Annotated in this window: 47 protein-coding genes and 1 pseudogene (1 of these 48 running past the window's edge); 23 read left to right on the top strand and 25 right to left on the bottom strand. The window is 57.5% G+C overall.

The window, feature by feature from the left end:
- The 5 genes from BUC26_RS11145 to BUC26_RS11125 form a co-directional block, all read left to right on the top strand.
- Nucleotides 1-140: the 3' end of a 2-oxoacid:ferredoxin oxidoreductase subunit beta gene (locus BUC26_RS11145; RefSeq protein WP_073376018.1), read on the top strand. Its footprint begins 913 nt before the window's first position; 140 of the gene's 1,053 nt are visible here — the last part of the coding sequence; its start codon lies off the left edge, out of view; it ends in the stop codon at nucleotides 138-140.
- A 217-nt stretch (nucleotides 141-357) separates the two neighbouring features.
- Nucleotides 358-1,731, top strand: coding sequence for a DNA polymerase III subunit delta (holA, locus tag BUC26_RS11140; RefSeq protein WP_073376016.1), 1,374 nt, complete (start codon nucleotides 358-360; stop codon nucleotides 1,729-1,731).
- 235 nt (nucleotides 1,732-1,966) lie between these two features.
- Entirely contained in the window at nucleotides 1,967-2,281 is a 315-nt protein-coding gene (gene clpS / locus BUC26_RS11135; RefSeq protein ID WP_073376014.1) for an ATP-dependent Clp protease adapter ClpS, read from the top strand.
- A 33-nt stretch (nucleotides 2,282-2,314) separates the two neighbouring features.
- On the top strand, nucleotides 2,315-4,591 hold the full coding sequence (gene clpA, locus BUC26_RS11130; RefSeq protein ID WP_073376012.1) for an ATP-dependent Clp protease ATP-binding subunit ClpA: 2,277 nt from the start codon (nucleotides 2,315-2,317) through the stop codon (nucleotides 4,589-4,591).
- 155 nt (nucleotides 4,592-4,746) lie between these two features.
- Nucleotides 4,747-5,088: a histidine triad nucleotide-binding protein gene (locus BUC26_RS11125; RefSeq protein WP_073376010.1), complete on the top strand. Its 342-nt coding sequence runs from the start codon at nucleotides 4,747-4,749 to the stop codon at nucleotides 5,086-5,088.
- Between the two features lie 83 nt (nucleotides 5,089-5,171).
- Here BUC26_RS11125 and BUC26_RS23585 read toward each other — a convergent pair whose 3' ends face one another.
- Nucleotides 5,172-5,363 (bottom strand): hypothetical protein, encoded by a 192-nt coding sequence (locus tag BUC26_RS23585; RefSeq protein ID WP_161949840.1) that lies wholly within the window; start codon nucleotides 5,361-5,363, stop codon nucleotides 5,172-5,174.
- Nucleotides 5,364-5,565: 202 nt separating this feature from the next.
- Between BUC26_RS23585 and BUC26_RS11120 the strand changes: the two genes are divergently transcribed.
- The 7 genes from BUC26_RS11120 to BUC26_RS11090 all read left to right on the top strand — a co-directional run bounded on the left by BUC26_RS11120 (nucleotide 5,566) and on the right by BUC26_RS11090 (nucleotide 14,739).
- Nucleotides 5,566-6,816, top strand: a complete 1,251-nt coding sequence (locus tag BUC26_RS11120) for a DNA recombination protein RmuC (RefSeq protein ID WP_073376008.1) — start codon at nucleotides 5,566-5,568, stop codon at nucleotides 6,814-6,816.
- Between the two features lie 306 nt (nucleotides 6,817-7,122).
- On the top strand, nucleotides 7,123-8,652 hold the full coding sequence (locus tag BUC26_RS11115; protein ID WP_208609772.1) for an AMP-binding protein: 1,530 nt from the start codon (nucleotides 7,123-7,125) through the stop codon (nucleotides 8,650-8,652).
- Nucleotides 8,652-9,470: an amino acid ABC transporter permease gene (locus BUC26_RS11110; RefSeq protein ID WP_073376006.1), complete on the top strand. Its 819-nt coding sequence runs from the start codon at nucleotides 8,652-8,654 to the stop codon at nucleotides 9,468-9,470. The genes BUC26_RS11115 and BUC26_RS11110 overlap by 1 nt, the downstream gene beginning before the upstream one ends.
- A gap of 62 nt (nucleotides 9,471-9,532) precedes the next feature.
- Nucleotides 9,533-10,375, top strand: a complete 843-nt coding sequence (locus BUC26_RS11105) for a transporter substrate-binding domain-containing protein (protein ID WP_084540603.1) — start codon at nucleotides 9,533-9,535, stop codon at nucleotides 10,373-10,375.
- Between the two features lie 79 nt (nucleotides 10,376-10,454).
- Nucleotides 10,455-11,339, top strand: coding sequence for an amino acid ABC transporter permease (locus BUC26_RS11100; RefSeq protein ID WP_073376004.1), 885 nt, complete (start codon nucleotides 10,455-10,457; stop codon nucleotides 11,337-11,339).
- The gene (locus BUC26_RS11095) at nucleotides 11,323-12,708 is read left to right on the top strand and encodes an MFS transporter (protein ID WP_073376002.1); all 1,386 of its coding nucleotides are present in this window, start codon (nucleotides 11,323-11,325) and stop codon (nucleotides 12,706-12,708) included. The genes BUC26_RS11100 and BUC26_RS11095 overlap by 17 nt, the downstream gene beginning before the upstream one ends.
- Nucleotides 12,709-13,041: 333 nt before the next feature.
- The gene (locus BUC26_RS11090) at nucleotides 13,042-14,739 is read left to right on the top strand and encodes a potassium channel family protein (RefSeq protein ID WP_073376000.1); all 1,698 of its coding nucleotides are present in this window, start codon (nucleotides 13,042-13,044) and stop codon (nucleotides 14,737-14,739) included.
- A 171-nt stretch (nucleotides 14,740-14,910) separates the two neighbouring features.
- On the opposite strand, the gene BUC26_RS11085 is transcribed toward BUC26_RS11090, so the two are convergent.
- The 10 genes and pseudogenes from BUC26_RS11085 to BUC26_RS11040 form a co-directional block, all read right to left on the bottom strand.
- Nucleotides 14,911-15,684 (bottom strand): formate dehydrogenase accessory protein FdhE domain-containing protein, encoded by a 774-nt coding sequence (locus BUC26_RS11085; RefSeq protein ID WP_073375999.1) that lies wholly within the window; start codon nucleotides 15,682-15,684, stop codon nucleotides 14,911-14,913.
- Nucleotides 15,685-15,692: 8 nt separating this feature from the next.
- Nucleotides 15,693-16,748, bottom strand: a complete 1,056-nt coding sequence (locus tag BUC26_RS11080) for a cytochrome-c peroxidase (protein WP_073375998.1) — start codon at nucleotides 16,746-16,748, stop codon at nucleotides 15,693-15,695.
- Between the two features lie 3 nt (nucleotides 16,749-16,751).
- A pseudogene (locus BUC26_RS11075) lies at nucleotides 16,752-17,177 on the bottom strand (DsbA family protein); the annotation flags it as partial.
- Nucleotides 17,178-17,189: 12 nt separating this feature from the next.
- On the bottom strand, nucleotides 17,190-17,342 hold the full coding sequence (locus BUC26_RS23580) for a hypothetical protein (RefSeq protein ID WP_161949839.1): 153 nt from the start codon (nucleotides 17,340-17,342) through the stop codon (nucleotides 17,190-17,192).
- A 96-nt stretch (nucleotides 17,343-17,438) separates the two neighbouring features.
- A complete protein-coding gene (locus BUC26_RS11070) occupies nucleotides 17,439-18,029 on the bottom strand; it encodes a formate dehydrogenase subunit gamma (RefSeq protein ID WP_073375995.1) in 591 nt (196 codons plus the stop codon).
- Nucleotide 18,030: 1 nt separating this feature from the next.
- Nucleotides 18,031-18,804 (bottom strand): 4Fe-4S dicluster domain-containing protein, encoded by a 774-nt coding sequence (locus BUC26_RS11065; RefSeq protein WP_073375994.1) that lies wholly within the window; start codon nucleotides 18,802-18,804, stop codon nucleotides 18,031-18,033.
- Between the two features lie 10 nt (nucleotides 18,805-18,814).
- On the bottom strand, nucleotides 18,815-21,883 hold the full coding sequence (fdnG, locus tag BUC26_RS11060) for a formate dehydrogenase-N subunit alpha (RefSeq protein WP_084540602.1): 3,069 nt from the start codon (nucleotides 21,881-21,883) through the stop codon (nucleotides 18,815-18,817).
- A 500-nt stretch (nucleotides 21,884-22,383) separates the two neighbouring features.
- Nucleotides 22,384-23,034 carry a bifunctional nicotinamidase/pyrazinamidase gene (pncA, locus tag BUC26_RS11050; protein ID WP_073375990.1) on the bottom strand — a complete coding sequence of 217 codons (651 nt, stop codon included), beginning with the start codon at nucleotides 23,032-23,034 and terminating at the stop codon, nucleotides 22,384-22,386.
- Complete coding sequence (locus BUC26_RS11045) at nucleotides 23,031-24,587, bottom strand: nicotinate phosphoribosyltransferase (RefSeq protein ID WP_073375988.1); 1,557 nt, start codon at nucleotides 24,585-24,587, stop codon at nucleotides 23,031-23,033. Before BUC26_RS11045 ends, pncA begins: the two co-directional genes overlap by 4 nt.
- Before the next feature lie 118 nt (nucleotides 24,588-24,705).
- Nucleotides 24,706-25,521, bottom strand: coding sequence for a 50S ribosomal protein L11 methyltransferase (locus BUC26_RS11040; protein WP_073375987.1), 816 nt, complete (start codon nucleotides 25,519-25,521; stop codon nucleotides 24,706-24,708).
- Nucleotides 25,522-25,744: 223 nt separating this feature from the next.
- On the opposite strand from BUC26_RS11040, the gene BUC26_RS11035 reads away from it, so the two are divergent.
- The 4 genes from BUC26_RS11035 to BUC26_RS11020 all read left to right on the top strand — a co-directional run bounded on the left by BUC26_RS11035 (nucleotide 25,745) and on the right by BUC26_RS11020 (nucleotide 30,597).
- On the top strand, nucleotides 25,745-26,899 hold the full coding sequence (locus BUC26_RS11035; protein ID WP_073376128.1) for an ABC transporter substrate-binding protein: 1,155 nt from the start codon (nucleotides 25,745-25,747) through the stop codon (nucleotides 26,897-26,899).
- Nucleotides 26,900-26,936: 37 nt separating this feature from the next.
- Entirely contained in the window at nucleotides 26,937-29,396 is a 2,460-nt protein-coding gene (locus BUC26_RS11030; protein WP_073375985.1) for a cache domain-containing protein, read from the top strand.
- Entirely contained in the window at nucleotides 29,396-30,055 is a 660-nt protein-coding gene (locus tag BUC26_RS11025; RefSeq protein WP_073375984.1) for a response regulator transcription factor, read from the top strand. Before BUC26_RS11030 ends, BUC26_RS11025 begins: the two co-directional genes overlap by 1 nt.
- Before the next feature lie 236 nt (nucleotides 30,056-30,291).
- Nucleotides 30,292-30,597 (top strand): hypothetical protein, encoded by a 306-nt coding sequence (locus tag BUC26_RS11020; RefSeq protein ID WP_073375982.1) that lies wholly within the window; start codon nucleotides 30,292-30,294, stop codon nucleotides 30,595-30,597.
- Nucleotides 30,598-30,792: 195 nt separating this feature from the next.
- On the opposite strand, the gene BUC26_RS11015 is transcribed toward BUC26_RS11020, so the two are convergent.
- A complete protein-coding gene (locus BUC26_RS11015) occupies nucleotides 30,793-34,218 on the bottom strand; it encodes an AAA family ATPase (protein WP_073375981.1) in 3,426 nt (1,141 codons plus the stop codon).
- Nucleotides 34,219-34,225: 7 nt separating this feature from the next.
- Nucleotides 34,226-35,158 carry an SPFH domain-containing protein gene (locus BUC26_RS11010; protein WP_073375979.1) on the bottom strand — a complete coding sequence of 311 codons (933 nt, stop codon included), beginning with the start codon at nucleotides 35,156-35,158 and terminating at the stop codon, nucleotides 34,226-34,228.
- Between the two features lie 36 nt (nucleotides 35,159-35,194).
- On the opposite strand from BUC26_RS11010, the gene BUC26_RS11005 reads away from it, so the two are divergent.
- On the top strand, nucleotides 35,195-35,545 hold the full coding sequence (locus BUC26_RS11005) for a hypothetical protein (protein WP_073375978.1): 351 nt from the start codon (nucleotides 35,195-35,197) through the stop codon (nucleotides 35,543-35,545).
- Nucleotides 35,546-35,677: 132 nt separating this feature from the next.
- Here the strand turns inward: BUC26_RS11005 and BUC26_RS11000 are convergent, their stop codons facing one another.
- The 7 genes from BUC26_RS11000 to BUC26_RS10970 all read right to left on the bottom strand — a co-directional run bounded on the left by BUC26_RS11000 (nucleotide 35,678) and on the right by BUC26_RS10970 (nucleotide 43,548).
- Nucleotides 35,678-36,382 (bottom strand): arylesterase, encoded by a 705-nt coding sequence (locus BUC26_RS11000; protein ID WP_208609771.1) that lies wholly within the window; start codon nucleotides 36,380-36,382, stop codon nucleotides 35,678-35,680.
- A 21-nt stretch (nucleotides 36,383-36,403) separates the two neighbouring features.
- Nucleotides 36,404-38,905, bottom strand: a complete 2,502-nt coding sequence (locus BUC26_RS10995) for an ABC transporter permease (protein ID WP_073375977.1) — start codon at nucleotides 38,903-38,905, stop codon at nucleotides 36,404-36,406.
- Nucleotides 38,902-39,585, bottom strand: a complete 684-nt coding sequence (locus BUC26_RS10990) for an ABC transporter ATP-binding protein (protein ID WP_073375975.1) — start codon at nucleotides 39,583-39,585, stop codon at nucleotides 38,902-38,904. Before BUC26_RS10990 ends, BUC26_RS10995 begins: the two co-directional genes overlap by 4 nt.
- 331 nt (nucleotides 39,586-39,916) lie before the next feature.
- Nucleotides 39,917-41,179 carry a DUF2254 domain-containing protein gene (locus BUC26_RS10985; protein WP_073375974.1) on the bottom strand — a complete coding sequence of 421 codons (1,263 nt, stop codon included), beginning with the start codon at nucleotides 41,177-41,179 and terminating at the stop codon, nucleotides 39,917-39,919.
- Nucleotides 41,180-41,200: 21 nt separating this feature from the next.
- Nucleotides 41,201-41,758 carry an NlpC/P60 family protein gene (locus BUC26_RS10980; RefSeq protein ID WP_161949838.1) on the bottom strand — a complete coding sequence of 186 codons (558 nt, stop codon included), beginning with the start codon at nucleotides 41,756-41,758 and terminating at the stop codon, nucleotides 41,201-41,203.
- Nucleotides 41,759-41,765: 7 nt separating this feature from the next.
- Nucleotides 41,766-41,903 carry a hypothetical protein gene (locus tag BUC26_RS23400; RefSeq protein WP_153307079.1) on the bottom strand — a complete coding sequence of 46 codons (138 nt, stop codon included), beginning with the start codon at nucleotides 41,901-41,903 and terminating at the stop codon, nucleotides 41,766-41,768.
- 238 nt (nucleotides 41,904-42,141) lie between these two features.
- Nucleotides 42,142-43,548 carry a glycerate kinase type-2 family protein gene (locus BUC26_RS10970; RefSeq protein WP_073375971.1) on the bottom strand — a complete coding sequence of 469 codons (1,407 nt, stop codon included), beginning with the start codon at nucleotides 43,546-43,548 and terminating at the stop codon, nucleotides 42,142-42,144.
- A 183-nt stretch (nucleotides 43,549-43,731) separates the two neighbouring features.
- On the opposite strand from BUC26_RS10970, the gene BUC26_RS10965 reads away from it, so the two are divergent.
- The 5 genes from BUC26_RS10965 to speB all read left to right on the top strand — a co-directional run bounded on the left by BUC26_RS10965 (nucleotide 43,732) and on the right by speB (nucleotide 50,397).
- A complete protein-coding gene (locus tag BUC26_RS10965) occupies nucleotides 43,732-44,991 on the top strand; it encodes a glycosyltransferase (RefSeq protein ID WP_161949837.1) in 1,260 nt (419 codons plus the stop codon).
- 206 nt (nucleotides 44,992-45,197) lie between these two features.
- Nucleotides 45,198-47,099: a biosynthetic arginine decarboxylase gene (gene speA, locus BUC26_RS10960; RefSeq protein WP_073376107.1), complete on the top strand. Its 1,902-nt coding sequence runs from the start codon at nucleotides 45,198-45,200 to the stop codon at nucleotides 47,097-47,099.
- Nucleotides 47,100-47,150: 51 nt separating this feature from the next.
- Complete coding sequence (locus BUC26_RS10955; RefSeq protein ID WP_073375968.1) at nucleotides 47,151-48,341, top strand: saccharopine dehydrogenase family protein; 1,191 nt, start codon at nucleotides 47,151-47,153, stop codon at nucleotides 48,339-48,341.
- A complete protein-coding gene (gene nspC, locus BUC26_RS10950) occupies nucleotides 48,341-49,507 on the top strand; it encodes a carboxynorspermidine decarboxylase (protein WP_073375966.1) in 1,167 nt (388 codons plus the stop codon). Before BUC26_RS10955 ends, nspC begins: the two co-directional genes overlap by 1 nt.
- Nucleotides 49,507-50,397 carry an agmatinase gene (gene speB / locus BUC26_RS10945; protein ID WP_073375965.1) on the top strand — a complete coding sequence of 297 codons (891 nt, stop codon included), beginning with the start codon at nucleotides 49,507-49,509 and terminating at the stop codon, nucleotides 50,395-50,397. Before nspC ends, speB begins: the two co-directional genes overlap by 1 nt.
- Here the strand turns inward: speB and BUC26_RS10940 are convergent.
- On the bottom strand, nucleotides 50,390-51,811 hold the full coding sequence (locus tag BUC26_RS10940; RefSeq protein WP_073375963.1) for a malonyl-CoA decarboxylase: 1,422 nt from the start codon (nucleotides 51,809-51,811) through the stop codon (nucleotides 50,390-50,392). The two genes, speB and BUC26_RS10940, sit on opposite strands and share 8 nt — an antisense overlap.
- 309 nt (nucleotides 51,812-52,120) lie before the next feature.
- Here BUC26_RS10940 and BUC26_RS10935 point away from each other — a divergent pair, with 309 nt between their 5' ends.
- A complete protein-coding gene (locus BUC26_RS10935) occupies nucleotides 52,121-53,176 on the top strand; it encodes a response regulator (protein ID WP_073375962.1) in 1,056 nt (351 codons plus the stop codon).
- Here BUC26_RS10935 and BUC26_RS10930 read toward each other — a convergent pair whose 3' ends face one another.
- The 4 genes from BUC26_RS10930 to BUC26_RS10915 form a co-directional block, all read right to left on the bottom strand.
- Complete coding sequence (locus BUC26_RS10930; RefSeq protein ID WP_073376105.1) at nucleotides 53,177-54,682, bottom strand: sensor domain-containing diguanylate cyclase; 1,506 nt, start codon at nucleotides 54,680-54,682, stop codon at nucleotides 53,177-53,179.
- A gap of 25 nt (nucleotides 54,683-54,707) precedes the next feature.
- Nucleotides 54,708-55,103, bottom strand: a complete 396-nt coding sequence (locus tag BUC26_RS10925) for a hypothetical protein (protein WP_073375960.1) — start codon at nucleotides 55,101-55,103, stop codon at nucleotides 54,708-54,710.
- A 444-nt stretch (nucleotides 55,104-55,547) separates the two neighbouring features.
- A complete protein-coding gene (ilvC, locus tag BUC26_RS10920) occupies nucleotides 55,548-57,017 on the bottom strand; it encodes a ketol-acid reductoisomerase (protein WP_073375959.1) in 1,470 nt (489 codons plus the stop codon).
- Nucleotides 57,018-57,383: 366 nt separating this feature from the next.
- The coding region (locus BUC26_RS10915) for a transposase (protein WP_143165985.1) at nucleotides 57,384-57,671 on the bottom strand (288 nt) is incomplete at its 5' end.

Below are 57,671 nucleotides of genomic sequence, written 5' to 3'. Positions count from 1 at the left end.
GTATTCTGTTCCTCAATCCCGACAGCAGCGACTTTCACGATATCAACAACACGATCACAACACCGCTCAACCGGCTTGGAGAGAAAGAGCTCTGCCCCGGCAACGATATCCTGCAAGCCTTCAACGATAGCCTCCGCTGACCCCGTACAGCCGGAGTTGCACGCTCCGGCTGCAGGTCCGTTCTTCGCTGTTGAATTATCGTCAGGACACGGCTACCATACGTGCAGTCGTGCACGGTGCGGCCGGAATACGCGCCGGACAGACCGGTGCATCACTGACCGGCCGCAGGTTCCCGCCTCCGAGCCACCGGGCTGTTCGGCACGATATGGCGTCCACCCGCACCCGAAAGGTGAATTGATGGCAGTGCATAAACGAAGTGACCTCGGCACCATCCTCGACGAGATCACTCGCGGTGCCCCGAAACAGATCTATCTCTGCTGCGGCGAACGATACCTCTGCCGGCAAGCGGCCGCCTCCATCGAGCAGGCCTTCCTCGAGCACGGCGGCGGTACCAGCCACGCCATCGACGGCGCGGCGGAAGACCCGGCCCGGATCCTCTCCCGTCTGCAGAGTCTGAGTTTACTGCCGGGCTGGCAAGTCTACCGGGTCAGCGACAGCCGGCTCTTTCTTTCCCGGGCCGTCGGCCCGGAGCTCTGGGATAAGGCCCATAAAGCCCACCAGGACAACAAGACGGAGAGCAGTGCCCGTTATCTGGCGCAACTGCTCGCCCTGGCCGCGTTGACCGACGAACAGCCGGGCATCTTCACGGCGCTGTCCGAGCAGCAATGGCAGACCGCTTTCGGCTTTTCGCGACCGGCCGACAATCCGGCCTGGGCTGATGAAATTCTCGCCCGACACCGTCCGCCGGCCCCGGCCGGAGGCGGTGATGCCACCGAGCGGCTGATCACGGCCATCGAAAACGGTCTGCCCGGTCGCAATATCCTGCTGCTGCTCGCGGAAACCGTAGACAAACGCAAGCGGCTTTATAACGCCATCAAGAAACATGGTCAGGTGGTCGACTGCAGCATCGCCGAAGGTGCTTCGCGGGCGGCTCAGGATCAGCAGAAAGGCATCGTCAGAGAGTTGGCCGCGGCCACGCTGAAAGAATTGGGCAAGACTATCGAACCGCAGGTTCTCGAACAACTCTTCGAGCGCATCGGCTGTCATCCCGTTGCGGTAGTCAGGGAGGTGGAGAAGCTGGCGCTCTATGCCGACGAACGCACCCAGATCACCGGCGCCGATCTGGACCTGCTGATCGGCCGTACCAGGGAAGAAGCGGTATTCGAATTAAGCGAGGCGGTGGCCGCCCGCAACACGTCACAGGCGTTGATTATCCTGCACCAGCTGCTGCGTGACGGCATTCACGCGCTGGCCATCATTGCCACCCTGCGTAACTTTTTGCGCCGCCTGCTCATTTTCAAATCCCTGCAACTCCTGCCGCAACCGGCCTGGAGCCGCTCGATGAGCAGCTCCCAGTTTCAAAGCAGCTACCTGCCGGCCCTCAAGGATGGTGGCCGGTGGCCGGAACTGCTCACCGGGCACCCATACGCTCTGTTCATGAGCTTCAGCAAGGCCGCAGACTGGTCGCTACCGACCCTGAAGCACGGGCTGACCCGTCTGCTGGAAGCGGAGTTCAGACTCAAGGGGACGCCGCTGCCGGCGCATATCATCCTTGAGGAGATGCTCGTCACAATAACGGCAGCGGCCACGCCGCGTCCGCCGACGAGATGATCTGTTGAAAAGCGTTTGATCGGGATTATTGTTAGTTCAGACATTAAAGGAGCTTGAAAAATTCGGAATTTCGTTCAAGATCGAGGCGCGCAAGATAATTTTACCGCAGGCATATAAAAGATATTCCGAGGATAAAATTTGATTGCGCAACGATGAGATTGGGCGAAATGACATTTTTTCAAGGTTCCCATTACAGAGTCGTAACCGGAAGAATCGAGACGAGACGAAAAACGAGATGGGAGACAGGAAAGGGGAACTGCACGGGTCGACACTGACCGAAGACAACGTTGAAACCAAGGAGCCGCCGTTTTACAAAGTGCTCCTGCACAATGACGATTACACGACCATGGAATTCGTGGTTTCGATTCTGGAGAACATCTTCCAGAAATCGAAGCAGGAAGCGACCCGGATCATGCTCAACGTCCACACCGAAGGCGTCGGCGTGGCCGGCGTCTACACCCGGGAGATCTGCGAGACCAAGATTGCCATCGTCCATGAACTGGCCAAGAAAAACGAATTTCCACTGCGTTGCAGCATGGAAAAAGATTAGCCGTACACCTCCACGACCAGCGAGTAGCACCTTATGTTAAGTAAAACGTTAGAAGCATCATTGATCAGGGCCATCAAGGAAGCCAAGCTGCACAACCATGAGTTCGTCACCGTCGAACACATGCTCTACGGACTTCTTTACGATGAACTGACCACCTATATCATCCGGGAGTGCGGCGGTTCCGTGGAAACACTGAAACAACGGCTCGAGTCGTTTCTGTCCACAGAGATTCCGACCATCACCGCCGCCACCGGCGGTGATCCGACCCAGACCATCGCCTTTAACCGCGTACTCCAGCGGGCCGTGGCCCACGTCCAGAGCTGCGGCAAAAAAGAAGTCGACTCCGGTGATGTCCTGGTGGCGATCTTCTCCGAAACCGAATCCCATGCCGTCTACTTTCTCAGCTCGGTCGGAGTCGGCCGGATGGCCGTGGTCAACCTGATCACCCATGAACTTCCGGAGGGGCTGCAGCAGGAACCACTGCCTCACCCGCCACCGGATCCCCGGCAACAGCCGCAGACCGGCAAAAACGACAAGGAAGACCGGGCCCTGGCCGACTTCACGATCAATTACGCCCGGCTTGCCGAAGAAGGGAAAATCGATCCGTTGATCGGCCGCTACGAAGAAATAAACCGGATGATGCAAGTCCTCTGCCGGCGCAAAAAAAACAACCCGCTGCTGGTCGGTGAACCCGGCGTTGGCAAGACCGCGATGGCGGAAGGGTTGGCGCTACGGATCCACGAGGACAAGGTGGCCCGGTCCCGTGGGGACAATTCACTGGTGCCCCAGTTGCTGCAGGATGTCGAGATCTACCAGCTGGACATGGGAACCCTGGTAGCCGGCACCAAATACCGCGGTGATTTCGAAAAACGGCTCAAAGGTGTGGTGGCGGCCATCGAGAAGAAGGAGAACGCTATCCTGTTCATCGACGAGATGCACACCATCGTCGGTGCCGGCGCCACCAGCGGCGGCTCGATGGATGCCTCGAACCTGCTGAAACCGGCACTGCAATCGGGCATTCTGCGCTGCATCGGCTCGACCACCTACGAGGAGTACAAGAATCAGATCGAAAAGGATCGGGCTCTATCCCGCCGTTTCCAGAAAATCGATATCGAAGAACCGTCAGTCGACGACTCGGTGAAAATTCTGCGCGGCCTTCAATCCCGTTATGAAGAGCACCATCATATCCGCTACTCAAAGGCGGCCGTCCGGGCCATGGCGGAACTCTCCGATCGGTATCTCAACGAGCGTTTCCTGCCCGACAAGGCCATCGATGTGATGGATGAAGTCGGTTCCCTGTTCCGGCTTGAAGACCGCCAGAACACCATCGTCAAGGTACCCGATGTCGAACGGGTCGTCTCCCGGATCGCCCGCATTCCGGCACGAACCAGGAAAGCTGCCGACATGGAATCGCTCCGGGTGCTTGACACGACTCTAAAATCGGTCATTTTCGGCCAAGACCCGGCCATCGACGCGATTGTCCAGGCGGTCAAACGCTCCCGGGCCGGTCTCGGCAATCCCGATTCGCCGACCGGCAGTTTTCTGTTCGCCGGCCCGACCGGCGTCGGCAAGACCGAAGTGGCCCGTCAGCTGGCCAGAGTGCTGGCGGTGCATTTCGAGCGTTTTGACATGTCGGAATATATGGAGAAACACGCGGTTGCCCGGCTGATCGGCGCCCCTCCGGGCTATGTCGGCTTCGACCAGGGCGGGCTGCTCACCGAAGCCATTCGCAAACACCCATACTCGGTACTGCTGCTCGACGAGATTGAAAAAGCGCACATGGACATCTTCTCCATTCTGCTGCAGGTCATGGACCATTCGACACTGACCGACAATTCGGGGCGCAAGGCCGATTTCCGCAACGTGATCATCATCATGACCACCAACGCCGGTGCCCGGGAGCTGGCAGCAAATGCGATTGGTTTTGTCGGAGACAAAACCAAAAAGGGCAGCAACAAGGCGGTGGAAAAACTGTTTTCACCGGAGTTTCGCAATCGCCTCGACGGCATCGTCACGTTCAGTGCCCTGAACAACGACGCGATGCAACAGGTGGTGGGCAAGCTGATCGGTGAACTCGAGGCGCAGCTCTCCGAGAAACGGGTCAAGATCGAACTAACCTCCGTGGCCCGGGAATGGCTCGCGACCAAGGGATACGACCCGGATTACGGCGCCCGCCCGCTGCGCCGTCTGATCATGCGTGAAATTGGCGATGTGTTGGCTGAAAAAATCCTGTTCGGCGAACTGGCCCGCGGCGGCCTGGTAAAAATCGGTATTCGCAGCGATGCTTTGCACTTTACCTATAACCCCTGACGGGGCGTCGCAACGAACGATTAAAATCAACGCCGTGGTCGGAATGGCCGGTTGGTTTTTGAAGGTGAGCGGGGGACAGGTTAAAACCTGTCCCGCCGTTTTCGTATAGAGCCCCTGACGCGAACCGTAAACCAATCTTTTCCCGTGAGGTACCGATGACCGATTGTTTGTTCTGCAAAATCATTGCCGGCGACATCCCGGCAGAGACCCTTTATCAGGACGACGATATCCTGGCATTCCGGGATATCTCCCCCCAGGCCCCCCAGCATTTCCTGATCATCCCGAAAAAGCACCTGAACGGGCCGGCCGCAATCACGGCCGGTAACGAGGAGCTCTTCGGCAAAATGATGCGCGTGGGCGCCGAACTTGCCGCGCAAAACGGCATCGGTGAGGGCTTCCGGGTCGTGCTGAACAACGGCGAGCAAGCCGGCCAGACGGTCTTCCACCTGCACATGCACATCCTCGGCGGTCGCCCGATGACCTGGCCGCCGGGCTGAACCTCAAGCAACGGTGAACCTCAAGCAACGGCGGGACAGGTTTTAACCTGTCCCCCGCTGACTATGAAATCCCAAGCTGACTATCAGATCAGGCGGAAGGGCTGGCCGGTCCTGCCTCCGGCTGCTGCGCTGCGGCCTGATCGGCTGGCCTCCGAGGCCGGCAGACAGGCCATCCATGGCCTGTCCGCAGCCCTTCGGGCCTGATTCTCCGGCCCGCCGGGCCTTCGCGATGCAGCCTCCGGCAGCACCGACCAGCCCGGGGCACTGATGTTCATAAAAACTCCATGAGTCGAACTCTCTATAAACAATGACAAGCACTGTCACGTACGCCAGGACTGATCGTTTCTCCAGCCAGCTGCTGTCTTGCGGCCTTATCTGCCGAGTCTCGACCAACGGCGGTACAGGTTTTAACCTGGTTTCCGCTAACCATCGGGTGGCACCTGCTGTACCGGCCAGCGACAAACCGGATGTAAGCAGATGACCACCTGGCAACGGTTGCTGACCCTGGCCGAATCGGCATCTCCCGCTGCTACACTCTCCCTGGCGGCGGCGGGGCTGGTTCTGCTCCTGCTTCTTACGATTGCCAGCTGGCGCCTGCTGTACTGGAAAAGCCGGTCCCAGGCCCTGGCCGGCCGGGCCGCCGCACTTGAAGAGCGGTCGACGCTGGAACGGGCACACGCAGAAGAAAAAATCACGCTGCTGCAGCAGGCCGGAGACGATCTACGTCTCCAGTTCAAAAGCCTCGCCCAGGAAATCTTCGATGAAAAAACCAGCAGTTTCAGCCGGCTCTCCAGCGAGCGGCTTGAGGGGCTGCTACAACCATTCCGGGAACAACTGCACGCGTTCAAAGGAACCGTGGAACACGCCTTTCTCGAAGAAACCAGAGAGCATGCTGCACTCAAGCAGGAAATCGTCCATCTGCGGGAATTAAACCGCCGGATCAACGACGAAGCCGCCAATCTGGCCAGGGCCATCTCCGGCGACCGGAAATTGCAGGGGACCTGGGGAGAATTGGTGCTGGAAAAGCTTCTTGAACAATCCGGGCTGCGGCGCGGTCACGAGTACGAAACACAAGTCGGGCTGCGAGACGGCGACAACCGGTTGTTTCGCCCCGATGTGATTGTCCGCCTGCCGGAACAACGTGATATCGTCATTGATTCAAAGGTCTCACTGTCGGCCTGGACACGCTACATCGAGACAGACGATGAAACGCAGCGCAGCCGGGCTCTGGCCGAACATGTCGAGGCACTGCGGCAACACCTGAAAAGCCTGGCAGGAAAAGATTATCGCTCCCTCAAAGGGTTGCGAACCCTTGATTTCGTATTGATGTTCGTGCCCATCGACGCCGCCTTTATCTCCGCAATCCAGGCCGAGGAAGACCTGGTCGGCGAGATGTATTCGAAAAATGTCATTATCGTCACGCCGACTACGCTGCTCGCCACGCTTCGCACCATCGAGCACTTCTGGCAGCTTGAACGACAGAACCGCAACGCCTTGGAAATTGCACACCGGGCCGGCATGCTTTATGAAAAGTTGGTCGCCTTCCTCGAGGACATGGAACGCCTCGGACGCCAGATCGACACCTGCAAGGACACCTACGACAAAGCATTGACCAAAATCAGCCAGGGCCGGGGCAACTTGATCGACCAGGCGGCTCGATTTCCGAAACTCGGCGTCAAGATCCGCTCGGACCTGCCGCGAACGATGACCGACAAAGCTGATGCCTGACTGTCAACTGTCCGACACCGAGCCCCTTATGGCTCCACGGTGCACCGGATAGCTGCAGATCAGCCGTGGAGCCAATCGCTGCCGTTCCGTTTGTTGCCAAACAGGAGCAAACATGGTACTCAATTGCAAACGTGTCCCAAAAGCCTCTGAGCCAAACTTCAGACTGAGCGATTTCAGACAGTTATCAATCAAACAGGAGCGGCCAGAGAGACGTTGGTCACGCCGTCCCGCGTGACGATCCGGGCGGTGGTTTCGGCGGCATCGACGCTGGGCCCCTCGGGTTTCTTTCAACCAGGAGGAAGACTCGTGCTGCTTCATCACCATTTTATCGATATCGCCAAGAAGATGGGCGATTCGCTGGCTATCCACGACTTCACAACCAACAAGGAAGTCTCCTATCATCGGGCGCTCCTCGCCTCTCTTCTGCTCTCCTCCGTTTTCAAATCCTACGACAAGGGGTTTGTCGGGGTTATGCTGCCGACTTCGGCCGGCTGTATTCTGTCCAAAATCGGCTTGCTGATGTGCGGCCGTATCCCGGTAATGATCAATTACTCCACCGGTGCCGACCAGAATGTCCGTTATGCCCAGAAAAAATGTGGTTTCCATACGGTTATAACGTCCCGCGCGTTGCTGGAGAAGATCGATTGTCCCTATGTCGAGGGGATGATCTATATCGAAGACATCATGGAGGGGTTGAGCGGCCTGCAGAAAGTAAAAGCGGCTCTGTTGGCCAAACTGCCGGCCGCGGTGATAAAATCACTCGTCAGCAGCGGCCAGGATGACGATGTCGCGGTCATCCTGTTTACCAGCGGCAGCGAGAAAGACCCGAAAGCGGTACAGTTGTCCCACAAGAATATTGCGGCCAACGTACTCGGCGCCGCCGAGCGGTTTGGCTTTACACGGGAAGACAAGTTCCTGTCGTCACTGCCCTATTTCCACGTCTTCGGCCTGACGGTCAATCTGTGGGTGCCGGTTATCCACGGCTGCACCATCCTCTCCTACGCAAACCCGCTCGATTACCGTACCATCTGCGAAATCGTCAGGGATCACAAGGCCACACTGATGGTCGGTACGCCCAGCTTTTTCTGGGGGTACCTGCGCAAATCGGAAAAAGGCGACTTCGATTCGCTACGCATCGCCCTGGTCGGTGCCGACAAATGTCCCGATGCCCTGCGGGACGCCTTTAAGGAAAAACACGACCAGACCCTTTACGAGGGATACGGCGCCACCGAATGCTCCCCGGTCATCTCGGCCAATTCTCCCAATGACAACCGAGCAGGCAGTGTCGGCAAGCCGATCCCGGGCGTCCAGGTCAGGATCGAGAATTACGAGACCGGCGAAGAATGCGGCCCCGGCGAGGACGGCAGGATCCTCGTCAAGGGCGACAATGTGATGAAAGGCTATTACGACGACTTCGAGCAGACCTCGCTGCATATCCGTCACGGCTGGTACGACACGGGGGATATGGGCAACATCGACGACGACGGCTATCTCTGGCATGTTGGCAGAATCAAACGCTTCGTCAAAATCGGCGGCGAGATGATCTCCCTCGTCAAGATCGAATCCATCCTGGAAAAAATTCTGCCGGAGGATGTCCAATGCTGCGTTGTCGAGGTACCCGACTCGACCAAGGGCGCCAAGATCATCGCCGTGACCACCGAATCGCTCGATGAAAAAGCCATCATGAAAAAGCTTGCCGAACAATTGCCGAAAATCGCCCTGCCCAAACAATTCCTCGTCTTCGATGACCTGCCGAAAATGGGCAGCGGCAAGATCGACTTTCGTAAGATCACCGAAACGGTGCGCGAGACGCTCAGCGAAAAGCGCTCCAGCTGATGGCCGACGCACGGCTTAGCCGAGCAGCGACGATCGTTGCTGCTCGGTATCGCGCACCGATCATCGACACCATCCGTTTCTCCCTGCTGCTGGTACTGCTCGGCTGGCTTCTGTCGAAAAGTTTTGCAACACTCGGTTATAACTGGCAGTGGCACCGCGTCAAACCGTTCCTGTTTACCATCTCCGATGCCGGGATCACCCCCGGCCCACTGCTCTACGGCCTCGGCGTCACTCTGCAGATCTCTGCACTGAGCATGATTTTTTCCTTTCTTATCGGCATGTTCATCGCCCTGCTGCGGCTCTCCGGTTCGCCCGTCGGTCAATTGCTGGCCCGTGGCTATCTGGAGGTCATTCGCAACACCCCGCTGCTCATCCAGATCTTCTTTATCTATTTCGTGCTCGGCCCGGTGTTCGGACTGGGGCGATTTCCCGCCGCAGTACTGGCCCTGAGCCTGTTTGAAGGCGCCTACGCATCGGAGATTTTCCGCTCTGGCATTCTGTCCGTCGAGAAAGGCCAGTTGGAAGCTGCCGCGAGTCTCGGCCTGAAACAGCATTTGATCTACCGCTTTATCATTTTACCGCAAGCGATTCGTGTCGTTCTGCCCCCGTTAACCAGTCAGGCCATTTCTCTGATCAAGGATTCGGCACTCGTCTCCACCATCGCCATCTATGATTTGACCATGCAGGCGCAAGCCTTGATTTCAGAAACTTTTTTGACCTTTGAAGTTTGGTTCACCGTTGCCATTCTTTATCTGGTGATTACCGTTACCCTGTCTTTCCTGGTAGCTTTCCTGGAAAGTCGTCTCAAGATTTCCTGACCACACGATTGCACCGCTTACCGTCACTATCAGTCATCATTTTTCGCCGAGGAGGAGATGACATGCTGCAGACCAGACTGAAACGTTCCATCGTTGTTCTTACCTTCATGTTCCTCGTATTTGCCGCCGGCCCCGGCCTGGCCCTGGCCGCATCAATCCAGAACGATCTGGCGCGGGCCAGCGTGATTGAGCAGATCGTCAAACGCGGCGTCCTGCAGGTCGGCATGGATACCTTCGAGCCCTGGGCCATGAAAGATAAGAATGGTCAGTTCATCGGCTTTGAAATCGACGTGGCCAGACGGCTGGCCGAGGATATGGGCGTCACCGTTGAATTCGTGCCGACAGCCTGGTCGGGCATCATTCCGGCCCTGCTGACCGGTAAGTTCGATGTGATTATCGGCGGCATGGGCATCCTGCCGCAACGGGCGCTCAAAGTCAATTTCAGTCAGCCTTACGACTATTCCGGCATGGCCATCGTCGCTCACCGGGAACGGGCCGCCGGCTTCGACACGCTCGACGATTTTAACAAAGTTGACGTGGAAATTGCCGTCAAACTCGGCACCAGTGCCGTCACCGCGGCCAGAAAATACCTGCCGCAGGCAACCCTGCGCATGTTTGAGACCGAGCCCCAGGCCTACCAGGAGCTGCGCAACGGCAATGTCCACGCCGTGATCGGCAATGCCCCGAAACCTGCCTTTGAAGCACTGAGCTACAGTGATACCCTGTTTTTACCGATCGAGGGCACTTTTACCAAAGAACCGATTGGCTTCGCACTACGCAAAGGAGATCCCGACGCACTCGCTTTCTTCAATTCCTGGATAACCGGCGTTAGGGAAGAGGGATGGCTCAGCGAGCGGCACCATTACTGGTTTGAGACCCGCGACTGGATCGACCAGGTCAAATAGCGGCTGCCCGCTCTATTCCGACGAGATGCCCGGATTGACCACGCTTCCCCGGTGAGTCCCGTTCCGGGCTCGATCCATTATGAACCGCCGCTCATCTGCACTCTCTCTGCTCGATCTGGTATTGATCGCCGGCTTGCTGGGACTGATTTCGTTCATCGTCTACCGGCTCGCCTTTGCGCTCAATTACCAGTGGAACTGGTCGATCATCCCGACCTATCTCGTCCGTTACGACGACAGCAGCGGTCGCTGGCTGCCCAACATCCTGCTCGAGGGGCTGTTCACCACGATCCGCTTGAGCATCTGGGGAATGCTCATCGCCGGCGTTCTCGGCTTGTTTATCGGCATCGCCCGGACCGCCCGTGGACTCTTTCCTCGGCTGTGCTCCCGAACCTTTGTCGAGTTGATCCGCAACACACCGCCCCTGGTGCTGATCTTCATCTTCTATTTCTTCGTCAGTAACCAGATCCTGCCGGCCATCGGCATCGAGGGTTTCGTCCGCAGCCTGACTCCGGCGTGGCAGGAGCGACTGGCCATCCTGGCTGCACCGCCCGGCCTGATCGTTCCGTTTCTGTCCGGCGTTGTCACCATCGGTCTGTTCCAGTCGGCCTACATCACCGAGATCGTCAGGGCCGGCATCGAGGCCATCGATACCGGGCAATGGGACGCCGCTCGGGCCCTCGGTTTTACGCGCTGGCAGCAACGCTTCTTCGTCATCCTACCCCAGGCGTTGCGGCTGATGCTGCCGCCGCTGGCCAATGAATTCATCAACACGATCAAATATTCTTCGATCGTGTCCATCATTTCCATCCAGGAATTGACCTTTCAAGGGCTCCAGGTCATGGCTTCGACCCAGGCCTCCATCGAGGTGTGGCTGACCATCACCGCCATCTACCTCGTTCTCTGCCTAACCCTTTCGCTCGGGGTCCATCACCTGGAAGGACGATTCAATGTCCATCGTCGCTGATCACCGGCCCGTCGGCAGGGAGGAGCGATCGTGCTTCTCCATCCCCAATATCCGCCTGTTCATTGCCTTCAGGATTCTGTTCAACGCCCGTTTCTACTATCCGGTCTTCACCGTTCTCTTCCTCGATTATGGTTTGACCATCGAGCAATTTGCGCTGCTCAACGCCGTCTGGGCGGTTAGTATCGTGAGCGCCGAAATTCCGTCCGGGGCAATGGCCGATTTGATCGGCCGCCGGCGCCTGCTGGTGCTGACCGCACTGCTGATGATAGCTGAAATGAGCCTGCTCGCCTTTGTCCCGTTGGCCAATAGCACCGTGGTATTCTGGGCCTTTCTCATCAACCGGATACTGAGCGGCCTGGCGGAAGCGATGGCCAGCGGGGCCGACGAAGCGATCGCCTACGATTCTCTGCTCGAAGACGGCAACCCCGACCACTGGCCGCGAGTGCTCAGTGTCCTGATGCGCTTGCAGGCCCTGGCCGGAGTCGTGGCGATGACCATTGGCGCCTTGGTCTACGATCCCGACTTGATTAATCGGCTACTCTCCTGGCTGGCCATCGATCAGGTCGTCAGCCAACAGGTCACCATGCGCTTTCCCATCTATCTGACCCTGCTACTCGCCATCGGCGCCTTCTTCGCGACCATCGGCCTGCAGGAGCGCAGCAACGGGGAAACGGTTTCACTGGCGACCATACGCAAGGCTTTTTTACTGACCATGCAGGCCGGTCGCTGGATTCTGCACACGCCGTTTGCGCTGGCCGTCATCCTGTTCGGCATGTTTTACGACCATCTCCTGCGGCTCATTATCACGCTGGCCAGCCAATATTTTCGCCTGATTCAACTGCCGGAGGCGAGCTTCGGCATGATCATGGCATCCTTCTCTCTGCTCGGCCTGCTGGTTCCCAAGTGCGCGGAATGGCTGGTCGAACGCTTCTCGCCGGCCGCCAATTGCGGCTTGCTGGGCCTGCTGACACTGGCAACCTTGTGGGGGCTGAGCGGCTTTTTCCCGTATCTCGGCGTCCTGCCGATGGCCGGGGTGATGATCGGCCTGCTGCTCACCTCCTTTTTCACCAGCCACTATCTCAATCGCGCCACCGCATCGGCGAGGCGGGCTACCGTGCTCAGTTTCAAGGGCCTGCTCTTCAATCTGGCCTATGGCTTGATCGGCGTCTTTTTTGCGTTGCTGATCAGCCATGTGCGCAACGGTCTGCTTCTGGATAAGCCGTTGCTGTCGCCCGAACTGCTTGAAAACGAGGCCTTTCGCCAATCTTTTTCCTGGTTTCCCTGGTACGGGCTGGCCCTTGGCCTGCTGCTTGCTGCCATTTCCTACCGGCTCCTCCACGCCCGGTCGTCACCCACCGATGAGACGTGATGCTTCGATGGACAGGCTGACCAGCTTTATGTCCCACAGCACGGTTTCCGAATCAACCGTCGATATGCTATAGTTTTATTGCCTTCAGGTTCCGTTATGGACGGTCGAACTATTGCTGCCCCGACCCTGATATTTTATGTGAACATCAGTCCCCCGGGCTGGCCGGTTCTGCTGGAGGCAGGACCGGCCAGCCCTTTGAACCACGACACCGATTTCATGTTTTGTTGTGACGTCCCGTCCAGGGGGGGCATGACCATGTATTGCTGCCAAGCTGCACCTGGTGCCCAGGCTCTTTGCTCTCCCGATAATCGCTTAGCCCACTGAGGTGGCTGTATGAAATTCGTCGTACCCCAGTTGATGTTTTTCTTTCAGGATAAGACGACCAAACGAAACGTGGTGGTCTTGTCCAAATTCCTCGCCTTCCTACTGTCAGTCATCTGTCTTTATTCAATCCTTTTTCACCTGCTGATGGCATACGAAGGTCAGGATTTCTCCTGGGTGACCGGTGTTTACTGGACACTGACGGTTATGTCGACGCTAGGCTTCGGCGATATTACCTTTAACAGTGATCTCGGCAGGGTCTTTTCGATATTCGTCCTCGTTTCAGGCGTGCTCTTTCTGCTCATCATTCTGCCCTTCACCTTTATCCAATTCTTCTACGCGCCCTGGCTCGAGGCCCAGGAAAAGGCCCGGACCCCACGGCAACTCCCGAATGAAACCGAAGGGCACGTGCTGATCACTTCTGTCGATCCAATCACCACGCGCTTGATCGACTACCTTAACCGACGGCAGGTTCCCTACGCCGTCATCACCGGAAGCCAGCAGCATGCCGCAACCCTGCTCGATCAAGGTTACCGGGTAATCGTCGGCGACCTGGATCGTCAAGAGACCTACCGCCAGACTCAGACGGACAAAGCGGCACTGATCGTCGTGACCAACGACGATCTGATCAGCACCAATATCTGCTTTACCATTCGCCAAGTCAGTGAGGATGTGCCGATTGTCACCAATGCCGCCAACAAACACTCCATCGATATCCTCGAGTATTCCGGCAATGTCAGCGTCTACGAATTCATGACCATGCTCGGCGTGTCCCTTGCCAGAAGGGCCTTTGGCGTTGGCCTGGGAACCACCATGATCGGCCGCTTCGGTGATCTGCTCATTTCCGAGCTGCCGGTGCGCTACACCAGCCTGGAGGGGAAGAGCCTTGCCCAGGCCGGTATTCGGCAAGCCACCGGGGTCACGGCGATCGGTATGATGGAAAAAGGCAAGTTCATCGTCGCCAACCCGGAAACACGTATCTCCGCTCAGACCATTTTAATTCTGGCCGGCACCAGTGGACAACTCAAAGCCTTCGACGAGCATTTCACCGTCGCCATCCAGCAGTCCCCCGACATTCCGCAAGTGCTGATCCTCGGCGGCGGCCGGGTCGGTCAGGTGGCAGCGGCAACACTTGATCAATACGGTATCAACTTCCGCATTGTCGAAAAACGATCCAACATCGGCACTGGTGCCTACCGCGAGAAAACCATCTGCGGCGATGCCGCAGATCTTGACACCTTGAGAAGCGCCGGTATCGAGCAGGTCAAATCGGTTATCATCACCACGCACAGTGATGATATGAATATCTATCTGACCTTTTACTGCCGGCAACTTCGCCCTGATATGCAGATCATCAGCAGATCGATTCTCGAAAGAAGCGTAGCCAAACTGCATATGGCCGGTGCCGACCAGGTCATGTCCTACGCCTCCCTCGGCGCCGGGATCATTTTTCAACTGCTGCAGCCAAACGAGATCTCACTCTTTACCGAAGGTCTTGTCGTGCTTCAGCGCCAGGCCGGAACGCATTACGCCGGCACCTCGATAATGACTTGCGGTATCCGCGAAAAAACCGGCCTCAGCATTATTGCCATCCGGCAACATGATCACCTGCACATCAGTCCTGATCCGGAAACAATGATCGAAGAAGAAGACGAATTGATCTTTATCGGCACCCCCGATCAGGAAAAATTGTTTGAGGAGCTGTCCTGACCGGCAGGCAACGACCGACTGCTCGCCACGCCTCTCTCGTCGGAACGCCGCGCTGCCCGTTTCCGGCCGGACAAGCCCGACAAAAAAAGGGCCGCCCGATCAGGCGGCCCTTGGCGACGCAACAGAACCTTTTTCTTGGGGACGCCGGAACTGACCGGCGCCGATTGTCGCTTATTCCATTTTTTTCAGACCGATAGGATTGGGTGCCTGCCGGGAAAACCCCTGTCCCTGAGCAACCAGGTCGAGCGGCAAACTGGCCAGATCCGCCAGATCAAACGTCATTTTCTGTAAAGCCGAATCTTCAACAACCTTGACATAGGTCTTACACTCGTCGCAGGTCGCTACCCGGAATCCCGGCTCATCATCGGACATCAGGGTATTGAGTTTGTCGATGTTCTCGCTGCCGCAGTGCAGACAGCCGATAAACCGCGAATACGGGCCGGAGGTGCCGCAGAACGAACACTGGATGCGGCGCTGCGGACCATCCACGATGGAAACCAGCGTAGCTCGTGCCGAGCAAAGGGGGCAGCGGCCGTCTTCCCAGATGCTGCCGTCCAGGACAAATCGCTCACGCAAGGCCAGGAAATAAGGCCTGCTCAACAGAAACAGCAGAGAAGCCCACTCTTCGTCAGTAAACGGCTCGGCAGCCTTCATCGGAGCATCTCCGAGCGGCAGTTGCATAAAATCGAGCTCGCCCTGCTCCAGTGCCCGGCCGAGCGGAGCCAGCTCTTCTTCCGGCAGATCAAAGGTCTCGAGAAACAAGCGAAAGACCGCAGCACTCGCTTGCTGGGGATAGGCCCGGGCATCAGCGGCCGACATGTCCTCTCCGTCATCCGGCAGCAAGGCTGCCACCTCCTGCTGAAACTGCTGCCAACGGGCATAAAACTCGAGTGGGTCCTTGAGATGCGGCCGCTGCTCAATCAAGGTCGGGATATCAATGGTCATGCGTCTCCTTAGGGTATCTTGGGATAGGTTAACGGGGTGATCTCACCGGCAAGACCTTCTTCCAGAAAGGCTTTGAGCTGCGATTTTTCCGCCGGGGAAAGAGCCAACGGTTTCAGCGCGGTGGTGCCGGCGCCGCCGCCGGCGGCAAAAAAGTCGAGCACTTCATCAAGCGTCGCAAAGATGCCGTTGTGCATGTACGGTGCGGTTGCGGCAATCTCTCTGAGCGTCGGGGTCTTGAAGGCCTTCCAATCGGCACGATCCTTGGTGATCAGGTAGCGACCAAGATCTTCGTCCAGCGTCCGGTACGCTTCAAAATTGTGGAGCTTGGCGACAAAACGCCGGGTAGCGGTGATCCGCGGGTCTTCAAGATGGTCTGGATTCTCAGGAACATAAAGGGCGTGAAAGCGGTTGTCCATCAAATTGGGGCCGTAATGACACGTGACACAAGCCGCTTTGCCGATAAACAGCTGATAGCCCTGCCGCGCATCCGGCGAAAGCGCCGTTTCATCTCCATCGAGGAATCGGTCCAGCGGGGCATCGCGGGAGATCAGGGTCCGCTCGAAGTCGGCTATGGCGATGGCAATACGCTCCAGGGTGACATCCCCATCGCCAAAGACTGATTTGAATTCAGCAACATATTCAGGAACGGATCGGATTTCTTCTTCTAGAAAATCGAGGTTCTGATTCATCTCAAAGGCCGACATCATCGGGAACAGGGCCTGCTCCTCCAGGGTTGCAGCACGCCCATCATGGAAGAACTGTTGATGAAAGACGACATTGATCACCGTCGGTGAATTGCGCCAGTTTTTGGTCGTCGGGTAGTTGAGCGAGATTTCCATGCCATCGCTATACCCCTGTTCAGGATCGTGGCAGGTACCGCAATTCATCGTTCCGTCGCCGGACAGTCGCCGGTCAAAAAAAAGCTTTTTCCCAAGCTCGGCCCGAGCTGCCAGCTCAGGAGTCTGTTCGGGTAGCATCGCATCGGTAATGGCGGCCAACTGCCCGGCCACAGCAACTGCCGGCAGGCAGAGTCCGGCCAGGAGCAGCCATGCAATTTTCTTCATCGATCACCCTCCCGTCCGCGTCAATTCCTCATCTATCATCTTCTTAAAATACTCGAAGGGCCGCTCCCCGACAACCTGCAGACCGTTAATAAAAAATGTCGGCGTGTTATACAGATCGATCGACTCGGCCAGGGCGATATCACGGTCAATCTCCCCGGCATGAGCATTGCTGTCGATCGACGCGGTAAAGGCTTCAACATCGAGCCCCAACTCGCCGGCATAGGCGATCAGGCTGGAGCGATCCAGTGCAGGAGACCGGGTCAGCAGCAGATCATGCATCTCCCAGTATTTACCCTGCTCTCTTGCCGCCAGTGAAGCCTCAGCGGAAATGCGGGCGAAATCTCGATATTTGTACGGATAGTTTTTGATCACCAGCCGGATTTTTCCTGGATAACTGGCCACAAGTTGCTTGACGGTCGGACCGACCGCTACACAATGGGGTCACTGAAAATCGATGAATTCAATGATGGTTATCGGCGCACCGTCAGGTCCGAGAGACGGGGAGTCGCCAATCGGTACATCAACCCGTTTTTCGCTCGCCTGTGCGATGCCGAATAATAACAGCACAACAATGCAGATCAGGGCTTTTTTCATCGTCAGTAAAAAAAGGGGATACCGTGGTATCCCCTTTTCCCTCCTTGAATATTGTTCATCGGGCGAAGCGGCCGTTGGCCACCTGCCACCGACACATCAGCTAATCCACTTGGGATGCCGCTTTTTGGCGGTTTCCAGCGGCATGGTACCGGTCACCATGATACCGAAAGTACCCGGATTTGCCAGGGTACCGAGATAGATATGAACCGGCACGACGACAACAAAGACAACGAAAGCCACATTGTGTACCAGGTGAGCAAGAAGCATTATGCTTCCGTTATCCTTCATGAACCAGATGGCGAAACCGGAAAGCGCAATGGCGATGCCGGCCAGCAGGATAATCAGATAATAGAGCTTCTGGCCCGGATTGTACTTGCCCATCGGCGGCACTTTTACCTTGTGGGACAGATAGCCGCCCGCCACCTTGAACCATTGCCGGTCGTCGGCGTCATAGTGTAGTGCATCTGCAAGGTAATGGCGCATGGAGTAGAGCAGGGACACCGAGAAGACGACGCCCGCCCAGTTATGCACCGATTTCATCGTATCAAAGCCGCCGAAGACACCGCCGACCGATTCCATATGGAACAGGAAGGCAAACCCGGTGATTACCAGCAGGATGCAGCTTCCGGCGAGTATCCAGTGATTCAGGACCTCGTCGACACTTGATTTTCTTACCATCTCTGCCATGTCACACCTCCTCTTCCTGATCCTTGTGGGGACCGATCGCCAGATAGTGGATCGCCGCGGCTCCAACAACTCCACCCAGACCGATCAACGAGAGCGGCTTGAGGTAGGTATGCCAGAAAACGACACTGCTTGGAATCTCCGGATTTTCCTTCATCCCGTACAGCTTCGGCTCTTCTTTGAATGCGTAGATCGAACCAAGGCCGCCCAGATCCTTCTCCCCGTAGATGGTGCCGAATCCCTCTTGCTTCGCAGCACCGACCAGCTCGTCCCGATCTCCGAACTTCAGGGCACCGGTGGGGCAGGTCTTGGTGCAGGCCGGTTCCATGCCGGCACCGATCCGATCGAAGCACAGGTGACATTTCGTCACTTTGTCCTCCGCGTCATAGCGAGGAACATCGAACGGACAGGCGTTGACGCAGAGCTTGCAGCCAATACACTTGTCTCGATCAAAGGCCACCGCGCCATCATCGGTCCGATACAACGCACCGGGCGACGGACAGATGGTCATGCAACCGGCATCCTCACAATGCATGCAGCGCCGGCTCAGGAAAAGCCAGCGTACCGCATTCTGGTCCGACGGCACCTCGCTGTACTGAATCATGTTATAGGCCGCACTGGCCAGGTCCGGCGGGTTCTGGTAGGTACCGTTGTTTTTTGTCTTGATGGCCGACAGCTGGTTCCATGATTTACAGGCGACCTGGCAGGCCCGACACCCGATACAGAGTTCCGGGGTAACCAGGATTGCTTTACGGCTTGTGTTCGTATTATTAGCCATGGTTCACCCCCTATGCCTTCCGGACGTTGACCATGAAGGCCTTCGACTCGGGTATCATTGTGTTCGCATCACCGACGTTCGGCGTCAGCAGGTTCGCTGAGTCGAAACCGCTGCCGTCCTCCGGAAACTGCCAGCCGAAATGCCAGGTCAGGCCGACCTGGTGGACCGTCGAATTAGCGATCTTGAACGGCTGGAACCGCTCGGAGACCATGGCGATCGCCTGCACTTCACCACGCCCCGAGGTGACGACAACGGTGTCGCCATTATTAATCCCCAGTTCTTTGGCAAGTTCGATACTTATTTCGCAGAAATTCTGCGGCTGCATCTCCAGCAGCCAGGAGCAATGCCTGGTCATAACGCCGGTCTGCCAGTGTTCGGTCACCCGGTAGGTACTGGCGACAAACGGGTAGCGCAGATCGCAGGAGTAGAACGCATCGGAATCGCCGCCGAAAATTTTGATGGTCGGATTGATCCGCTGACTCGACATCGAGTTTTCCTCGAGCGGGCACTCCAGCGCTTCGTAATGCTCGGGAAACGGTCCTTCGGCCAGACCGGGGCCAAAGATCGAGGCGACTCCGTCCGGCTTCATAATGAAGGGCAGTTTGCCCGACTGACCCATCGGCGGCGGCCCGCCGTCGACGACATCACCGACCCACTTCTTGCCGGTCGCATCCCAGGCCAATAGCGGCCGCTTCGGATCCCACGGCTGACCCTGCAGATCGACAGAAGCCCGGTTGTAAATAACCCGCCGGTTGACCGGCCACGACCAGGACCATTCGGGATAGAGCCCCAGGCCTGTCGCATCCGTCTTGCCGCGTCGGGCCATCATATTGACGGGTTTGCCGTCCACCTGGATATACGAGTTGCAGTAGAGCCAGTTGCCGCTCGAGGTGGACCCATCGGCCCTGAGCAGACCGAAGCTCTTCACCAGGTCGCCTTTCTTGCCGATCAGCTTCGGCGGCTCAACACTCGTGTCATACACGTCCTGAGTATAGTAGCCGTTAATGTGCTTGGCGACGGCATGAATATCGACATGTTTGACCTTACCCGCCGAATCGCGCTCGCCGTAGTCCCAGAACAGATTGACCACCGGATCGGGATAGGCGCCGCCTTCCTTCTGGTAGAGCTGTTTGACCCTGAAATAAAGCTCATTGATGATATCGGCGTCGGGCAATGACTGTCCGACCGGCTCGACGGCCTTATAGCGCCACTGAGCCCAGCGCCCGGAATTTGAGATACTACCCTCTTTCTCCACTGAAGACGCACAGGGCAGCATAAATACCTCGGTCTGGACATCAGCCGGGTTCATGCCGGGACCGCGCCAGAAAGAGCCGGTCTCGTTGTCATAGAGATTGACGTTGACCATCCACTTCAGTTTTGACAGGGCGGTCCGTGTCTTGTTTGAATTGGCGCCCGAACAAGCGGGATTCTGCCCCCAGGCGAAGAACCCTTCGAATTTACCGGCAAGCATGTTGTCAAAAAGATTGAGCCAGGAGCAATTCTGGCCAACATCCAGTTTTGGCATCCATCCATACCCGAAATCATTCATCGCGGTTGCCGCATCTCCATAAATTGCCTTGAGATAACTGGTGATATACTTGTTGCGATTGGACCACCAGTTAACGCTGCCCGGTTCAGTGGCTTTTGGGGTAGTTTTCTCGATATAGGTAGCCAGGTCAACGAGCGACGCGTTCGGTACCGGGTTATAGCCTGGCAGAATATGGAAGAGAATGCCGTGATCCGTTGACCCCTGGACATTGGATTCACCACGCAACGCATTGACACCACCACCGGGCATCCCCATATTGCCGAGCAGCAGCTGGATGATGGCCATGGCCCGGATATTCTGGGTACCGACGGTATGCTGGGTCCAGCCCATGGCATAACATTCGGTCCCGACCCGGTCCGGCTTGCCGGTCGAGCCGTAGAGTTCGTAGACCGCCTGCAATTTATCCAGCGGCGTGCCGGTGATATTCGACACCGTTTCCGGAGTATACCGGGCATACTGTTTTTTCAGCAGCTGGAAAACGCAGTTCGGATCTTCCAGGGTGGGATCTTTCAGGGCAACGCCGTTCTCGTCGCGCTGAAAAGACCAGGTTGTCTTGTCATACTTACGCTGCGCCTCGTTATAGCCCGAATAGAGCCCGTCCAGATCGGCCGGCCCCCGGAAATCCTGGTTCACCAGAAACGCCGCGTTGGTGTAGTTGACCACGTATTCCCGAAAATAGAGATTATTTTCCAGGATATAGTTGATCATACCGCCGAGAAAGGCGATATCCGTTCCGGAACGGAGTGGGGCGTAGAGGTCCGCTTTTGCGGAGGTCTGGGTAAAACGGGGATCGACGCTGATCAATTTGGCGCCTTTTGCCTTGGCACGCATGATCCACTTCATCGAAACCGGATGGTTTGACGCCGGGTTACCGCCCATGGCCAAAATGACATCGGCGTTTTTCAGGTCAATCCAGTGATTCGTCATTGCACCGCGTCCGAACGACTCTGCCAGAGCCGCAACAGTTGCGGAGTGTCAGATACGCGCCTGGTGTTCGACCCACACCAGGCCCCAGGACCGGACAAGTTTTTGCATCAGGTAGCATTCTTCGTTGTCCATCGCAGCACTGCCGATATGGGCGATGCCTTCCGTGCGGTTGACAACGAAACCTTTTTCAACGGTCTTGAAGCTCTTGTCCCGGCTGTCCTTGACCAGCCGAGCAATGCGGTCGAGGGCCCAGTCCCATTCCACCTCTTTCCAGGCCGTGCCGCCCGGTTCACGGTACATCGGTTTCCCGAGGCGGGTATCGTTGTTGGCCATCTGCACCAGCGACGACCCCTTTGCGCACAACGTTCCCTCGCTGATCGGATGATCCGGATCACCCTCGGTCTGGATGACCTTGCCGTTTTCGGTGTAGACGATAATGCCGCATCCGACGGAACAGTACGGACATATCGTCGTACTCTGCTTGGCGTTCTTGATCCGCAATTCCTGCGCATACACTTTCGCAGGATCGAGGTTCACGCCGAGCGTTCCGATCAGAACGGTACCGCCTGACAGTTTCAGAAAATCCCGTCTTGACACTCCCATTGAAGCCTCCTCCTCGTTATAAGGATTTATTTCCGGGGTTTATTGTTCCGGGGTTGCAAAAATTCCCCAATGATCAACCTGTGCTATGATGCCTCTCCGAGAGATTCGGCACCAAATCGCTTTTCTCAATGGTCCTGCTTCGGTAGGCATTGCTGACCCCTCTCAATTACCGACAGGCGTTTGGGAAACGATTGCGGCCGGGATACCACCTAATCGAAGTTTCGGGCAATCCAATCGCTGCGTAGCGACGGCCCGGACGGTGAAACCGGTCGAAAAACCTGCTCAGCGTGAGAAGAATAGTAAGAATGCCTGATTATACGGACGGCAAGAAGAGAAGAGAATCGGGCCCCCGCCTATTTTCCGGAAGGAAAAAGGCTTGAGACCATGTAGGAAATGAACTGAGTCGCTGTAGGACAATACCCTAACACGCACCGGCGGTCGGCTGACAGATGGCCGGCTGCTGCCGGTCGTGTGCCGACCGGCCAGCGCCTGGCAGCCGGTCAGATCGAGGTCGGCGGCTTCTCGGTAACACAGCGGACGCCGGCCGCTTCGAGCTCGCCGACCACCTGGTCGCAGGTCGCCGCATCGATGGCCCTGGTGCCGTTCATCAAGACCCGGGTCCGGTAACCCAGTGATGCGGCATCGAGAGCGGTGGACCGGACGCAATAGTCAAAGGCCAGGCCGACAATATCGACATCGGTTATCCCGTAGCTCTTCAGGGCCCGGTCCAGCCCGGTGTCATGACGTCGGGCGTTGTCAAAAAAAGCGGAGTAGGAATCAACCTGCGGATCCTGCCCTTTCTGAATGATCAACGAGAAAGCACCGGCCCTGGTGATGTCGGTCAGCGTCTCCCGAATCTGTTCCTGAAGGCGGGCCCCCGGGCTGCCTTGCACGCAATGATCGGGCCAGAGCACCTGCGGCAGACCGGCCAGCTCTCCCGTCTGGAAGGGAACCGCATCGGGATGGTTCGAGGCAAATGAACCGTGGTCCGAAGGATGCCAGTCCTGGACGGCGACGATCAGCTGATAGTCCCCGGTTCGCTGCATCATGTTCCGCACGAAGGGAATGATCTCGTCTCCCTGCCCCACCGCCAACGCACCGCCCGGCAAAAAGTCGTTCTGAATATCGGTAACCAGCAGTGCTCGTTTCATCGTTGTCTCTCCCCTGATTGTCGCCTGCCGTCGTATCCATTGGTTTTGTGCCTGTGGATTTTGGCAAGCTCGTTTTCGCGCATGCGCTCTCTCCGCGCATGGAGCCGTGCCGACAACCCGGCGGCGTATGTGTGCGGATTATCGAAACGCAAAATGGTCCGATCGAAGTCGGTCAGGCCGTTCAGTGTTCGCTGCCGCAGATCCGATAGCAGCGACTCCTTAGCGACCCGCCTACCGTCAACAAAGAGTGGTTGAAGCAGCTGTGTTCGGGACACATCGGCGGTCGGTACGGTCCAGTGCTGCCGCGGATCGACCGGTGAAATAATAGTCTGAGCGGTTCCATCCCGTCCCGGCTCCTCTTCGCTTGCGCTATCAAAAATAATGTCCCCGACGCAACGGCTGCCATCGTGCAGACGGACAACATCCAGGCAACCGGGGATCGATGCTTTGCTCGCCTGATCTGATAGTTTCATCCTCTCTCCGAGGATTCCGTCTTTGTCGGTTACCGCTGCCAGTTTGTAGACACCTCCCAGCGCCGGCTCGTCGAAGGCCGTTGCCAGCTTGGTACCAACGCCCCAAATATCGATCGGCGCACCTTGACCCTTCAGGCTGACGATCAGTTGTTCATCAAGATCGCCGGAGGCAACGATCCTGGTCTTCTGAAACCCCGCGTCATCGAGGAGTTTTCGAGCCTGTCCAGCCAGATAGACAAGATCGCCCGAATCGAGCCTGATGCCGAGCAGATCCTCGCCCCGCTCTCGCAACCTCCGGCCCGCATCAATGGCGTGGCGAACACCGTCGAGGCTATCGTAAGTGTCAACGAGCAGTACCGAGTTGTGCGGAAAGACCTGGCAATAGGCATGAAATGCCGTCAGTTCATCGGCAAAAGCCATGATCCAGCTGTGGGCGTGGGTGCCGCGCACCGGAATTCCGTACTGCTGGCCGGCAAGTACGTTCGAGGTAGCGTCAATACCACCGATATAAGCCGCCCGACTGGCCGACAGACCGCCGTTGAGGCCATGGGCCCGCCGCAGGCCGAACTCGAGAACCTCGTCCCGGCCTGCAGCCAGACGGATCCGTGAAGCCTTGGTTGCCACCAGGCTCTGGTAATTAACGATGGCCAGCAGGGTCGTTTCGATCAGCTGTGCGTCAAACAGCGGAGCCCGCACGCGAACCATCGGCTCGTGCGGAAAAACCAACGTTCCTTCGGCCACCGCTTCAATCGAACCGCGAAACGTCCATCCAGCCAGGTAGCGTAAGAACTCATCGGTGAACAACGGCCGCTCGTTCGCACCGGTCACGGTAGCCAGGTATGCGCAATCCTGTTCGCTGAACCGATGACGGGACAACCAGTCGGCAAACACTTCGATACCGGCAGCCACTACATACCGTCCACCAAAAGGCGGCGTCCGGTAGAACATGTGAAAAATACTGTCCCGCTCGGCCATAGCCGACGCCCAATAACCCTGGGCCATCGTCAGTTGGTAGAGATCGGTGGCCAGCGACCAGGAAGGCTCCCGGTGGTTCAGTACTTCTCTATTGTCGCCGATCATGGCTGACACCTCCGTTGAACGTCGGGACAATCATCGTCGCGCTCGGCAGGGCTGGTTGTCTAAAAAAAGTAACGCATCTTCCAAAGTTTCGCAAAATACCGGTTCCGCCCGTTCGATATTACCTGACGCAGCCGAGCAAAGTATGCCACAGGCGGCCGGTGTGCCAATGTCTGAGAACGACCACCGGCAACTTCTCGAGCAGCGCTCGGATCTGCTCCGCTTCCCGGGTCTGCAGTCCCGAGAGCACAAACCATTTCTGTTCCAGAAATTCGTCGCCGGTGATGATATCACGCAGGACCGGATAACCGATATTGGCCACCAGCAGGTCGGCCGCAACACCGCACCACACCTCGGCCCGACCATTGACAACAATGACCCGGTCTTGCGCGTCGTTGAGTATGACATTACGGTGGGTGGTTCGCGCGGCCAGCAGGTTGACATCGACCGCCACCACCTGCCGGCAACCAAGCTTCACGCCAGCCAGGGCGAGCAGTCCGCTACCGGTGCCGAGATCGATCAGACGGTGGACAGACCCAGCCCGGCAGGCGATCTCCATAGCCGCCAGACAGGCACAGGTAGTCGGGTGGGTGCCGTTGCCGAAGACGAGGCCGGGATCAAGGACCAGCCGATATTCATCCGGCCCGGCCACGGCCTTGAGCCATGGGGGGGTAACGAGAAAGCGGCCGATCCTGAGTGGCTCGACAGTGGTGCCCTGCCACTGTCGGTAGCTCATACAATAGTAGTCGACCAGCGTCAGCGCGGCATCTTCATGAACCAGGTCGGCGACAAAATCAGGCTGCGGTTCCCGGAAAAACAGGAACGAGTGATCGTCCTCCTGCCAATTGCCAAGAAATCCCTGCGGAAACGTCTGCCGATCGGAGATCAGGCCCTTCAGGCAGTAAATCGACAACATGGTATCGGGCAGGAGGTTCATCGACACACACCATCTTGGACTATGGCCGACCGCCTATCGACGCTCCGCCGCGGAAAAACGCTTTTTTTTAGCTTTTTTTAACAGTTTCGTGCACAATGAACAAGCATCGTCAACCGCGGCAGCCGACACGGGTCCCACCATCCGCTACCGGCCCTGCGCCGGCAACCGAGAAACAACTGGATCTGTGCATAAACTGCGTTCCGAACATCGCCAACCCGGTACCATGTTACGTCTGCTTATCGCTCTGCTCATTCTGACCGCCGCCTTGGCTCGCTCCGTTCCCATCGTTGCGGCAAACCAGCTTTCTTCCATCGTTCTCGGGCAATCCTGCGCATTGAGCGGACCGACCCAGAACCACGGTCTGGAAATGCGTGCCGGACTGCTCGCCGCGTTTGCCTATATCAATGAACGGGGTGGGATCAATGGACGCGACATCCATCTAATCAGTCTCGACGACGGCTACGAACCGGACAAGGCCGTGCGCAACACGCTCCGGCTGATCACCGAAGACCATGTGTTCCTGCTCATCGGCGAGGTGGGGACGCCAACCTCGAAAGCCGTCATCCCGATCGTTGAAGAATACCGGATCCCGTTTTTTGCGCCGTTCACCGGCGCCGAATTGCTGCGGAAGCCGTTCCGGCGCTACATCATCAATGTTCGGGCCAGTTATTACCAGGAAATGGAAACCCTTGCCGCCTACCTAATCGATCATCACCACCTGCAGCGCATCGCCTGTTTCTATCAGAACGACAGCTACGGACTGACCGGCCTGGAAGGCATCGAACTGGCACTGGCCCGACGCGGCATGCAGCTGGTTGCCAAAGGATCCTATGAACGCAACACCCTGGCGGTCATGGGTGGCATCCGCGAAATCTATCAGGCCGATCCGCAAGCCGTGGTCATGGTCGGCGCCTATCCGGCCTGTGCCGAATTCATAAAACTGAGCAAGATCAAACTGAAAAAGGATGTCCCCTTCTGCAATATCTCCTTCGTCGGGACCGAGAGCCTGAAAAAGGCCCTCGGCGCCTACGGCCAGAACGTTATCGTTTCGCAGGTCGTGCCTCACCCGCTGAACAACGACATTGCCCTAATCGGGGAATACCGTGAATCGATGATGATCTACCAGCACGACGCGCCGATCAGCTTTATCAGCCTCGAAGGCTATATTGCCGGCAAGCTCTTTGCCCAGATCGCCACCGCAGTCCCGGGAGAGTTGACCAGGGAAAAATTCATCACCACGATGCAGGAGGTGGGCGGTTTCGATCTCGGCGGTATTCTTCTGCAGTTCGGTCCCGGCGATCATCAGGGCATGGATTCGATCTTCTTGACCACCATTTTCCCCAACATCATCAAGCTGGAAATACCGGCACAGCCATGAGCGGACTGATGCCAATCTGTTCGGGTGAGGGCCTGTAATGGCGCGGTCGGCCATAAAACACGCTCTGCAACGGCTGAAGTCACACAAGGTGTCACTATCGGCGGCACCCTTTTACGCCTCGCTTGTGGTCGTCGTCGCCTTGGCCATCTTCATCGGTATCTTCTGGGCCATCAACGAATATCAGGCCCTGCAGGAGAGTATCGACAACATCCGCACCACATACGAACAGCAATACCGCGACCGGGTCAAGGAAGAGTATGATACCGTGGTCGATTTCATCGATTTTACCCGGAACCAGGCCAATATTACCGTCGAAGAGGATATCCGCAACCGGGTACAATCCGCCTACACCATCGCCTCACACCTCTACTCGATGTACAAGGACGAACAGAGCGACGCCGAAATCCGGTCGATGATCGCCGAAATCCTGCGACCCGTGCGCTGGTATGACGAACGCGGGTACTATTTCGCCGGACAGACCGATACCGGTATCATCGACCTGTTTGCCGATGAACCGTTCTATGAAGGAAAACAAAGCCTGCAGGCGCTCGATCGCCAGCCGTCGGCGGTAATCAACGACATTATCGAAATCGTCACGCAAAAAGAGGCTGGCATCTATCGCTACAACCTGATCAAGCCTTCTTTCGGCAACCAGGTCTACTCCAAGATCTGTTTCGTTAAACATTTCCAGCCACTCAACTGGTTCATCGGTGCCGGTATCTACAGCAACGACATGGAAAATCTCAACCAGGCCAATGTGTTGGCCAGGATCGGCCAGATGAAATTCGGGCAGGGCGGTGAGGTCTTCGTTTTTCGCTTCGATGGCACGATCATTTCCCACCAGAACCAGCAATTCGTCGGCCGTTCCATTCGCAGCCTGACCAATGCCGCCGGTGAGCAATACGGCGAGATGATCTGGCAGGCCAGCCAGTCACCGCCTGATCAGCGTTACGTCATCTTTCACGACGGCGCCCCCGACAGCCAGTCTATTCCACAAAAACTCTGTTTCGTCGGTCCGTTCCAGGAATGGGGCTGGACCATCGCTACCAGCATGCACATGAACGAAATGGAGGAACTGATCACCAATGCCACGTTGACCTATCGCCGCATCGCCTTCAAGAATGTTTCGACCTTCCTGGTCCTTTTCACTGTCGCCGTCGCTCTGCTGCTACTGGTGGCGTTTTACTATACGATCAAGATCAAACAGGGATTCAGTCTGTTCACCGACTTTTTCCGCCGGGCTGCGGATGCCAAAGTCAAGATCGAAAAAGATGACTTGGCTTTCAGCGAATTCGAGGACCTCTCCGTTCTCGCCAACCGTATGGTCGATGACCGCATCCAGAAGGAACGGCTGCTCCATCGCGATGAATTGCGGCTCGACACCTTGCTGCGACTTGGTATGATGGAAAGCTTCTCGCTGAAAGACAAGTATGAGTTCACCTTGCAGCGCATCGTCCAGGTGACCCGCTCCGAACAAGGCTATCTGGCTCTGGTCAACAGGCCTCAACGACATATCACGATCATTTCACATCGTTGGGCGGACGGCACCAAAGTATATTACGGCAATAAGCGCCATCTCTCCAGCAGTGTCGAAAAGGCCGGCCTGCCTGGTGCTGCGGTGCATCGCAAGACCGCCGTGATTTGCAACGACTGCAGCAAAACCGGGCGGGAGGTTCTCTATCCATACCAGGGTGAGGTCCGGCGCCATCTCGACGTACCTATCTACAACAGCGGCGTAATCGTACTTGTCGCCGGCGTATGCAACAACCAGGACTCCTATGACAACGCCGATATCAGACAGATGACCATGGTACTCGAAGGAATGTGGCTGCATATCCTGAAAACCCGGTCGGAAAAGAAAATGGCCCGGCTTGAGCGACGAGTCATCGCCGTTCGGGAGGCGGAACGAAGCAACATCGGCCGTTTGCTCCACGACGATCTCGGCTCACATCTCAGCGGCGTGGAGCTGCTCGTCAAGGCGCTGAAACGCACTTTGGAAAAAGAGAAGTCGATCCGGGACGATCAACTCGAGTCGATCCGGCAGTTGATCGTCGATGCCACCGAAAAAACACGGCGTCTGGCGCGCGGCCTGTATCCCGTGCATATCATTGAAAACGGACTCGAGGCGGCGATCGAGGAGCTGGCCGTGGAAATCGAGACCCTGTTTTCCATCAGTTGTGAACTCTCTTTCAATTGCACCACCGAATACAGCGATAATACCACCGCCACGCACATCTACTACATCATCCGCGAGGCCGCCTTCAACGCGGCCAAACACGGCCGGCCTGACAATATCGGCATAACCATGCACACCGAGGCTAACCTGCTGTCGATTAAAATCATCGACAACGGCACCGGTTTTGATACATTATCGACAAGAAAGGGCATGGGGCTGCACACCATGGAATATCGCGCCAAGGCAATTGGCGCGACGTTGACGTTTCAATCCGCCCGGATGGGAACAATCGTTTCCGTAGCCAAAGAGATCGCGCACTGATGACCAGAATACTGATTGTCGATGATCATCCCATTTTTCAGATGGGCATGAAGGAATTGCTGAACCAGGAAGAGGATCTCCTGGTCTGTGCCGTCGCCGAAGATTTTGCCAGCGCCCGTCAAGCGCTCCGGGAACAACACCCGGACCTGGCGATCATCGACATATCGCTGGCCGAGGAAAACGGCCTGGACCTGGTCAAGGAAATCACTGCTGAATACCACGGCATGCCAATCCTCGTCCTGTCGCTGCACGACGAATCGGTCTGGGCCGAACGGGCCATTCGCGCCGGTGCTCGCGGCTATGTCATGAAAAAGGAGGCGTCCGAATCGGTAGTCCTGGCGATTCGCAATATAATCGAAGGCAAAATCCATGTCAGTCACGCGATGATGGCCCTGCTCCTCGACAAATTCCAGATCAATCCCCATGCCCAGGGCGCCCCGACCATCGAAATCCTGACCGACCGGGAATTGGAAGTTTTCCGGTTGATCGGCTCCGGACTCTCAACGCGGGAAATTGCCGAACGGATGAAACTCGGGATCAAGACCATCGGCACGTATCGGGATCGCATCAAACAGAAACTCTGCATCAAGACAGCGACAGAGCTGACCCGGCGCGCCGTGCTGTGGAACGAAAATGAACATTTCGGAAAATCTGAATAATGAGTGCACCACAGGCCATCCACCCGAACAGACAAGCCCTCGGTCGCTGCCGTTTTCTGTAAGGCATCACCTTACGGCCGGCTATCCCGACCGCCTACACTGCCGTCACCGCCCTCCCTACAAAACAAAAGGCTCTTTGCCGATTCTTTCCGGCCGACGCAAAAGCTATAGTAAACAAGGCTTTATTAATGCCACGCCCAGTGCGTGCACCAGCGTTGCAACGGAAGGAGACGTCCATGGTACGCCCCCATTTAAGCGGCCTTGCAGAGCACCGTGTCACTCGGCCGCACATCTCCGGCAAACGCACGGCTCAAGCGGCGTTTGAGCAACTCTGCGCGGCCACTGCCCTGCTGTCCAGCGCCGCCATGACCGCTCCGCTGACCTCTCGCCTGGTCACCGCCGGGCCGCCAATCAACGAGCATCAGACGAAGACAATAGGTATCCTACCGGCTGTGCGACACAGTGTCGAAGCCCACCACGGGAAACCAAGCTTGCCGGTGACAAATCGAGTGAAGGAGATTGGCCAGATCATCAATTGGTGATGACCCGCCGGCACCAGAGGGGCGGTGCGGAAGGACAGGTTAAAACCTGGCCCGCTTTTTTAGTTTGCGGAGGACAGGTTAGAACCTGTCCCGCCGATTGTTGAGATTGAGCTGCCATACACACTGCGGGAAGCGCCTTTCTCCCTTGCATTCGGCGCTTCCCGCGGTGTGGACCTTACTGAAGCCCCGTACCGGCTATGACCGGTTGGAGCGCCACTTCGTCCAGCGCTCGTTGATCGGTTCCAAAAAGTCGAACATCGTCCGCCTCATCTTGACCACCACTCGTTCTTCCTGACGAAAAATCGACTCCAGTGATATCAGCGGGTCACGCTCCGGGTTGCTCATGTAGTTTTTGATCGCTTGCAGTTTCCAGACGATCTCGTGTTCGGCCTGCTGACGCAGTACCGATTTAAGCCTGATGATATCCTCTCCGGCCTTCTCGTCGATCTCGCTGTTCCCATATTTTCTGAGTTTATAGGAGATACGCAGGGCAATCAGCTCAAGCAGGGTCTTTTCGTACTGCTCTCCGAGCCAGATCGTCTCGGGCACCAGATCGCCGAAATTGGTCACCCCGAGGACATCTTTGTCCTGACTCCAATAATTTATTAGGAAATCCTGCTCGAGACTCTTGTAGTTCTGCTGCGGCATATACATACGACGCAGATATTGCAGCACCTTCTCGGTCTTTTTCTTGTGCCCGCCGATAATGACCGAACCGCCGATTTCATCCTTGGTGACCCCTTTGGTCCACGGCGCTCCGGTAATCCCGAAATCATGGTAGATCGGAATGTGCAGCAGGGCCGACAGGGTATTGAGGGCCAGCGCGTAACCGGCCGACGGCCCGCCGACGTTATAGGATGCGGACAGCAATTGATGGTGGATGGTCATATTGCCGAGAAAACTGCCGAGCAGGCGGGCCGTGCTGATTTCCGGAAGCAGGGCCTGGAAGTAGTTCTTCACCAGGGTCAGCGCCTCCTGGGCCGACTGCTGGGTCATCTGCACCGCCATCTCCATCTGGGCCGAACTATCCCCCGATCCGGAAACAGCGCCGGTAACCAAGACCTTCTCGGCGGTCAGGCTATAGGTGAGGCTGGTGGCGATCGGCAACAATACGCCATCGGTCTCGTTGGCGCCGACCCCGACGATGAACCCTTTCTGCGGCTCCCGGCTCAATTCCGCTTCGAGATAGTCGTCAAGTTCGATCTTGCCTTTCTTGATCGGACTCTGCGACATCTCCCGCCGCGCCAGATGCAGGTGGGAACTGCACAGCGGATAATCTTGCTCGGAGACAATCGAGGCAAACAGGGCATTGATCTCCTCGGCCCGAGCCAAAAACTGTTTGGGCCGTTCTTTGAGAAGTCGCTGCAGCCCACCGGGATTCCCAAGCGCCTCGAGAATACCGCTCAAGGTTTTCATGTTGAACTTGAGAAAACGCTCCTGCTCCGCGGCGGACAGTGAGCTGATGGTTTTAAATGTCTTGAGCACCATCAATTCCGTGCTGCGCAGAGACAGCGCCTTGGCGACAAAAGCCGCGAAATCGGCCGGGGTACTGCACAGACCTTTGGCCGCTTCGATAACCTTGGTCGCGGTGAGTCCTTCCTCCCGCGGGGCACTCTCCAGCGTCATCTCGATGATCTCGTTGATATCACCGCTGGCCAGCTGCCCGGTCACCTCGAGGACCTTGAGTCGTTTCGAGCGAATCAACGCCGGATCGAGTAGATCCAGTCGATTGGTGGTAAGCACCGTAAACACGCGCGACAGGGGCTGTTCGCCGTCGATGATATTGAGAAACGTATTGGTCAGCCGATCGGCCGGTGCACCGCCGATACTGCTGCGCCGTGGGGCAAGGGCGTCGCCCTCGTCGAAAAAGACCACGGCCGGAGCGATCATCTTGGCGATGTCATAGATTTTCGTCAGATTCTCTACGGCACCGTCAACCGGACTAGCCGGGTTGTGGAGGATGCTCGGATTGGCTGAGACATCGTGAATGGTTTCGTTGTCACTGAGCCAGGTACGGACCAGGAAGGTTTTGCCGCTGCCCGGCGGGCCATTGAGCACGACGCCCTTTTCCTCTCTGATCTGATAAAGCAGGCAATTATTGGCCATCTCGGAAAAGGTATGCTTCACCTCGCCGGCATAGTCGTCCCAATGGGCCGAACGGTCGATGCGGTTGACGACCTTCTTGAACAGATCGCCGAACGAGTTTTTCGCCACCAGTTCGAAGGCATGGCGCACCAGCAAAGAATCGTCGAGATAATCGGCCTGAAAAGAGCCCTTGATCGACACGATATAGCCGACCAGCTTGCGCGTATAAGCAGGTGTAATCTGCAGGGACCGCTCCTTGAAGATGTGGTAGAATTTGCCGACGGCGTTTTTCAAGTCCTCTTCGCTGATCCACTGGATGCCGGGAAAATCGTGAGAACGGTCGCCGGCAGCAATCCGGATATTGTTGCGCATCAGCTCGATGCGAACGATTTCCTGCAAGTTAACCTTGCTGCGCCAGTATTCGGAAACATCAATGATCGTCCCTTTCTCGACAAAACGCCGATAGATAGCCGAATCAAAGACTTCCGGCTGGTCCGATGTGGCGATCAGGATACAGTCGCGACCGCCGCTGATGATTTCATCGATAATGATGTTGGAGCTGTCGACCAGTGTCCCCTGTTGCCGCTCGACACCGCCGCTGACGCCACTGCTTTCCTTGCGGGCAAAAGCGGAGTGCGCCTCCTCGAGATGCCTGATACAGGTGAATTTCGGATTGCCGAAGGCTCGCCGCAGATAGTTGCCGGGTTCCCCGGACAGGGCGGTCTGGAAATCGTTCGGGGTGATGCGCGCATAATCGACGATCAGGCTCTGTTCCTCCAGGTCACTGAGGTTCTTGCCGATCTGTCGCCGGAACAGCAGATTGACCAGGGGAATCCGGGAAAAAAACTTGTAACGGCGCAACCGCCGGCGCCGCTCGATGGCCTGAGCAAGATCTGGGGATACGTCTTCGAGTCGTTTCCAAAACGGCACCGACGACATCACACTGGCTCGTTTCTGCCGCAGGTCGACTTCCGGCTGGGCCTCATCGGAAAAAAATACCTGTTCGATCGCCCTGGTCGCCGTTGCCGTCTTGCCGCTGCCACTCGGCCCGACCAGCAGAATGATCGGGGCCTGCGGCACCTCCGGGTCACTGGTGTATTCCTTGCGCAGATGGGCTCGATAGATCTTTTCAAAGAGACGCCGCAGCTCCTGGGGCAGATGAACGTCGGAGAGTTCCCTCTCGAGACGGGCGAGCATGTAAGCGTGGTCCTTGGGACTCAGCTCCTTCTCCAGGATATGATTCCAGGCCTTGCGCGGCACCGTCTGGCCGGAGACCTCGAAACGTTTCTGCCAATCGGTGAGGATGTTGGGGTCTTTCAGGATGCGCAGGTCGCGTTTTTTCGCGGTTAGCAAAAACCAGCCGAGACAGCGACTCAGCAGCCGGAAAAACGGCGGCGGCGGGCGATACTGCTTGAGACGGGCCCGCATGAATTCTTTGGTCTCGTGAGGCCATGAAGCGACCAGGTCGTCAATCTCGACGATACGCTTTTCCGGTAGCCGGATCAGGCGGACCTGCTTGGTTAACCGTCTCGGCATGACCGGTTCACCGTTCGTCCTTCGGTGCGGCTGCCGGCAACGGCAGGGTTATCGCCCCCGCATCGGTGTTTTGAATGACCACGGTGTTTTGACCAGTCTGGTTTTTTTCATAGGCCGAGGCCCACTTTTGCTGGCTGAGAAACTGCAGGATGACCGCGTCGGTGGCCCCGTCCGACCGGCCGATCTCCTGCTGCAACGAACGGATACTTTCCAGGTAGGCGGCATACAGTTTTCTGATTCGGCTCGCTTCCTGATCGGCGGCATAATTCTCCGCTTCGGCAATCAGTTCACGTCTTTTTTTCTCTTCCGACGCCTCCACCAGGTTGTCACCGAAATGCGTTTCCCGGAGAACGAAGCTGACGATTTCAATGCCGTACTTCTGCTCCAGGGTCGGCCCACCCTCGTTGATCGGCTGTGATTTGAGAGCCAGGAAGATGCGTTCCTTGACTTGCGGCCTGCTGCTGATCAATCGATCGACCGATTCCGCCTGCATCAAGTCTTTGACTATGCCGTCGTAATCGCCCTGCAACAGCGTCAGCGGAGATTGGTTTTCGATCGCCCAGGTCTTCAAGTCACGAATCCGATAGGTGAGCAGGGCCGACGTCCACAGGGCAACATTTTCACTTGATATGATCCGCATCGGCTCGGCCGTGCCGCCCAGGTACATGCTCTGGTTCATCAGGGTCACCTCCTGCTCGATACGGGTAAACAACGGCAGCCTGACGTGCCAGCCAACCTCGGTGACCGGTTGGCGAATACCGCCCAGTTTCTCCAGTACGACGGCATGGTTCATCTTCACCTTGAAGATCGTCCTGGTAGCGTACACCGCGGCCACCAGACCATAAACAACGGCCGCCAGCACGATCACCAGCAGGAGAAGCCGGCCGACACGAAAGACAAACGCCCGCTGAAACATCCTGGAAACAGGCCTGTCCGCCATAGGTGCCCCCTTTGTCGTCGAGAGAAAGAGACAACCATGCCCGATGGTGCCCACACGGCGTTGCCCGTCCCCTCTTTCTTCTTTTCTGATGACTTTTTGGAAAGGCGCTACAAAACAGGTAAAAACTCCTCTTCTTCAACAGTAGCGAAACAAATCGGCCCTGTCAATCTCAAGGAGTTTAATGATCTCTCCGGCCAAACGCTTCCGGGTGTGGTGTCGGTAACGAAAACGCAAACAGCTTTCTATGAAAATCAGTTCCACAGGCTGAAATCCCCGGGCTGGTTGGTTCTCTCGGAGGCTGCATCGCGGAGGCCCGGCTGGGCGGAGAATCAGGCCCGTAGGGTGGCGGACAGGACGTCCGCTGGTGGTGAGCGGAGGACAGGTTAAAACCTGTCCCACCGTTGATTGAGAATCAGCCGTTCAGGCCGCAGCGCAGCAGCCGGAGGGAGGGCCAACCAGTCCTTCCGACCACGACGCAGATTTTCATAGTTCGTTGTGACTCCCTGTCATGGGGATTATCTAAAGCGGCCTGTCGCGCTGTCGCTCGAGATTGAGAGCCTGGTGCACGTAGGGCAGCAGGTTCTCGACGATGACCCGATAGCCCTCTTCATTGGGATGAATGGTGTCCTGCTGGTTGAGGCCTCGGTCCATGGCCACGCCCTCCAGGAAGAACGGCATGAAGGTCACCGGGTAGTGCTCTGCCAGGCGCGGATAGACCGCGTTGAAGGCAGACCGGTAATCGTCGCCGAGGTTGCTTACCATCTGCATGCCGACGAGCAGCACGCCGATATCATTGGCCAGGAGGGACTCGATGATCGCAGCCAGGTTGTCGTACAGCAGTTGTGTTGAAATACCGCGAAAGCCGTCATTGGCGCCGGTTTCAACGATTACCAGGTCTGGCCGGCTGTTGATGATCCAATCGATTCGGGAACGCGCCCCGCTGCTCGTCTCCCCGCTGACGCCGGCGTTGATGACCCGATAGTTCAGCCCCGCCGCCTGTAAACTGCTCTCCAGCAGGGCGGGATAGCTCTTCTCCGGGGCCACGCCGAGACCGGCTGTCAGACTATCGCCCATGGCAATGATGACTCCATCGTACACCGGCTCGGAAGCGATGGCCGGCTCACGCCGTTGATCGCGCTGCTCGCGCTCACAGCCCCCCAGTAATCCTGAAACAACGAGTAACATGACAATGAGGATCCCCGGCATCTTCAGCATCGATCGCATAACGGGCAGCTCCACTGGCGATTAACCATTTTGCCGATAGAGAAAGGTGACCGGTTTCTGCCGAACAATGCTCAATGAACTGATCAGCCCGATGCCCACAACCGCGGCGCAGGTCGTCAGGGCCATGATCACCAACGCGCCACCGTGCAGACGAAAGGCGATATTGAACCAGGCGCTGCAGATCAACCAGGAGGAAACAATGGCCACGGCCGCTGCCAGGATCGAACTGGTCATGCCGAGCAGCAGGTTCTCATAAACGGTGATCGACAACACGAAACGAGTCGTGCCACCGACAATTTTATAGTAGGCGCAATCCCTGATCCGCTCCAACCTGGTTGCCAATACCGAACCGATCAGGATCAAACAGCCGGCAACGATGGAAAACAGTGAGAAAAAGGTGATGACCCTGGCCAGTCGATCGATCAGTTCGCCAAGCCGGACGACGGTATCGGCGACGTTGAGGGTGCTGACATTGGGCAGCGCGGTAACGATACGGGTAATGGTCTCGTCGATCGCATCTCTCTCCAGATGCAGTGCGGCAAAAAATGTGTGCGGCGCTGCGGCGAGCACCTCTTCGGCAAAAACGAAATAGAAAAACGGGTAAAGCTTCGATTTGGTCCGGCTTCTGATGCTGGTAACTTCAGCGGTCATCGGCAGCCCTTGAATGGAAAAGACCAGCCGGTCGCCCAGATCGATATCGCCGATTTCGGCAATGGTATCGAGCACCGAAACTTCAACCACGTCCGACGCCGGCCGCGAAGCCTCAAAGAGGCGCTCACCGCGAACGATAATCTCGTCGTCAAGCAGCGTGTCGCGATACGTCAGGTTGAATTCCCGGGCCAGACTGTCGCTTCTTCGCTGATTTTCCCGCTCATAGTCGATCGCCTCTCCGTTGATCGACAGCAGACGGCCGCGCACCACCGGAAACAACTCCGCTTCTTTCCCGACGGCGGCAAAAAAAGCTTCCTGTTGACCGCGCTGAATATCGAGACTGAACAGATTAGGGGCATCTTTGGGATAGGAGGTGATAAAGGAGGCAACCAGGTTGAACTCAAGCAGAAAGATGGTCAACAATACCGACAGCGCCGAGGCCAGGGTGACGATGATCGACCGGGTGGCATTGCCCGGGCGAAACAAACTCCTGAACGCTTGGCGCATCGCCAGATTGCCGACAGGTAGCGCTCGCAGCAGTCGCAGTACGAGGCTGGTCAGCAGAAAAATAATGGCAATAAACCCCAGGCAGCCGAGCATGAAGACCAGCCCGGTCTGGACATCTTCCAGTTGCCGGACCACCAGCAGGGCGAGGAAGACCACCACCAGCGCCGCCAGCAGATAGGTTGCCGGCTTGCCGACATTTCCGGTCAAATCAAGACGGAGCAGCGCCACCGGCCTGATGGCGGCGATGCGATAGAGCGGCAGACTGGAAAAGAGGACCACCACAAGCAGGCCGATCAGCATCCCTTCGACGAGATCGCCGATCGTTACGCCAAGCATCAGCTCCGCCGGGATGATCTCCCCGAAGAGCAGCGGAAATGTCGATTTGATGATTAGGCCGGCAAGCACGCCGGCGATAGCGCCGATCAGGCCGAGCAGCATGGTCAGAGCAAGGTAATGCAGGAGCAGGAAACGGTACGTCGCCCCGACCGTTTTGCCGATGGCAATGGTATACTGCTTCTGGCGCAGCAGTGCCGACAGAGAACTCTGCATGCCGATACCGCTGAGAAGCAGCGTGAATATGCTAATAAATGAAAGAAAAAACAGCATGTTATCGAAAAATCGCTTAACCTGGGAACGGGCGGTTGTCGCCGTTTCGACCCGCTCCTGCCCGGCTGTGGCCACCCGGCTCAGTGTTTCGGCTATCTTCCGGGCCTGTTCCGGTTCCGGCAGCCGGAGCAGGATCTCGTAGTGCGATCGACTGCCGACGCCGAGCAACCCCATCTGCTCAAGATCGCCGGTCGAGGTGAAGATACGCGGACCAAGAGAAAAGATCGATACCGGCCGGGACGGATCGTAATCGATGGTGTCGACGATGGTCAAAACGGCAGTGCCGATGCGCAGGCGATCGCCGATGCGCAGTGAAAGACGTGACAGCACTTCCGGCGCAACAACGACAGCGCCGGCCTGCAGGACTTCGCCAAACGGTCGGCCGGAGGCCAGGTCAACCGAGCCGTAGAGCGGATAGCCCGGCGCCACGGCCATGATATTGACGAATAATGAACCGTCGGCAACCTCCGGCCGAACCACCGAATTGAACCCGTATACCCTTGCCAGATCCGCTCCGGCCCGACTTTGGATGTCGCGAACTGCCTGTTCGAGCGGTTCGCTGATCGGATAGTGGGAGTGGATGATCACATCCCCGCCATGCAGCTTCTGGGCATCATTGAGCAGCGAACGGTGGACGTCGGAGCGAAAGCTGTTTAATGCCGTCAGCGTGGCAATCGACAGCGCCACACAGAGGATGAAAGTCAGCGCCTGTGCCCCGCCGTAGCGCAGTTCCCGCAAAACGAAGCGTACCTGGATCATGACGCCTCGCCCGAGACCAGACGGCCGTCAGCCAGTCGCACCTCCCGGTCGGCCTGCCGGGCGATCTCCCGGCTATGGGTGGCCAAGACCAGCGTGGCATCGCGCTCGCGTTGCAACTCGAGCAGCAGGCTCATGATCTCCCGGCTGTTTGTCGAGTCCAGGTTGCCGGTCGGCTCATCGGCAAACACGAGCGGCGGGTCATTGATCAGCGCCCGGCAGATCGCCACCCGCTGTTTCTCTCCGCCAGACAGTTCCGACACCATGTGCTGCCGCCGCATCGACAAACCGACCCGCTCCAGCAGCCGGGTCGCCTTGTCACCGGCTGCCGGGTCCTTTTTCAGCTCCGCCGGGAACATCACATTCTCCAGAGCGTTAAGCGACGGAATCAGATGAAAGGCTTGGAAGACAAAACCGATCAATTCATTGCGCAGCGGGGCCAGTTCATCCTCACTCAACTCGGTAATATCCCGATCGGCCAGACGGATCGTACCGCTGCTCGGGCGGTCCAGACCAGATAGCACGCTGAGCAGCGTTGTCTTGCCACTGCCGCTGTTGCCGGTGATGACGACGAATTCGCCACGTGAAACGGTCAGGGAGATATCGCTGAGAACAGGCAATTGCCGCCCACCGATCTGATAGGTTTTGCTCAGTCTGCTGCTGACGAGAATGGCTGCGGTCATAGGTACTGGTCCCGGATAAATGGCTGGTTTCTGCTTTACTGGAGCCGGTTCGTGTTCCGGAACAACGTAATCACGAATTGCAGAAAGCAAATGCCTTCACCGGATGGAGCATCCTGTCGACGCATCTTCCGCCCCAATCCTCCGAGCCGCCGGGCTTCCGCAATGCAGTCTCCGGCAGAGCCGGCCAACCCGGGGATCTGGTTTTCATAAGAATTACAGTTCGACAGAGAAACACTTTCGACGGCGACAAAAAGGTCGCCGTCAGAGGGTTATGATCTCCACTGCCGCGCTTGCAGAAATCCAGGTTGGCCGTTTGGTTCGGCCTTGCCGGTTAAAGTGCAAACGTGGCCACCGCTCGCACGGTGGCGAGATCATCGGGAATGTTCAATGCCGTCTCGGCACGAACCAGCGCGAGACGGGCGTGGTGCTGCGCGTTGTCGCGCATCGCCGCGTCCCCGGTCGCAGCGAGCGATTCGAGAGCCTTGAGCAGCCGCACGACCACTTCGACAACGCCTGCCCCGTCTCGGGCGATCCCGGTAAAAGCGTCATCAAACATGTCTGCCACGGACAACTCCGGCACCGCAACGCGGTCGAACTGCACCGTGGCACCGCCACCCGTCTTGCCGCCTTCATTCCATAATGCGAACAGGCGGACAAGTGTGCCGGTGACACCGATAGCGGTCCCTGGATCGTTGACCGCCGGCGAAAGCGCACGGCTGGCGATCTCCGAAAGGACCACCAGCCCGAACCGCGGATCCTGATCAAAGACTCTCGAGCCGCCGATTTTGAACGCGGCAGCGATTGCTTCGGCATCCTCATCGGATACACCGCCTGACACCTCCCGGACAACCCATGCGACAGGGCGGTTGGGCGTACAAAAGGTACCGGGCAGGGCAGCCACAACAATTCTCAATTGAGACGCTGCCGCCCGCGCTTGCAACGCGGCGGTGTCAATCCGCTGTACGTACCCGATGCCTTTTCCAAAAACCGCATGGCTGCCATCCGGAAGACTGAACGCAGCAACGCCCCCAAGACGAGGCGCCGACTGTCGCTTCCTAATTGCCTCAGCGGCTGCCGCTTCCACCTGATCGATCGTATGTCCCAGCCGTCCGAGCCGGGCGATGTTATCGACCCACCGGATGAAGGTGATAATGACGACTGCAAGCACAACTATTGTCAGGCAGAACAGGATAAACTGACTGGTCCTTCCACCATAAAGCCCGTTCATCAATGCAACGAGCGCGACCACGCTGTAGATGAACGTGCCGATGAATGCCGAGAGCGCATTCTGCGAAAGATCGTCGCCGACGATCAGCGGAAAAGAACGGGGCGTCGCAGATCTGCTTGCCGACGCATACGCGGCCACCATCGAGGCCACGGCAAACGTGGCCATCATCAACATGCTCGAAGCCATGATCTTGAGCAGCGTTTCGGTCGACTCCTTCGAGATCTCCGGCAGGAAACGGCCGAATTCGGTCATGTCCATGAGATTGGCCAGGAAAACTGCGCCAATGGATAGCACACATACGATGAGCGGCTTGATCCATAACCGCTCACGGAAACGGTTGATGATGAAACTCAGGTAATCCCACATCTTCGACCCTCCCGACACTGTTTATTGCGACAGGACGCGGCGCACCTGCCAGAGACGCTGGTGCCAATATGGTTCGTCCAGTGCGGACAGCACCACACCCTGACTGCTCGAGGCATGGATGAATCGGTCCTGGTCAACGGAGATGCCGACATGCCGGGTAAACCAGCTGGTCTTGAAAAGCAGCAGGTCGCCGGGTCGGATCGCGCCGTGGACGACCGGGCTACCGACTACGGCCAACTCGTCGGTCGTTCGCGGCAGTTCGATACCGAAATTCTGCCGGAAGGCTAACACGACGAAAGCCGAACAGTCGATCCCGGCCCTGCTTACCCCACCGTTTTTATACGGCACGCCGCGCCACTGCCGGTAATGGGAAAGCAGCTTGTCGACAACCGCGTCCCGGTCGGATTGACCGGCACCCGGACCGAGACGGTAATCGATTCTTGCCTTTTGGCTACATGATGCCGCGAACATCAGTACCACCGCGATCACCAACAGACGCCGGATCACGCTGTGCACCTGGCAGGTCACCAATGCACACCAGCCGAACACGCTATGAAGCGCCGATATCGGTCTTGGCATTGCCATCTCAAGCGATTTGTGCGATGCCGTCGAGTCCGACGACGATAAAAGAGTAGCTGGACAGCGCAAATACCGCGAGGAGCAAGAAACACAACATCTTTCGCTGGAGCGTCTGTTCGGCAGCCTGAGCGGCTGCAGCGATCATCAGGGTCGCGCCACGGCCCTGGGCCTGAAAATCGGCGCTCCACGAATGATAAAATGCGGAAAAACCCTCGTTTGTCGATGGTAATAGACAGATCGACGACGGCTCGGTCGACAAAAAAGAAGAAATAGCCCGCGCACAGCGCCAGACAGACGGTGATCAGGAACCGGTGTCTCCATAGGTGGGATATGACCTCAGCGAGCATTACAGCACCTGTGTCGTGGAGAAATTCCCATCCGGTTCATGTTGTCGCAGCCTGGTCGGACGGTAATGAATCGATCAACGTAAGGTGTAGATCGCAGACATTGGTATTGGTCGGACCGGTCTTGAGCAGCCCGTCGCAGCCCTGGAAAAAATGATAGGAATCGTTATTTGCCAGGTAACTGGCCGGATTCAAGTTGGTTTCACTCGCTATCTCAAGGAGTTTCAGGTCGGCGAAGGCCCCCGCCGCATCGGTCGGTCCGTCGTTGCCGTCGGTGGCGGCAGCAAGAAAAGTCAGATTGCCTGCCAGCTCTGGGTGATGCGCCAGCTCCAGCAAATACGCCAAGGCCATCTCCTGGTTGCGACCACCCAGGCCATCCCCTCTGATCTGGACCACCGGTTCACCCCCCGATAGCAGACAGACCGGAGGTGCAGCAAGGATCGAACCGGCGGCGCAATCCAGGGCAATGGCCGCCAAGACCTTGGCTACCTCGCGTGCCTCGCCGACGATTCGACTGGTCAGGCGAACCGGCCGGTAACCGCGCCGCTGCGCTTCGCCGGCCGCTGCTTCAAGAGCCTGCAGATTGGTGCCGAGCAGGATATTTTCCGTCAGCGCCAACTCCGGCCGTCCCCGCTTCACCGTTTCCTCCACCTCCCCGCTCCGGCCGGCTTCAAGATAGCGACGAACGATCGGTGGCACCCGGTCAACAATAGCATATTTGTCCATGATCCCGAGTGCGTCGCCAAAACTCGTCGGGTCGGCACAGGTCATGCCGGAGGCGATGCTCGACAAAGAATCGCCGACCACGTCGGAGAGAATAAAATTGATGCTTCGAGCCGGGGCCAGCCGCGCGAGCAGGTGCCCGCCTTTGATCATCGACAGATGCTTGCGAATACAGTTTATCTCTTCGATATCGGCACCGCAGGCCAACAGCAGACTGGTGGTTCTCTGCTTGTCATCGAGCGTCAACGCCACCTCTTCACCGCCGATCACGACCCGGGCGGGCAGGGGCAGCAGCGCCGAGCCGCCACCGGAAATCAGCGAGATCACCAGGGTCTGTTCGTCGCTGTCGGCGGCAATGGCCATAATCCGCCGGGCTGCTTCCTGACCGTTGTCATCGGGAACCGGATGCCCCGCCTCGATCATGTCGATGCACTGCAATCGTTCGGTATGACCGTATTTGACGGCAATGACACCGCCGTCCAGCCGATCGCCAAGGATTCGCTCCAAGGCCAGCGCCATCGGCGCCGTCGCCTTGCCGGCCCCGATGGCGACGATACGGCGGTACGCCAACAGATCAAAACGCCGAGGGCTACCGGCAAGATCGACGCAGAGCTCGTCGCCTTCGAGCCGCACATGATCGAGCAACATCTGGTAGGGATCGACACGCCTCAGCGCCGCCTGTACAATGGCCGTTAAGTCATCCCGTCGCCGTGTCCATCCCATAACCGCCCCCTTTCCAAAAAGGTTTTTATGTTGAAACAGGCCCTTCGCGAAACGATGAGATCCATCGTTCCAGGTTTTTTTTATTCACTTCACTTTCAAAATCCCCTGCGCTACAATAAACCGCTGGTCGATCTTTGCCGACAGCCTTTCATCACCTCAGACTGTGAATGTCCGCTGATCGTCATGAACATATCCTTTTATCTGCCGTTTACCTCACTCAGCGGTATTTCGGCGAGCCAGACGGGTACCGCCGCCGATGGCGATCCGGCCTCCTGCAGTCCAACCACCGCAATCCATTCCGATCAGCATGTCCATGCCGGCTTCTCGGCCGTTGATCACGATCACGTCGTACGCAACGGCTTCGATGGGATGATGCTCTGTGATTTTCTCCGCCGCCGGCATACGCTCCATGTCGCCAGCGGCTACTGCAGCCGCCTCGCTTACCTGAAACCCTGGCAATACGTGCGGCTGGCCGGGGAGCGCCGAAAAACCATGCACCTGCTCCCTTCGACCGCACCGGATGTCTGGCTCAGCTGCCATTGCGACGAAACGGCACCGGACCTGCTTGGTCCCTATTGCAGTCAACGGCTATCGCTTCCCTATATCATCTATCAGCCTCTCCAGACAAGCACGGATCGACAGCGCCTGCCAACCTATCCGGGTTTTCTGCTCAACCGCTACGCCCTGCGGGCCGCCGATCTGATCTTTACCAATTGGCGCAGCGACCGCCAACTGCTGGGACAATTGGTTCTTCAGCAGCGGGTCTACCACCTTGCTCCCCGGATCGTCCCCGATGATTTCACCTTCGACCTGGTTTCCCGCCGGGCTCTTCGTGATCAATGGTCGACCGGCGAGCGTCGAATTGTGATGACCGCAGCAATGCTCCGGCCGGGGGCCAAAACCGTCGGCGTTCAGAAAGTCATCGACAGCTGTGCCGAATTGCACCGCCGCGGTCTCGACATCCTCCTGATCATCGCCGGCGACGGCCTGGACCGAGCCCTGCTCGAGCGGCACGGCCGCGAGAAACTGCCCGGGAACGTCATCTTCCTCGGCAAGGTTCCGCGTACCGAACTCTATCGTTATTACAGTGCCGCCGACGTCTTCGCCTTTCCCGGCATCCGGGAATCCCGCGGCATGGTCTACCTCGAAGCTCAGGCGGCCGGCCTGCCGGTCGTCGCGTTTGGTGACTGGGGTGCCGCCGATACGGTCATCCACGAAAAGACCGGTCTGCTTGCACCGGCCGTGCAGCCGAAACTGTTCACCGACTACCTTGAACGTATCCTGACCCGCCGCGACGAACGGATCGCCATGCGCGAAGCGGCCAAAATCCATATTCGCGCCAACCACGATGCAGCCGCTGGCTATCGCCTCATCGAGGAGATCGTGGCGGATCTTGTCGCCAGGCACCGCCGCGCGCACCGCCGTCTTTCCGCCGGCCGGTGACCGATTCACTGCGCACCGCCTAGGGCTGACACAACAGGCAAACCAGGCACCTCTTCTCTTGACTGCAAAGAGCTTTTTCCGTTACGATCGGCTGCCGGGCCATAGAAAATGCTTTACCTTTGTAGTGAGTATCTGTATAGAGGGCTCGTTTTTTTACAATCGCAGCGGAGGATAACCGTGCAGGGAGAGAACACGTGAAGCAGACCATGGAACGCTGGAACACCACCAAGTCGGCGGAGCTCTACGGGGTGCCGGAATGGAGCGGCGGCTATTTTTCCATCGCCGCCAACGGTGAAATGATGGTCCTGCCCGCCGGCGGCGCTGATAATCGTGCCGTCAGCATCAGCAAAGTCGCCGAGGGGGTCAAGGCGAGAGGCCTGGACATGCCGGTACTACTCCGCGTCGAAAATATCCTCGATGCCCAGATCGCAATCCTCAATGAGACCTTTCAGCAAGCCATGACCGAACTCGGCTATCGCGGCTCCTTTCTCGGGGCCTACCCGATCAAGGTCAACCAGCAGCAACAGGTCGTCGAGCAGATTACCCATTACGGTTCTCGTTACCATCACGGCCTCGAAGCCGGCAGCAAAGCCGAACTAATCGCCGCGATGGGAACCATGCGGGACCGCAAGTCGGTTCTGATCTGCAATGGCTACAAGGACGAGGAGTTTATCGATCTCGGCCTCTACGCGACCAAACTCGGCTTTACCTGCATCCTCGTCGTCGAGCGCCCGGACGAGTTACCGCTCATTCTGGAACGCTCGAAGCAGCTCGGCGCCACACCGATTCTCGGGATCAGGATCAAGCTCGCCTCCCAGGCAACCGGCCACTGGGCCGAGTCGGGCGGCGACCGGTCGATTTTCGGCCTGGACACCAATCAGGTGATTAAGGCAATCGACCTGCTCACGGCCGAGGACATGCTCGATTGTCTGCAGATGGTCCACTATCACCTCGGTTCGCAGATCTCCAATATCCGGGAGATCCGCTCCGCCGTCAGCGAGGCCTGCCGGGTCTTCATCGGTCTGGTCCGGGAAGGGGCCCGGGTCACCTATCTGGATCTCGGCGGCGGGCTGGCCGTTGACTACGACGGCTCGCAATCCAATTTCCTGTCGAGCCGCAACTACTCGATCAACGAGTACTGTACGGATATCATCGAAGCGGTGATGACCTCACTCGACGAGGAAGGTATCGACCACCCGATCATCATCACCGAGTCGGGCCGGGCCCTGGTCGCCTATTACTCGATCCTGCTCTTCAATGTGCTTGATGTCGCCAGGTTCCGGCCCGATCCGTTGCCGGAGCAGCTGCCCGAAGATTGTCCCTCGCAGATCCATTACATGATGGAGACCCTAGACGGGCTGACCATTCGCAACCTCCAGGAAAGCTTCAACGATATCCTCTTCTATCGCGACGAGGCCCGCCACCTGTTCCACCACGGAACCATCAACCTGCGCCAGCGGGCCCTGGCCGAGCAGATCTTTTGGACGACCATCGCCCGGATCGCCGAGTTGTCCAAGGAGCTCAAGCATATAACTCCGGAGCTGGCCGATTTGGATCGCGTACTTTCCGACATTTATTACTGCAATTTCAGCGTCTTTCAGTCGTTGCCCGACGCCTGGGCGATCGGCCAGCTGTTCCCGATCATGCCGATTCACCGGCTCAACGAGGAACCGACCGTCAACGCGGTACTTGCCGATATCACCTGCGATTGTGACGGCAAGATCGACCAATTCATCGACCGGCGCGGCGTCAGGCGCTATCTGCCGCTCCATGAGCTGAACAATACCGACGAGTATCTGCTTGGCGCCTTTCTCGTCGGCGCTTACCAAGAAACGCTCGGCGACCTGCATAACCTGCTCGGCGACACCAATGTGGTAACGATCCGTATCATGGACAACGGCGAGTTCGAATTCGTCAACGAGCTGGAGGGCGACACCGTCGCCGATGTCCTGTCCTATGTCGAATACGATCCGAAACACCTGTTCAACAGTTTCCGCAAGACCGCGGAGCGGGCAGTGCGGGCCGGACGGATCTCGCCGCAGGAACGCAAGGAGATCGTCCAGGCCTTCGAGGCCGGCCTGCGCGGCTATACCTATTTCGAGCGCTGAGCCTGCTCGGCGCGGCAACGAATTTTTTAAGGACAACCCCGGAGACGACACATGGCACATGTACTGATTATCGGAGCCGGCGGCGTCGGCAGCGTAGTTGCCCATAAGTGCGCCCAGGTTCCCTCCGTTTTTTCGCAGATTTCACTGGCCAGCAGGACGAAGTGTAAATGTGACGCCATCGCCGCATCGGTCATGGCACGAACCGGCATCGATATTGCCACCTTCGCGCTGGATGCCGACCGGGTCGCAGACTCGGTAGCATTGATCGATCAGCTTAAACCGGACCTGCTGCTCAACGTGGCGCTACCCTACCAGGACCTGGCGCTGATGGACGCCTGCCTGAAGACTGGTGTCGACTATCTCGACACCGCCAACTACGAGCCGCCCGACGAGGCCAAATTCGAATACAAGTGGCAGTGGGCCTATCGGCAGCCGTTCGAAAAAGCAAGCCTGACCGCTCTGCTCGGCTCCGGTTTCGACCCCGGTGTCACCAACGTCTTTTGCGCCTGGGCCCAGAAACATCATTTCGACGAGATCCACGAGCTGGACATCATCGACTGCAACGCCGGCGATCACGGCCAGCATTTCGCGACTAATTTCAACCCGGAAATAAACATCCGCGAGATCACCCAGCGCGGCCGCTACTGGGAACACGGCGAGTGGGTCGAAACCGATCCGCTGTCCTGGTCGATGACCTATGATTTCCCCGAGGGTATCGGCCCGAAGAAATGCTTTCTAATGTATCACGAGGAGTTGGAGTCACTGGTGCTGCACCTCAAGGGGCTGAAGCGGGCACGTTTCTGGATGACCTTTTCCGAGCAGTACCTGACCCATCTACGGGTCCTGGAAAACGTCGGCATGACCCGGATCGACCCGGTCGATTATAATGGCACGCCGGTCGTGCCGCTGCAGTTTCTCAAGGCGGTGCTGCCGGAGCCGGCCTCGCTCGGTCCGCTGACCACCGGTCGCACCTGCATCGGCTGCCTGCTCAAGGGCATCAAGGACGGCCGGCAGAAGCAACTCTATATCTATAATATCTGCAACCACGAGGATGCCTACCGAGAAGTGGGCTCCCAGGCGATCAGCTATACCACCGGAGTGCCGGCGATGATCGGGGCGATGATGATGCTGACCGGCGCCTGGAAACGGCCCGGCGTCTGGCATATGGAACAATTCGACCCGGACCCCTTTATGGCGGCCCTCAACCAACACGGCCTGCCCTGGCAGGCCATTGAACCCTGATGAACAGCAGCGGCGTTTCATTCGACCCGGAACAGGTACACACCCCGGCCTTTGTCGTTGACGAAGGGTTGCTGCGCCGCAACCTGGCGATTCTCGATAACATCAAACAGCGCACCGGGTGCCGAATTCTGCTGGCTTTGAAATGTTTTGCCATGTTCAGCGTCTTTCCGCTCTTGCGCACCGTTTTGGACGGCACCTGTGCCAGTTCCCCGCACGAGGCGCGACTCGGCCGAGAAGAATTCGGCGGCGAGGTTCATACCTTCGCGGCCGCCTATTCGCCAGATGACATCGAAGAACTGGCTGCCACCACCGATCACCTGGTCTTCAATTCGTTCAACCAGCTGGCCCGTTTCCGCACACCGGCCCTGGACCGGGCCGCTGCACTGGGACGACGGCTGGCACTGGGACTGCGCATCAACCCGGAGCACTCGGAGGGGGCCGTCGCCCTCTACGATCCCTGCGCTCCCGGTTCACGGCTCGGTATCCGCGCCGGTGATTTCCGCCACGACGAACTGGAGGGGATTTCCGGGCTGCACTGGCACAATCTCTGCGAGCAGAATGCCGATTGTCTGGAGCGGACTATCGCTGCCGTCGAACGATCATTTTCTTCGGTATTACCGCATCTCGACTATGTCAATTTCGGCGGCGGTCACCATATCACCAGAAGCGACTACGATCGGCACCTGCTCGTGCGGTTGATCAACGATTTTCAGGATCGCTGGGGAGTCCGCGTCTTCCTGGAGCCGGGCGAAGCGGTAGCGCTTCAGAGCGGTTTCCTGGTGACCACCGTCCTTGATATCGTACCGGCCGATATCGATATCGCCATCATCGACGCCTCGGTACCGGCCCATATGCCCGATGTTCTGGAAATGCCCTATCGACCGCTAATCGTCGGCTCCGGCAGGCTGGGCGAGAAAGCCTATACCTGCCGGATCGGCGGACTGTCCTGTCTGGCTGGCGATGTTGCCGGGGAGTACTCGTTCGATCGACCGCTAGTAGTCGGGCAGAAACTGGTGTTCACCGACATGGCTATCTATACCATGGTCAAGACCACGACCTTCAACGGGGTACGGCTCCCTTCGATAATCCGCTATGAACCGGAAACGAAGAGCCTGCAGGTGGTGCGTGAATTCGGCTATGAAGACTTCAAGGGGAGGCTGTCCTGATGGCCGGCACCGAGCTTCCCGGCTTCCTCGCTTCCGAACTGGCGAGCAGCGCGGCCGCCGACTCATTGTTTCATGTTATTCCGGTGCCGCTGGAGCAGAGCGTCTCCTACGGGGCCGGTACCGGTAACGGACCCGCGGCCATCCTTACGGCATCGCAGCAGCTCGAGGCCTTCGATGGGATTTCCCAGCCGCTCGATCTGGGCATCCATACCACGGCCGCTATCGATTGCCGCACCACCGTCGAATCGGTGCTGGCCCGGATCGCCGAGCGCTGCAGCATCGCTCTGGCCGATGGCCGTCTGCCGGTACTGCTCGGAGGGGAACATACGGTAACCCTCGGAGCCCTGCAGGCCGTAACAAAACACCACGCCGCACCGGTCGGTCTCTTCCAGCTCGATGCCCATGCCGATCTGCGCGACCGCTACGAGGGCAGTCGCTATAGTCACGCCTGCGTCGCCCGGCGCGCCCACGAAGATCTCGGCATGGTGCTCTTCCAATTCGGTGTACGCGCCCGTTGCCTAGAAGAAGAGCGCTACCGGCGGGAGCACCACATCGCCGGCCTTGACGCCGTAACGCTGCACCGAAAGGGTCTGGCAGCCCTGCACCTCCCCGCTGACTTCCCCGAAACGATCTACCTCAGTCTTGATGTCGACGGCCTCGACCCCTCGGTAATTCGTGCCACCGGCACCCCGGTGCCGGGCGGACCAGGCTGGTACGATACGCTGGCGGCCATAGAGATAGCCATCCGCGGCCGCCGTGTTGCCGGTTTTGATGTGGTGGAATTGGCTCCCCGGGCCGACGATCACGCATCGAGTTTTGCCGCCGCCCAGCTCGTCTACGCAGTAATGGGCATGATCGAACGAAATCGTCCGGCGAATCCGGCTACTTGACCAGCTTTTTCACCGGCGCGGCGGCCGAGATATGTCCCTGGCTGCTGTAGGCCTCGTGATGCTTCTCGATCGAAGTCAGGTCATAGAGATAATTGACCATCATCCCGGCCGACTCCCGAACCCCCCGGTCTGAACGGTTGGCAGCCCAATTGATCTGCCTGATCTGGGCGCCGTTGGTCAGGTGAAAGTGGGCGACCCGGTCCCAGGCCTGCCGCCCCCGCTTGGCCGTCAGCAGATATCGAGCGCAAAGCTGCAACAGTGCTTGCTGCAGGTGCTGGCCCCGCTGTTTCTCGCCCGGCCCGGCGGTGCTCTGTTCCGGCAGGAGCAGTCGGCTGAAACAGTCGACGTCGATCGGCTCGGCCCGCAGGCAGGCCACTGCCTCACTATCCACATCGACCAGTTCCGGAACTTCTTCCTGCTGCCTGAGCCAGTCGATAAAACCGGGAATCGGTGACAGTGTGGAAAAGGTCTTCAGATTTGGCAGCTTGCTCGTCAGGTCGGCAACTACCCGTTTGATCAGAAAATTGCCGAAACTGACTCCGGCCAGTCCGGCCTGGCAATTGGAAATGGAATAGAAGATCGCCGTATCGGCCCCAGCCGGGTCGCCGGCTGGGGCTCGCTCGTCGAGCAATTGGTGAATGCTGGTCGAGATGCCGTTGACCAGCGCCACTTCGACGAAAATGAGCGGTTCATGAGGCATATGCGGGTGAAAGAAGGCATAACAGCAGCGATCACCTTCAAGCCTGTTTTTCAGGTCCTGCCAGGAAGTAATCTCGTGCACCGCTTCATACCGGATTAGTTTTTCCAGCAATGCCGCAGAGGTATTCCAGGTAATTCGCTGCAGCTCGAGGAAGCCGATATCGAACCACGAGCCAAGGAGGCGGCAGATGTCCCGGTCAAGGGCCCGCAGTTCCCGGCTTTCCCGGGCCCAACCGATCAACTCGGCGCGCAGGTCGACCAGGAATTTGACGCCGCCCTGCAGACCGTTGAATTGGCGCAGGAGTCTGATCCGCGGCGGCTCCAGAACATCACGCAGCCCGGCTGCAGCCTGCTGTCGGGCAATAGCATCCTGCGCTAGACGCCACTCGCCAATGGCCGTCTCCAGCGACTCGTTGTCCACGTCATAGGAAGCGGCAAGCAGTTCAAGAAACCGGCGCCGACCGGTAATGCCGAGAACCGCATAGGTCTCGCCAAGTTCAGCGGCCCGAGCCCGGGCCGATACCTCACCACCCTCACCGGCCAGGCAGGCGTCGATTTTGGCACGAACCTTGGAAAGATCAGCGGCCGGCAGATCGGTACCGACAACATCTTTCAAAGCGGCCGGATCACCGAGAGGCCAGAATTCCCTAATTCTTCTCAGTGTCCGGTCCCACAGAGGTTCCCGTGGCTCCGTTGTTGTTTCCTTATCGTTCATGGCTTCTCCCCATCGTCAACGTCAATCAGTCGCGATCCCCCTTCGTTTCGCTCCTCTTGTGCAAGGGTATACTGATTACGAGAATAATTGCAAGCAGCATCGACCGAGCGCTCACTTGCAGTCGCTCGACACCGTCCATCAATTGGAAATCAGGTCATTTCACCGCAACAGAGCGATCCGCCGACCAGAGTAGTGCGAGCCGGCCACTAATCCGTTGAAAACCGCCGACGGCGCAAGCAATCAATTGAGTTTTGCCGGCAAAGCATGTTTAATACAGACGGTAATCAACTTTTCACCGTGGATGCCCCGATGGAACAAACCACACCGCTCCCGCCGAGCCAGTCGAAGCTGCTGATTGTCGATGACGACGACCAGGTGCGCACCCTCATTTCCGTTATCGTCGAGAGCGAGGGCTATCGATTCCGCACCGCCGACAATGCCGAAGCAGCGCTGGAGCTGCTGAAAGAGGAGCCGTTTGACCTGGTGATCAGCGATATCAACATGACCGGCATGACTGGTGTCGAGCTGCTCGACACCTGCCAAAAAACCTACCAGGACCTCGCTTTTATCATGGTCACCGGAGTCGACGACCGGACCACGGCCATTGAGACCCTGCACATGGGGGCCTACGGGTATGTCACCAAACCTTTCCAGGCCAATGAGTTGATCATCAATATTACCAATGCCTTGCGTCGAAGACGATTGGAAATCGAAAACCGGCGACACCGGGAAGAGTTGGAACTGCTCGTTGAAGAGCGCACCTTCGAACTCGACAAATCGCGGGAAGAGACCATTTTAATCCTTTCCAAGGCAGCGGAGTTCAGGGATAACGAGACCGCCAAGCACACGGTACGAATGGGTAAGTTCTGCGAGACTCTGGCCCGTCTGATGGGGCTGCCGGAATCGTTGTGCAAGACACTGAAGGTATCGGCGCCGCTGCACGATGTCGGTAAAATCGGCATCTCCGATACAATCCTGCTGAAACCGGGGAAACTGAGCATCGAGGAATTCGAAGTTATCAAGACCCATTGCGAGATCGGCCACCGTATTTTATCGGAGTCAACCTCGTCGATCCTGCAGATCGGCGCCGAAATCGCGCTGACCCACCACGAAAAATTCGACGGCAGCGGCTATCCACGTGGTCTTCGGGGCGAGGGAATCCCCGTTATCGGCCGCATAGCGGCGATCTGCGACGTCTTTGACGCACTGACCAGTGAACGGGTCTACAAGTCCGCCTCATCGGTCGACGAGGCTCTGGAGATCATCAAGCAGAGCAGCGGCAGCCATTTCGACCCGGATATTGTCACCGTCTTCATCGGCAATATCGATCTTCTTCTGTCGATCAGGGCCGGTTTGGCCGACTGATCACCCCGCAGCCGCCAGAACCGAAACTCGGTTTCCACCTTCTCTTTTACTGGTATACATCGCCTGATCCGCCCGGGTGATCATCGAGTCCAGGTCGTCTCCCTGGACATACTCGGTGATGCCGCACGAAATGGTAATCTCTTTCCGCGGGTCATCCATCCTCGTTCCGACTCCGGCCAAGTCGGCAGTGACAACGGCATCGACCAGTCGCCGGGCGACCATGACGGCTTCCGCAGTTCCAAGCCCGGTCAGGACAACGAATTCATCCCCGCCCCAGCGGGCAACCACGTCGATTGGCCGAACCGTCCCGGCGCTGATATCGGCAACCTGGCGCAGTACCATATCTCCGGACATATGTCCAAGGACGTCGTTGACTTTTTTAAAGCCATCGAGATCGACCAGGATCAGCGAAAAGGGATGTCGAGACCGCTGCTGTACCGAAAGGAACCGGGAAAATTCGATCTCCAGCATGCGCCTGTTGGCAACACCGGTCAACGCATCAATGGTGGCCATTACCTCCAGGCGAGCCTGAAAATGGTTGATGGTGAACAGCGTCAACCCGATTATGAACAGCGAGGCGACCAGACCGACCAGCACGGTGCGCAGCAGATTCATCCGCGCCTCATGCAAGGCGGCCGTCTCGTTTTGCTCGACGAACAACAGCCAGTTCAATTGACCGATATGGCGAACGGTCAACAGAATGGTCTCCCCCTGCCGGGAAAAGCGGAAGTTTTGCGGCTCTTCCCCGGTTGCCAGGATCTTGCCGGCCAGCGGAGCAAGGCCCGGCAGCGTGGAGATGGACTTCTTTTCGATGAGCGCCTGATCCTGGTGCACCTGAATCAGGCCGGCCCTGTCAGTCAGGTAGATGGCGCGGTCGTAGATGTGTTGATACTCGGCGATCAATGCGGCGAGCCGCTGGATCTGCAGGCCGACCCCGGTCACACCGAGCAGACCGCCGTCCCGACCGGCCACCCGATAGTTGATAAAAACGGTCAGGTTATTCGCCGCGGCCTCGTCGTTGTCGACATCGAGCTCATAGTCCTTGTTTCGATCCCGAAACGAGTAATACCAGACGTCGTGAGCGTCTTCGGGACTGACCACTTTATGGAAACCGTTGAAATGATAGTAGTTGCCTGTCTTCTCGGAAACAAAGAATACCGAAAAAAAGTCGTAGCGATCGCGAATCCCCCTTAAATAGCGAGTAATCAAATCGACATCGCGTTCACCGCTTTCAACCCATTCTTTGAGGAAGCTATCCACCGCCATGCTGGAAGCAACAAGAATCGGACGACTCAGTTCAGCAGCGAGGTCGGAATAGATATTGTCCCGGGTCAGCGGCAAATCCTTCTGAACAATTTCCCGGCGAATCGCGGAACTGGTAATGGCATAATTGATCAAACTCGTGCCGACGAACGCGGTAACCAGGATAACGGTCAGGGCCAGGAGCAGCCTGTTACGGGCTGAAAACCTCTCAACCGGGAAGGCTCCCCTGAGTTTGGCCGTCATGGTCATGTCGGAGACCGGCGGGCGCTCAGCGGCGACTGAGGCAGAGGTGTTCCAGCGCCGGGCCGACTTTCTTCCAATCGACGCACGGCCGGGAAAATCCTGACGGCCTGATCAGCGGGCAGCCGAAAGCGGCATCGTCGACATAGATATCGGCATACGCCTTCGGGCTTGATGTCCAGCTTTGCTGGTCCGGGTTGGTGTTGACCCCATGAAGTTCAATGCCCTGATCCTGTAGATAACGGACCGCGTCGAGCAGCGTGTCACCGGCAATGCCCTGTTCGGAACGCATCGTAAAGAGTATGATTTTCGCTCCGCAGGCCTGTAGCCGCTTCAGCCAGGTCACGGCCTCGGGCACGGGTTTGCCCAGCTCCGGATAACGATGATCAACGATGGTTCCGTCAAAATCGACACAGATAATCATTGCTCATCCCGCTTTCAGCTCCTTGTTACGGGGAGCTTGAAAAATTCTGAATTTCGTTCAAGATCGAGGCGCGCAAGAAAATTTTACCGCAGGCATATACATGATATTCCGAGGATAAAATTTGATTGCGCAACGATGAGATTGGACGAAATGACAATTTTTCAAGCTTCCCTTATGTCAGCACAGAAATCGGCTGGCCCGGTCCGGCCGACAACGATTTTTAACAGGAGAGCAGTGTAGCAGAGATATCCCCGGGAATGCAAACACGATCTGCGGGCTGCTGCGCTGCGGCCTGATCGACAGGGCGAAGAACCAGGATCGACGTTGCTCGTGAACGGAGGACGGGTTCAAACCTATACCACCGTAGGTTGAGATAAAAAACAGGCCCCTCGGATACCCTCGTAGGGGCCTGCACTACGGCAGAAAGCATGAACCGCCAGAGGGTTAGAACATCGGCTTCATCGCTCCCATATAGCCGCGCAGCTCGGCACCGATCGCCTCGACCTCGGTATAGCGGATGGCCTCGTTGACATCGATCAGGTCGAGATTGTCGACCCCGCAATCATCGAGCTCGAGCCCTCTGCCGATCACATCGGTATCGATGCCTTTCATGAAATCGGCCAGCAGCGGCACCGCCGAATTGGCGAACAGATAACAGCCGTACTCGGCGGTATCAGAGATGACAACGTTCATTTCGTACAGTTTTTTGCGGGCAATCAAGTTGGCGATCAGCGGTACTTCATGAAGCGACTCGTAATACGCCGACTCCGGCTTGATACCGGTGGCCACCATGGTGTCGAAGGCCAACTCGACACCGGCCTTGACGAAGGCAACGAGCAGAATGCCGTGATCAAAGTACTCCTGCTCCGGGATATCGCCGCTCATCGACTCGGCCCGCTCAAACGGCGTCTCACCCGACGCTTTGCGCCAAGCCAGCAGGTCGGCGTCATCGTTGGCCCAGTCTTCCATCATGGTGCGAGAAAACGCCCCGGACATGATATCATCCATATGCTTTTCGAAGAGCGGGGTCATGATATTTTTCAGCTCTTCGGAAAGGATGTGGGCCTTGATCTTCGCCGGGTTGGACAACCGGTCCAGCATATTGGTGATACCACCATGCTTGAGCGCCTCGGTAACCATCTCCCAACCGTATTGTACGAGTTTTGAGGCATAGCCGGCATCGATCCCCTGCTCGATCATCTTGTCGTAGCAGAGCAGGGAACCGGCCTGCAGCAGGCCGCAGAGAATGGTCTGTTCGCCCATCAGGTCCGATTTGACCTCGGCGATGAACGATGACTGCAGAACACCTGCCCGGTCGCCGCCGGTGCCGCAGGCATATGCTTTGGCCAATTCGAGGCCGTCACCGTTAGGATCGTTTTCCCGATGCACCGCAATCAGAGTCGGAATACCGAACCCGCGGACATACTCCTGTCGAAGTTCGGTGCCAGGTCCTTTCGGGGCCACCATGATCACCGTCAGATCCGGGCGGACCTGCATCCCCTCCTCGACGATATTGAACCCGTGCGAATAGGAGAGACAGGCTCCTTGTTTCATCAGCGGCATGATCGTGCTGACGACACCGGTATGCTGTTTGTCCGGCGTCAGGTTGGCCACCAGATCTGCCTGCGGAATCAATTGTTCATAGGTGCCGACGACAAAGCCGTGCTCGGTGGCGTTTTTCCAGGACTGCCGTTGCTCCTTGATAGCCGCCTCGCGCAACGCATAGGAAACATCGAGCCCGGAATCACGCAAATTGAGCCCCTGATTGAGGCCCTGCGCGCCACAGCCGACAATGACGATTTTTTTGCCGCGCAGCGCTTCGACACCGTCGAATTCATCACTGTCCATGAACCGGCATTGCGCTAATTCCTCGATCTGCAATCTGAGCGGTAGCGAGTTAAAATAGTTGCCCATGACCTTTCTCCTTGTAACGTGGTTTCGTAAGTGTTTTCCTGTGAACCGGCTCTCTTGACGCTGTCCGCCAGGCATCGAACCGGGTTGTTGGAACTGCACCGCGGGCTCGCCTACCGATACGATTCCATTGCCTCACACTCGCTTCCGACGACTTCGCTCAGCGCATCTGCAGGTACTTGAATGCACATAACTTACTGAAATTACAATGTCAGATGGTGTCGATGTCCGGGAAGCTTGAAGGAAATTTTGAATTTTCAAGGGTCCCATCTGTTTTCAACGAATGCAATCATTCCCATATAGGCGGATTCATTTGTTGCGTCAAGTGATTTGTTCGTGATATTGTATTGCATCACTAGTGTCCGATTGTTAATCGAATAAATTCAGTTGCTTATTGGGGCACCTGGTCTCTTGATTGTAATCTCTTTCAGTAACTAATTGATAAAACGGTACTTTCTCGAAAACGTTGACGCTCAAAATCTGTAAAATTGTGTAGAGACTTTCTTGCAAGTCGAACTGCTTTTTCATGATAGCGACCAGCACGTATACTGAGACCGCAATCCAGATTTGTGATTTTACTGCGTTCTCCGATGTACCGAAAAAGCTCTTTATTCTGAGGTGTTGCTTGATCCATTTGAAAAACAGTTCGATTTGCCA

The organism is Desulfofustis glycolicus DSM 9705, assembly GCF_900130015.1.
GTDB classification, from domain to species: domain Bacteria; phylum Desulfobacterota; class Desulfobulbia; order Desulfobulbales; family Desulfocapsaceae; genus Desulfofustis; species Desulfofustis glycolicus.
Note: the sequence above shows the minus strand (reverse complement) of the source record. Positions and strands in the feature narration are given on the sequence as shown.

Bases quoted from the DNA above. Each gene is read 5' to 3' on its own strand.
- BUC26_RS11005 (WP_073375978.1), top strand. From the start codon at position 35,195: ATGCCCGATGGTGCCCACACGGCGTTGCCCGTCCCCTCTTTCTTCTTT.
- BUC26_RS10930 (WP_073376105.1), bottom strand. From the start codon at position 54,682: ATGACGGCCAAACTCAGGGGAGCCTTCCCGGTTGAGAGGTTTTCAGCC.
- BUC26_RS11120 (WP_073376008.1), top strand. From the start codon at position 5,566: ATGACCACCTGGCAACGGTTGCTGACCCTGGCCGAATCGGCATCTCCC.
- BUC26_RS11025 (WP_073375984.1), top strand. From the start codon at position 29,396: ATGACCAGAATACTGATTGTCGATGATCATCCCATTTTTCAGATGGGC.
- BUC26_RS11125 (WP_073376010.1), top strand. From the start codon at position 4,747: ATGACCGATTGTTTGTTCTGCAAAATCATTGCCGGCGACATCCCGGCA.
- clpS (WP_073376014.1), top strand. From the start codon at position 1,967: ATGGGAGACAGGAAAGGGGAACTGCACGGGTCGACACTGACCGAAGAC.
- BUC26_RS11095 (WP_073376002.1), top strand. From the start codon at position 11,323: ATGTCCATCGTCGCTGATCACCGGCCCGTCGGCAGGGAGGAGCGATCG.
- BUC26_RS11065 (WP_073375994.1), bottom strand. From the start codon at position 18,804: ATGGCTAATAATACGAACACAAGCCGTAAAGCAATCCTGGTTACCCCG.
- BUC26_RS11010 (WP_073375979.1), bottom strand. From the start codon at position 35,158: ATGGCGGACAGGCCTGTTTCCAGGATGTTTCAGCGGGCGTTTGTCTTT.
- BUC26_RS11040 (WP_073375987.1), bottom strand. From the start codon at position 25,521: ATGAACCTCCTGCCCGATACCATGTTGTCGATTTACTGCCTGAAGGGC.
- speB (WP_073375965.1), top strand. From the start codon at position 49,507: ATGGCCGGCACCGAGCTTCCCGGCTTCCTCGCTTCCGAACTGGCGAGC.
- BUC26_RS10990 (WP_073375975.1), bottom strand. From the start codon at position 39,585: ATGACCGCAGCCATTCTCGTCAGCAGCAGACTGAGCAAAACCTATCAG.
- nspC (WP_073375966.1), top strand. From the start codon at position 48,341: ATGAACAGCAGCGGCGTTTCATTCGACCCGGAACAGGTACACACCCCG.
- BUC26_RS23585 (WP_161949840.1), bottom strand. From the start codon at position 5,363: ATGAACATCAGTGCCCCGGGCTGGTCGGTGCTGCCGGAGGCTGCATCG.
- BUC26_RS10925 (WP_073375960.1), bottom strand. From the start codon at position 55,103: ATGATTATCTGTGTCGATTTTGACGGAACCATCGTTGATCATCGTTAT.
- BUC26_RS11090 (WP_073376000.1), top strand. From the start codon at position 13,042: ATGAAATTCGTCGTACCCCAGTTGATGTTTTTCTTTCAGGATAAGACG.
- BUC26_RS11030 (WP_073375985.1), top strand. From the start codon at position 26,937: ATGGCGCGGTCGGCCATAAAACACGCTCTGCAACGGCTGAAGTCACAC.
- BUC26_RS11085 (WP_073375999.1), bottom strand. From the start codon at position 15,684: ATGACCATTGATATCCCGACCTTGATTGAGCAGCGGCCGCATCTCAAG.
- BUC26_RS11105 (WP_084540603.1), top strand. From the start codon at position 9,533: ATGCTGCAGACCAGACTGAAACGTTCCATCGTTGTTCTTACCTTCATG.
- speA (WP_073376107.1), top strand. From the start codon at position 45,198: ATGGAACGCTGGAACACCACCAAGTCGGCGGAGCTCTACGGGGTGCCG.
- holA (WP_073376016.1), top strand. From the start codon at position 358: ATGGCAGTGCATAAACGAAGTGACCTCGGCACCATCCTCGACGAGATC.
- BUC26_RS11000 (WP_208609771.1), bottom strand. From the start codon at position 36,382: ATGCGATCGATGCTGAAGATGCCGGGGATCCTCATTGTCATGTTACTC.
- BUC26_RS10955 (WP_073375968.1), top strand. From the start codon at position 47,151: ATGGCACATGTACTGATTATCGGAGCCGGCGGCGTCGGCAGCGTAGTT.
- BUC26_RS10965 (WP_161949837.1), top strand. From the start codon at position 43,732: ATGAACATATCCTTTTATCTGCCGTTTACCTCACTCAGCGGTATTTCG.
- BUC26_RS11110 (WP_073376006.1), top strand. From the start codon at position 8,652: ATGGCCGACGCACGGCTTAGCCGAGCAGCGACGATCGTTGCTGCTCGG.
- BUC26_RS23400 (WP_153307079.1), bottom strand. From the start codon at position 41,903: ATGATCGCTGCAGCCGCTCAGGCTGCCGAACAGACGCTCCAGCGAAAG.
- BUC26_RS11045 (WP_073375988.1), bottom strand. From the start codon at position 24,587: ATGATCGGCGACAATAGAGAAGTACTGAACCACCGGGAGCCTTCCTGG.
- BUC26_RS11015 (WP_073375981.1), bottom strand. From the start codon at position 34,218: ATGCCGAGACGGTTAACCAAGCAGGTCCGCCTGATCCGGCTACCGGAA.
- pncA (WP_073375990.1), bottom strand. From the start codon at position 23,034: ATGAAACGAGCACTGCTGGTTACCGATATTCAGAACGACTTTTTGCCG.
- BUC26_RS10970 (WP_073375971.1), bottom strand. From the start codon at position 43,548: ATGGGATGGACACGGCGACGGGATGACTTAACGGCCATTGTACAGGCG.
- clpA (WP_073376012.1), top strand. From the start codon at position 2,315: ATGTTAAGTAAAACGTTAGAAGCATCATTGATCAGGGCCATCAAGGAA.
- BUC26_RS11100 (WP_073376004.1), top strand. From the start codon at position 10,455: ATGAACCGCCGCTCATCTGCACTCTCTCTGCTCGATCTGGTATTGATC.
- BUC26_RS11070 (WP_073375995.1), bottom strand. From the start codon at position 18,029: ATGGCAGAGATGGTAAGAAAATCAAGTGTCGACGAGGTCCTGAATCAC.
- BUC26_RS10980 (WP_161949838.1), bottom strand. From the start codon at position 41,758: ATGCCAAGACCGATATCGGCGCTTCATAGCGTGTTCGGCTGGTGTGCA.
- BUC26_RS23580 (WP_161949839.1), bottom strand. From the start codon at position 17,342: ATGAAAAAAGCCCTGATCTGCATTGTTGTGCTGTTATTATTCGGCATC.
- BUC26_RS11035 (WP_073376128.1), top strand. From the start codon at position 25,745: ATGTTACGTCTGCTTATCGCTCTGCTCATTCTGACCGCCGCCTTGGCT.
- BUC26_RS10985 (WP_073375974.1), bottom strand. From the start codon at position 41,179: ATGTGGGATTACCTGAGTTTCATCATCAACCGTTTCCGTGAGCGGTTA.
- BUC26_RS11020 (WP_073375982.1), top strand. From the start codon at position 30,292: ATGGTACGCCCCCATTTAAGCGGCCTTGCAGAGCACCGTGTCACTCGG.
- ilvC (WP_073375959.1), bottom strand. From the start codon at position 57,017: ATGGGCAACTATTTTAACTCGCTACCGCTCAGATTGCAGATCGAGGAA.
- BUC26_RS10940 (WP_073375963.1), bottom strand. From the start codon at position 51,811: ATGAACGATAAGGAAACAACAACGGAGCCACGGGAACCTCTGTGGGAC.
- BUC26_RS11080 (WP_073375998.1), bottom strand. From the start codon at position 16,748: ATGAAGAAAATTGCATGGCTGCTCCTGGCCGGACTCTGCCTGCCGGCA.
- BUC26_RS10995 (WP_073375977.1), bottom strand. From the start codon at position 38,905: ATGATCCAGGTACGCTTCGTTTTGCGGGAACTGCGCTACGGCGGGGCA.
- BUC26_RS10935 (WP_073375962.1), top strand. From the start codon at position 52,121: ATGGAACAAACCACACCGCTCCCGCCGAGCCAGTCGAAGCTGCTGATT.